Below are 56,108 nucleotides of genomic sequence, written 5' to 3'. Positions count from 1 at the left end.
AAGTGATGCCAAAGGCCAGCTCGTGCATGCCCGATTTGGCCCCGATGACCCCTCCGGCCTGCGTGATCCGGCGCACCACACCCGCATCCCTGGCCGGTGTATGCTCCAAAAGCGCGGCGGTCCCGCCAGAGGTGGGATAGGCGGTCGTGTTGATGTTGTCCTTTGCCACCAACGGCAAACCGGCCAACGCCGCGCCTGGATCGGCCTCGAAGGCATCCCGCGCCGCGCGCACCAGATAGGCGGCATCGAAATGCTGCAACGCGTTCAGTTCGGTATGGGCTGCGGCTCTCTCGGTCAGGGCCTCGGCATAGGCCACCGGGCTGACCGATCCGTCCTTGAGCGCGGCAATGGCGCCAACCGCATCCAAACTCTCTAAATCCGTGGTCATCCATGCCTCCCTGAGTGATCAGAGACAGGATAGAAACAGCCACGCTCAGGTGGCTATCATCACAAATGATGATTTTTCTCGGCCAGGAACTGGGCCAGTTGGGTGCGGCGGTTCAGGCCCGATTTCCGAAATATCGCGGCGATATGGGTGCGCAGCGTGGGTTTGGAAAACCCCAGCTTGCCGCAGATCTCGTCATCGGTCAGCCCGGTGACCAGCAGATCGGCCACCTCGGCCTCGCGCACGGTAAAGCTCAGATCATCGGCAATCTGCGCAAACCTTAGCGATGGCGCCTGATCCGAAAGGCTGCGCGCCCGGATCAGCGCATTGACCAGGCTGGGTCCGATCGCATCGACGATCTGGGCATCGCGGGGCGTGAAATCCTCGCGGTTGGCTCCGCGCCAGATCCGCAGATCACCGATGTTGTCGCCACGGTCATAGGCAAAGAAGTTCATCCCATAGCAGAGCCCGTCCTGCTTGAGGAAATCATTGAAGAACTCGGTTCGTACCAGGCGGTCATGGCGCATCACATCACTGACCGGGGTGGCTTTGCGCCGCTTTTGCAGGATCGGCGTGATCGGGTCGTGGAACTGGAAATAGCTTTCATAGCCGCGCAGATTGTCGTCGCTCATGTTGATCTGAACGCATGAGACGAATTTCTGCGTCCGTGCGTCCCAGACATACGAGGCAAAGTGATCCGCCTTGAGCAGTTCCAGCAGTTTTTGCCCCACACGCTGGCGCACCTCGGAATGGTCGAACTCACCACTCAGATCGTGCATGATCGAAAAGATCAGGCTGGATTCCGCTTCGGTCAGGTTCACAATACTCGGTCCCAATGCATCGCCACTTCGGGATCATAGCATATCCGATATGGCGCCACTGGGGCAGAGTTTCTTGATGTCCTTGCGCCAAATGGCCATGGGCATTGCGTTCTTGCGCGCCCCGCTGCTTGGGCCGAGCCCCCGGGGATCGGATATCCGCTGCGGATCAAACCATGTGTCAAACCGCACGAACCCAATACCGAATGCGTTCACGGCTTTCTGAATGGCAAGGGTGGTCCGACAGCCTATCTTCGGTGCAACGAACTGGAGAGACCTTATGTACCATCCCAGCCGTCGCAGCTTCCTGGCCGGGGCGATTGCGCTCAGCGCAATGCCTGCTGCGGCACGATCTGCCCCATGGCAGGCTGTCGCGGCCCAAGCCCGCGCGCTTGATCAGTGTCATGCGATGGTGATCCGCCAGGGCGGGGCACGGGTTCTGTCGGAGGTGTTTCGCGGCCCGCCGCTGGGGCGCGCGGTGCCGGTCAAATCGGTCTCCAAGACAGTTGTCGCGGCGCTGACCGGGGCCGCGCTGGATCGCGGCGAGATTGCAGCGTTGAGAGCCACGCTTGGCGACGTGGCGCCGCAGTTGATCCCGCAGGGCGCCGATCCCAGGGTGAGGTCGATCACCATCGAACATCTGCTGACCATGCAAGCCGGGTTGGAGCGGACATCGGGCGCCAATTATGGCGCCTGGATCAGCAGCGCAGACTGGGTCACGGACGCGCTGACGCGGCCCTTCGTGGCAATGCCGGGGGGCCGCATGCTTTATTCCACCGGGTCATTTCACGTGCTGGGGGCCGTGCTGTCGGAGGTGTCGGGTCAAAGCCTTCTGACCCTCGCGCGGCGCCGTCTTGGCCGACCTCTGGGCATCGACATCCCTGCCTGGACGCGTGACCCTCAGGGGCGTTTTCTGGGCGGCAATGAGATGGCGCTCAGCCTGTCGGATATGGTGCGCTTCGGAGAGCTTTATCTGAATGGCGGGCAGTGGGCGGGTGAGCAGGTGCTCAGCTCCGCCTGGGTCGAACGGTCGTTTGTGCCGCGGACGCGCTCGGTCTTTTCCGGGCTGGACTACGGATATGGTTGGTTTCTGGGCCGTGCCGGTAAGGAGCGCTTTGCCCTGGCGCGCGGCTATGGCGGGCAGCTGATCTGCATCGTGCCCAATCTTGCGCTGAGCGTTGCGATCACCTCGGATCCCACGCGTCCGGCCCGCAGCGGGGGGTATTTCGGCGATCTGATGCAGCTTATCGAGGGTGCAATCATTCCGACCGCGCGCGAACACGCGGCATAGCGCGGTACCGCCAATAGCGGTAGGCATCTCCCTAAAGGCGCAGTCTGATGCGCGACGTGGGGCCATTGTCCGGTGCAGGGCCGACCGGAACGAACAGGAGGTGGGTCTTTGGCACGGCTCATCGCGGTTCTTGCAGCGCCAATGACCGGCAAGAGCCAAGCTCCATACGGTCTATTCGGCCGCCAGAGGAACCTCCTTGGTCCTTATCGCGGTGTCCTTGCGGGCCAGGGTCGGCGAACGCGTTTCCATTTCGGCCCGCCGCTCGTTGCGCAGATAGGTATGGTAGAGGGCGGGCACCCCGATCAGCGTCAACAGCGATGCAAAGCCCAACCCGGCCATGATCGACACTGCCATCGAAGCAAAAAAGGCGTCGCTCAAGAGCGGCACCATCCCCAGGATCGTGGTCGCGGCGGCCAGAACCACGGGGCGCAGGCGACTGACGGACGCCGTCACGATTGCTTCTGATTGAGGCAACCCCTCTTCCCTTTTTTGAGCGTCGATCTCTTCGACCAGCACGATGGCGTTCTTGATCAGCATGCCCGACAGGCTCAGCAGACCCAAAAGCGCGGTAAAGCTGAACGGCAGGCCGGTGAACAAAAGGCCCAGGCCCACACCCGTCACCGCCATCGGAACCACAGTCCAGATCACAGCCGTCTGCCGCAGCTTACCAAAGAGCAGAACCGTGATCAGAAGCATTGTTCCAAACGCCAGCGGCATCTGGCGGCCCAGGCTGACCTGCGCGGTGCTTGCACTCTCAAATTCACCGCCCCATTCCATGCGGTAACCGGGGGGAAGGGGCATCGCCTCGATAGGTGCGCGTATCTCGGCAAAGGCCTGCGGAGGCAGAACACCGGGCACGGTAAACGCCTGAACGCTGATTGTCGGGGTCCGGTCCCGGCGCTGGATCAGGGTGTTGCGGGTGACCACATCGAACCCGTCAATGACCTGTGCCAGGCTGGTGTACCGGCCCGGCGTGGGGGCGTAGATCGGCTGATCCAGCAGAAATCCTGTATGGCTTTGCTCGGCGTCTGGCGTGCGGATGAAGATCGGCACCAGCCTGTCGTTCTCGCGGAACGTACCCACGCGCAGCCCATCGGTGGCCAGTGCGATGGCCTGCGATACGTCCGACCGGCTGATCCCCAGCGCCTGTGCCCGGTCGGCGGCAAAGATTGGCCGTGTGTCCAATTCTGGCTCGCGCCAGTTGGTGCGTTCGGTCATCAGAAGGTCGGTCTCGGTCTCCAGAAGCGCCTGGGCCTCGGCCGCGAGGCTGCGCAGGACGGCCGGATCGGGGCCCGAGAGCCGCAGCTCGACATCCGCACCCACCGGCGGGCCATAGATGATCTGCTGGACCCGGGTTTCGGCCCAGGGCACGGCGCGATCGGCAAAGGCGGTCAGATCCTCCTTTAGTGCTGCCATCTCGGACTGGTCGGTCACCCGCACCACAAGCTGGCCATAAGACGGGTCTGGATCTTCGGGCGTATAGGTCAGAACGTAACGTGTCATGCTGGCGCCAAGGGTGGTTGTCACGGCCTCGACCATGGGATGGTCCAGCAACCAGCGCTCGATCACGGCCAGATCCTCGCTTGCGGCGCGGATCGATGTCCCCTGTGCGGCTTTGTAGTTGAGATAGAAGATCGGCGTGGTGGCCGGCGGAAAGAACTGCTGTTTGACAAACCCCATCGCGCCGATCCCGCTAGCCATGGCTCCGATCAGCGCGACGATGACCAGCCAGCGTGCGCGCAATGCGCCGCGCACCACCGCCGCGTAGCCCCGAAAAAAGAGTGTGTCATATGGATCCGCGCCTGGATTGTCAGCCTCGGTCCTGAAGAAATAGCTGGCCAGCAAGGGCGTGACGGTCACGGCCAGACCCCACGACAGCATCAGCGAGATCGAGATCACCGCAAAGAGCGAAATCATGAACTCGCCCGAGCTGTCGGGGCTCAGCCCGATCCCCGCAAACGCCATGATCCCGATAACCGTTGCTCCAAGCAAGGGCACCTGGGTGCGGCGTGCAACCTCATTTGCGGCATCAATGGCCTTGCGCCCGCGTCGCATCTGAACCTGCATGCCTTCTGCCACGACAATCGCGTTGTCGACCAGCATACCCATGGCGATGATCAGGGCGCCCAGGCTGATCCGCTCGACCTTGATGTCCAGCAGGCTCATGAAAAAGAACGTAAAACTGACCGTCAGCAGGAGCGAGCCGCCCACCACAATCGCCGCGCGCCAGCCCATGAAGAGGGCCAGAACACCGATCACCACGCTGACCGACATCACCAGATTGCGCAGAAAATCGCGGTTGGCCGCGTCCACGACGCGGTGCTGCTCATAGACCGGCTCAAGCGTGACGCCCGCGGGCAGGAGCGCGGTAATCTCGGCCAGACGAGCCTCGACCCGCTGACCGACGGTCACGATGTTCTCGGAGGTGAGGCCTGCGACCCCGATCGTGAACGCCTCAATCCCGTTATGCCGGATGATCTGGCGGGGGGCATCGACGCGCCCGCGATAGACGTCTGCGACGTCCGTCAGGTTGATCACCTGACCTTGAAACCCAAAGGTCAGTGCGCCGATCTCTCCGACACTGTCATCGGGCGCGGGGGCATTGATGCGCACATCCTGACGGCCATTATCGGCGGTGCCGGTAGCAACGACCTCATCGGCCGCCGAGACCGCACCGATGATCACCTCAGGCGGCACGCCGAAGCTGGTCAGGCTCTGGCTTGCGGGTTCGACAAAGATCGCCTCTTCGGGCAGGCCCAGCACTTCGGCATTGGCCACGCCGTCCACCGTCAGCAGTTCGCGTCTGAGAAATGTGGCCATGTCCCAGACGGCAGCATCCGAATAGCCCGGTGCGCTGACCGCATAAAGCAGCCCGTAGACGTCGCCAAAACTGTCGTTGACCGTCGGCGTCAGCGCATCTGGCGGCAGGTTCGGGACCGCATCGGCCACCCGGTCACGCATATCGTCCCAGACCTGCGGCAGTTCTGTCCCGTCATAGGTGTCCTTGATTGTGACCTCGATCACCGACAGACCGGGCGTGTTGTTGGAGGTGATGAAATCCACCTCGTCCATTTGCTGGATTTCCGCTTCCAGCACCTCGGACACTTCGATAGCGACGTCCGATGCCGTGGCCCCCGGATAGGAGGTGACGATCAGCGCCGATTTCAGCGTGAAGACCGGGTCTTCAAGCTTGCCGACACTGATATAGCCCGCGGCCCCACCAAAGACACAAAACAGGATCAGGATCCAGGTATAGAGGGGTTTCTCAATCGAGAACCCTGCGATCTGCATTGGATCAAAGCCCCTGCTGCGTGAGGCCGTCAAAGCGTTTGATGGGCTGTCCATCGGCGATGAGATGCGCACCGATGGCAACAATCTCGGTGCCGGGTTGCAGATCTTGCGTAGTGAACGTCGTCCCATCGGACGAAGCCAGCCCGACCGGATGGTGGCGCGCCCTCAACTCAGCGCCTGTCGGGTCGACGATCACGACATACCGCTGCCCATCAGGGGCTGACGCGATGGCGGTGGCGGGCAACCGGACCGCATCGCCCGACACAGGCAGGGTCGCTTGCACGATCAAGGTCCGGCCGGGCAGCAGCAGGTTCGCCTGAGGCGTCTCGACCGCCAAAGACACGGTATAGCTCTGGCCGATGGTCACCGTTTCGGCCTGGAACTCGCGAAATTCCAGCGGCAGCCTCGTGTCGGTTCCGGTGAGCTGGCCTGTGAAGACGACCGTGGACGGATCGCCTATCTGGGCAAGAACCCGTTCGGGCAAATCGAACTCGACCCGGATTTCTGACATGTTGTGCAGACGCAGGATGGGCTGGCCGGGCTCGATGGTGCTGAATGTCGTGCCGATCCGTTCCGCAATCAACCCGTCGAACGGGGCCGCGATTTCGGCATCATGCAAGGCGTCATGGGCTTCGCGCAGGGCCACTTCGGCCAGATCCCGCGCGGTTTCGGCATCTTGGGCCTGTACGGCAGAGGCGACGTTGCGCTCGGCCAGGGCGCGCGCGCGGATCAATGCGCGTTCGGCCTGAGCCAACTCAAGCTCGGCCCGCTCGACCGCGCGCTGAAAGGGGGCGGGATCGAGACGCGCCAGCCGGGTGCCCTGCGCCACCATTTGCCCCTCCCGCGCGGTCAGCTCTGTCAGATATCCGCTGACTTCGAAGGACATGCTGACCGTTTCAAGGGCCGCGATCTGACCAAAGAACTGCCGAGAGGCATGTGCGCCGACCTGTGCCACACGGGTGGTTTCGACGAAGACCGCCGCCCGATCACCTGCCGCTTGATCGGCGGTTCCCTGAACCGGCAAACCCAACGCTATGGCCAATGCCGCCGATTTGAACCAAGGTTGCATCGTTCAGGACCCTTCCTATCTACACCTCAACCGACCGTTCGGTAGGGACATAGAGGCAAGCAGAGAAACGTCAATGGCCGAAACAGAAGAGACCTCAATTGGTGACCGGCGGTCCCGGATTATTGAAACAGCGATGCAACTGTTCCTGGAAAAGGGGTTCTCGGGCACGTCGATGAGTGCGATCGCAAAGGCCTGCGGGATCACCAAGGCGACGCTCTATCATCATTTCACCGGAAAGGATGATCTGTTTATCGCCTGTGTGACCTATGGCTATGGCTCGGCGCTCGATGCCTTGCAGGAGATTGCCGATCGCACGGACCTGAGTGACGCCGACAAGATCCGCGCCTGTCTGAGGGTCAGCTACGATACCATCGTCTCGTGCCCGGTCGGGCGGATGTCGCCGCTGATCGCCGAGGTCTCGCGCACCTTTCCCAATGTCGCGCGGTCGTTTCACGATGACTATATCGTGCCGCAGCAGGACTTCCTGTGGCGCATCATCGAGCAAGGCCAATCGTCCGGCACGTTCAAACAGGTCGATCCCAAGCATATTTTCCAGATGGTTTTCGGCCCGATCGTCACCCTGTCGCTGTCGCGCGAGATGTTCGCAAGCTTTGACGATCTGGAGGAGCATTTTCCCGTCGATGCCTTGAGGGAAGGGCATATCAACGCGATCCTGAACTTACTGTCGGCTGAGGGCGAGGCCTCGCATTCGTCGTAAGCATCGCCGGGCAACTAGACCGTTGCGCTTGGCTGAACGTACCGTGTGGGCTTGGGCAGACCGCAGACGGTGTGTTCTGAGATCCACTTAGCCTGGGCCTCTCATCTCCGGGCTCTGAAATCGGATCGTCATTCTTTCGGCGTATGAGGCAGCGGGTATGTGAGCCAAACGGCGCTGCTGCGGGCCGTGTGGACCCAACGCAGGACCTGGCCATGTCCCAAACCCAAATAATGTAGATTTCCTGTGATCCGTTATCCGCATGCCGCCGTACAAGATGTAAGCCAAAGCTGACATACGGGAGGGGGAATGTGTCAATTTGCCTGAACAGCATGGCGCGAGGGGCACGACGGTGCCTGGATGCGCATGAGGGAATGCTGCACCATCTGGGGCTGGAGCCGACCCCAGAGGACGCCACTCAGGTTCTCGACGAGCTTCGCGAGACATTCCTGGCCTGTGTGCGCTGCCCGACGCCCGGGCGGTGCCGCTGCTGGTGCGAGGCCGGGCGCCCCGGAACGCCGGATTTCTGCGGAGGAAAACAAGCCTTCCGCAATCTCGAGATTGCCTGCTTGGCGCAGCATCTGGACCGCCACTGATCTGACCTGGATCAAGGTTTCGGGGCTTGGGATGCCGTAACAGTCGCGCATCGTCAGATACGTGGAGAGGGGACATGCTTCCGTTACTATTGATCCTGCATATATTCATCGGCTCTACCCTTGCGGGTATCGGTGTTATTTTCGCCCTTTCAATGGGTTATGATACGCTGGTTCCGATACTGGTCACCGCGAGTGTTGGGTTTGTCGCGGGTTTTCCCGTGTCTTACGCGATCGCCCGCAAACTGGCCTAGTGACCGAAGGCCGCGTTGGGCATCCAGTCCGGCGCGCTGCCTTGCGGCGCGGCGCGCATATGCAAACACGCGGTGCCCGCACGCTGGAAATAGACAGCCTTGAGCGCATACCATCCTGAAACCGGAACCTCGACCTCGGTCGCGGGTCCGGGTTCGCAGGGTGTGCGCTCATCAATCACGGCCACCTTCTTGCCGCCGATAAAGGCGCGCAGCCCGTCATTGGACAGAAAATCCACGGTGTAGATGCCAGGTGCATCGAATCGGACATAGCCGCTGATGCCCGCCACCACACGCAATGCCTGGCCGGAGGTGAGTGTTTCGCCGCCTTCTTCGGTGTCCCAATAGTCCAGGCCCTCCAGCGGCCGCCCAGGCTTGGCCGATTTCAGCGCCTGGTCGGCCTGTGAGAGCGTTTTGACATCATTGGGAAAGGCATAGACAACCGCGAGGCCGGGTTTGAGCCCGCTTGGCTGTGGATTTGCCGGTTCGAGTTTCAAAGGCCCGGCCAGCGCCGTCTGCGCCACCATCAGCGCCATAAGGGCCGCTGCGATCTTGAAAATGGTCATCCTGTATCCCCCTTGGATTTCGGTCAGACTAAAAAGCCCGGCCTTTTTGCGCAAGCGGCACGGTTGGCGTTGCCCTCTACCCCGTTTAATGTAGCGCGAACAACACAAGGGAGACGACATGTCGATGACACTCAAAGAGATGCTGGAGGCCGCGAACGCCGCCGTCCCCGGGATCAGCGCTGCGGATGCGCGGGCAAAGATGGACCAAGGCGCGTTGCTGCTGGATATTCGCGATGCCAATGAGTTGCAGACCACAGGCCGCGCGCAAGGGGCGCATCATGTGTCGCGTGGCATGCTGGAGTTTCGGGCCGATCCCGCATCGCCCTATGCCGATGCCGAACTGCGCCCGGACCGGGTGGTGATCCTGCATTGTGCCAGCGGCGGGCGTGCTGCGCTGGCAGGAAAGGTGCTCAAGGATATGGGCTATGCGGAGGTCTATAACCTCGGTGGTCTCAAGGACTGGATCGAAGGGGGCGGCCCCGTCATCGAAGGCACCGATCCCGGTATGTAGCTCTCAATCGGTGGTCAGAAAAACCCGCACGGCCGCCTCGAAGCCGCGCGGATCATCGGCATGCAGCCAATGGCCCGCGCGCGGCAGCTTGGCAAAGCGGGCTTGCGGAAAGAGGGCCTTGATCCCCGGCCGATCCGCCATGGTGACGTATTCCGAGGCACCGCCCGACAGAAAAAGGGTCGGGCCATCCCACGCGGCGTCGGTTTCGGGAAAGGACATGATCGCAGGCATATTTTCGGCAAGCGCATCGAGGTTGAGCCGCCAGGACTTGCCCGCCACATCCAACGATTGGGTGAAAAAGCTCTGCAAGGCCTTGTCCACGCCCAGATCGGCCAGTTGCGCCTCGGCATCCGAGCGCCGCTCGACCCGGGACAGATCGACCTTGCGCATCGCCTCGATAAAGGGAAGCTGGCTGTGAGCATAGGGCACGGGCGCGATATCGGCCACGACCAGCCGTTGCACTGCCCTGGGGTGGTGCAAGGCCAGCATCATCGCTGCCTTGCCGCCCATGGAATGTCCAACCACATCGGCCCGACCGCCATGGGCGGCGATCACCTCGGCCAGATCGTCCGCCATATCGGCATAGCTGTGGCTCTGGCTCCAGGGGCTTTGCCCGTGGTTGCGCATATCCACGGCGATCACCTGGCGGGTGTCCGACAGGCGTTTGGCGATCACGCCCCAGTTGCGGGCCGAACCATAAAGGCCATGCGCGATGATCAGCGGCGGATGGGCGCCGGACGCGCCGTGCAGGATGGTGTTCAACATGCCCCCCTGATACCGTCCGCCCCCGCACTTGCCCAGAGGCATTGAGCCCGAAGGGGCCGGGCGCTAAAGGAGGGGCCGATGGATGATATGCAGCGATACCGCCGCCAGATAGACGCGATCAGCACTGCGTTGCAGCAAAAGCTGAATCTGCGCCCGGCCCCCTTTGCGCGGCTGGTCGCGCGCAGCCGGTCGCAGCTGCCTCGCAAGGTGTATCGGCAGGCGCGGGTCCTGGTGGAGGCAGAGCCGCTTGCCGCGCATCCGCGCCTGAGCCGGACGCTGGATTTCGCCAGGCTGGAGCGATCTGGCGCGGCTCTTCTGGATCACCTCAATGCCATTGACCTGGCCGACGCCCGCAAGGGCCGCGTGTTGTCCCTCTTGGGGAGCCTCTCGTTCAACTTGCTTGCGGTCGTGGCACTGCTGATCGCGGTGCTGATGTGGCGGGGGTTTTTGTAAGACGCCGTTTCGGGCCGGGAGGAGAAAAGGGGCATCCCCCTCCCGGCCGTGGGCCGCACATCCCCCATACCGAGAGATGGCGACCGGTGGCTCAGATCCTTTGCACGGTGATCTCCACAGTGCCGAGCTGACACGACATCGACACATGACAGATCGTCGGTTCCGAGGCCGTTTGGCCCGGAGAATTGGTGGCAATCCAAGCGATCACGCCCAGACAAATGACCAGAGCCGTGAGTGGAAGACCTGCGTTGATGGTGCGGCGCATGGGACACCCCCTTGTGTCGATCTCAAAGGGTAAAACGCAGCGGTTTCGCGGTTCCGTCGAAAAAAGTAAGCAGGAGACGAAAAAGGGCAGGCGCCAGGGCCCGCCCTCCGAGTTTCCCCGGTCTGGCCGTGTCAGTGCATCGGGTAGATGGGGAAGCGCGCGCAAAGGGCCGCAACCTCGGCCTTGACCTTGGCCTCGACCTCGGCATTGCCGTCTTCGCCATGTGCCGCTAACCCGTCGACAACCTCGATGATCCAGTCGGCGATCTGGCGGAATTCCGGCTCGCCAAACCCGCGTGTGGTGCCAGCGGGCGATCCCAGGCGGATCCCGCTTGTTACGGTCGGTTTTTCAGGATCGAATGGCACGCCGTTCTTGTTGCAGGTGATATGGGCCCGCCCCAGCGCCTTTTCGGTCGCATTGCCCTTGACGCCTTTGGGTCGCAAATCGACCAGAACCACATGGGTGTCGGTGCCGTGGGTCACGGTATCCAGCCCGCCCTTGATCAATTGATCGCTCAGCGCCTGGGCGTTCTTGATCACGTTCTGCTGGTAGGTCTTGAACTCGGGCCGCAGCGCCTCGCCAAAGGCAACCGCCTTGGCCGCGATAACATGCATCAGCGGTCCGCCCTGAATGCCGGGGAAGATGGCCGAGTTGAATTTCTTGGCCAGCGCCTCGTCATTGGTCAGGATCATGCCGCCGCGCGGGCCGCGCAGGGTCTTATGTGTTGTGGTCGTGGCCACATGCGCATGCGGGAAGGGGGAGGGGTGCTCGCCCGCCGCAACCAGACCGGCGAAATGGGCCATATCCACATGCAGCCAGGCACCCACGCTATCGGCGATCTCGCGCATCCGGGCAAAGTCGATCTGGCGCGGGATGGCAGACCCGCCCGCGATGATCATCTTGGGCTGGTGTTCGGTGGCCAGTGCCTGAACCTGATCGTAGTCCAGCATGTTATCTTGTTTGCGCACACCATACTGGATCGCGTTGAACCATTTGCCCGACTGGTTGGGTTTCGCACCGTGCGTCAGGTGGCCGCCCGCATCCAGGCTCATCCCCAGAATGGTGTCGCCCGGTTGCAGCAGCGCCTGGAACACCCCCTGATTGGCCTGACTGCCGGAATTGGGCTGCACATTGACAAAGCCGCAGCCAAAAAGCTTGCAAGCCCGCTCCATCGCCAGGTTTTCGGCGACATCCACGAACTGGCACCCACCGTAATAGCGCCGCCCCGGATACCCTTCGGCGTATTTGTTGGTCATGACCGAACCTTGCGCCTCCATCACCGCGGCCGAGACAATGTTTTCGCTCGCGATCAGCTCGATCTCGTCGCGCTGGCGGCCCAGCTCATCCTGGATCGATCCAAAGATCTCGGGGTCCCGTTCGGCGAGAGGCTCGGTAAAAAATCCGGTATCACGATGTGGCGCGTTCATTGGGGGTGCTCCCTCTAAGCAGCGGTTGGTTGGGCGCTTTCCTATCGGAAACAGGACCTACCGAAAAGGTGTCAAAGCGACGAAATGATCGGGTTTGGCGGCAAGGCTGGTCAAGGCACGAAACATGTGATTGTTTCGGCGCAAGGCGCGCAGGATCGGAAACCTTTGCCATGTCTATGAAAATCGCGTTTCTCGCCAGTGACGCGCCAGTGGCGCAGACCGCGCGCGCGGCGCTGATCGGGCGGTATGGCGACAGCCCGGCGCAGGACGCGGATGTCATCGTGGCGCTGGGCGGGGATGGGTTCATGCTGCAAACGCTGCATGGCACGCAAGACCTGCCTGCGCCGGTCTATGGGATGAACCGCGGCACCATCGGGTTCTTGATGAATACCTATGGCGAAAGCGATCTGCTGGAGCGTCTCCAGGCAGCCGAAGAAGAGGTCATTAACCCGCTTTCGATGCGCGCGATGGACCGAAATGGGCATCTCCATGAAGCCCTGGCAATAAACGAAGTGTCGCTTTTGCGCGCAGGACCGCAGGCGGCCAAACTCAAGATCACCGTCGATGATCGCCTGCGTCTGGCCGAACTGGTCTGTGACGGGGCGTTGGTGGCCACGCCGGCGGGGTCGACCGCCTATAACTATTCGGCGCATGGGCCGATCCTTCCCATCGGGGCGGACGTGCTGGCGCTGACGGCGGTGGCCGCGTTCCGACCACGCCGCTGGCGCGGGGCGCTTTTGCCCAAACGAGCCTGCGTGCGGTTCGATGTGCTGGAGGCGGACAAACGCCCGGTGATGGCCGAGGGGGATTCCCAATCTGTCGAAAACGTCGACTGGGTCGAGGTCAGATCAGAGCCGTCCATCGAACACCGCATCCTCTTTGATCCGGGTCACGGTCTGGAGGAACGGCTCATCTCCGAGCAGTTCACCTAAGGCGCTTGCGCGTCCGTTCAGTATGCGGGGATGTTGTGCGAGGGCCGGTTGGTTTTTGGATCACAGGCGCCGAACAGACCGGCTGAGCTGCAAACGGACCGGTTCGCAGAGGCGCGATCTTTTGCAGGTTTTCAGACTTCTAGCTGCGCGCGCTCCAACCATGTTCATCGCACGACAACACACCCGCTTGGTTTCTAATTCTGGAGGAATCGCGAAACTTTCGCTAAGGTTGAATTGATTTTCATAGTTTTGCCCCATTTTCAGGAGGCCACCCATGTCCGATTTCGGCAAACTCAATTACATCAATGTCGGTCCTCACGGCACATTCAAGCCCAGCGGCGACCTCAAGACCAGTCCCGGCGATATCGATGCGATTTTCGCGCATTTGACAGCCAGCAATGCCGACAGGCTCAGCGTGCATTTCCATGGCGGATTGGTGGCCGAGGGCAAGGGGCTGCGGATCGCGGAAAGCATGTTTCCGGTCTATACCTCCGCCGGGGCGCATGCGGTGAGTTTCATCTGGGAAACCGGCCTGATCGAAACCCTTTGGCGCAACCTGACCGCGATCAGCGAAACCAAGCTGTTCCAGAAATTGCTGCGCTATGCGATCCGCGAACTGACCAAACGGCTCGGGGCCGATCTGACCGGCCGCGGCGAGGGCGTGCCGATGTCGCTGCCCGAGATCGAGGCCGAGCTCGAAAAGCTGGAGAAATTCGAGGGGTTCGATGCGACCGCGCGGGGCGGGGCCGCGCGTCTCGATGAGGAGGAGCTGGAATTTATCCGTGACGAGATGGAGTTGGATCTGCTGCTTGAGATCGAGCAGGATGAGGCGTTTGGCGAATTGGCCGACAACCTCTCTGCCGAAGACACCAAGCTGCGCCCTTCGGTGGCCAATGAACTGAACACCGCCGATGGGCGTGGCCCGACATTGTTCAAGATTGCAAAGCTGCTGGCCAGCGTCGTCTTTCGGGTGCTGCGGCGTTACATCCGGGGGCGCGATCATGGCCTGTATCCGACCGTCGTCGAAGAGCTGGTGCGTGAGTTCTATCTGGATGATTTCGGCGGCTGGGTCTGGGGCAATATGAAGGATGTTTCGGCGCAGATGTTCTTGTCCAATACCGGCCCGATCTCGGACGCTTCGCATCCGGGCACCTATTTTCTTGAAAGACTTGCGGCGCATCAGGCGGCCAACCCCGGGTTCGCCGTTGATCTGATCGGTCACAGCGCGGGCAGCATCGCGATATGCAATCTGTTTCGGTCACTGGAGAAATCCGGCATCGCGCTGTCGGTGCGCAACGTGGTCTTCCTCGCCCCGGCCTGCACAACACGCCTGATGCATGACGAAGTCGTGGCCCGCCCCGAGCGTTACAAGCGGTTTCGCATGTTCACCATGTCCGACGCCTATGAACAGAAAGACCACCTGGTCAAAGGGGTCTACACACGCTCGCTGCTGTATCTGATTTCCGGCGTGCTGGAAGAAGAGGCCGATACGCCGATTGCCGGGATGGAGCGGTTCTGGACCGCTCAGGCGCCCTTCGATGTGCCGCATCTGGCGAAGACCGCGACCTGGCTGCAGGAGGCCGACAAGAACCGCGCGGTAATGTCGGTGACAACAGATCAGGCGCCGGGCCTGAACAGTACCGCGCAAAAGCATGGCGATTTCGACAATGACGACCCCACGCGGGCCAGCCTGACCGCGCTGGTCGCCGAAACCTAAGGCCGCGCGGAGATGGCGCATCACCAACCCAACGACTATGCGCTGGTGATCGGGGTGAACGACTATCCCAATCACGGCTCGAAGGGCAAGAACCTCAAGGGGGCGGTGCCCGATGCGAAACGCTTTGCGGCGTGGCTGACGAACACCCAAGTGGGTGGAGGGCTGCCGCCGGCGAATTGCCACCTGATCACGTCGACCACAGCCCCGCTTTCACCGGTCAAGGACACGGTCGATTCGGCTCTGGAGAAAATCTGGGACGCGGCCGAAGAGGCCGGTGGCGGGCGGCGGTTCTATCTGTTCTTTGCCGGGCACGGCCAGTCGATCACGATCGGCGATGTCTCAGATACCGACGTCGCGCTATGCCTGCCGCAATGGTCGCGGCGCCGACTGTTCGACACCCTGAGCTCAGACAACTATTGCAGAACCGTGAAACGATGTATGCCGTTTCAGCAGGTTGTCGCCTTTCTCGATTGCTGCCGCAGCCGGACCGTGCGCGCGGCCACTCAGAACAGCGGCCTGGGGTGTCTTACTCCCTCGGACATCGCAGAGGATGTAAAAGGCGTGATCGTCTATGCCGCCGAAGATGAAAGCCAGGCCTTTGAGACGGCGACCGGTCGGGGCGACGAAGACGAAGAGCAGAGCGAAGCGCGGGGTTATTTCACCACCGCCCTGCTGTCGGCGCTGAACGGCGCCGCGGCCCGCGATACCGGTGGTGCGGAATGGGAGAGCCTTTGGGACCATCTGCAAGCCGAGGTGCCGCGCCTTGCCCAGAAGGCGGGCAAGACCCAAAGTCCCAGGATCAAGGATTTTGGACTGCCCAACGACGCCGTTTTCGGCGCGGCAATGCCTGTCGCGGGCGGGGCGGGGGCGTCGCCGAATTTCACGGTTCATTTTTCGGCCGACAGGACCGGGCCGGTGATCTTGCTTAATGACCGTGCCGAGCCGGTGCGGAGTGGTGATCCGGCCAGCGGGCCCTGGCATGTCCGATTGAGCTATGCGTTGCACACGCTTGTCGACACCGGCACCGGTGGCGTCCTGCCGATTATGTTCGCACCTGAGATGGAGGGCGGCGATGTCACCTTCTGATCGCAAGCGATTGCCGTTTCGTGTACGCGCTGAAAACCGCGATGATGCCACCCGCCTAACCGTGTTCGATGGGCGCAACCGGATTTGCATCCAGGCAACCGGCGCGATCGACACCGGGCTGCCCAAGGGGCTCTACCAGGTCCGGCTGGAACGTCTGGGCGCGATGGAGGATCATCTGATCATCCACGATGAGGCGACCGATATGGACCTGCCTCTGCCGAGGCGCCAATCGGCGATGCCTGCGACGGACACGCGGTTCACCCACGAGTTCTATCAGGGACCCGGAGTTACGTTCAGCAAGAAATCGACCAGAGCCGATCCCGACAACACCGCCGGTCTGGTCCGGCTGATGATCATGCTGCGCGCGAGCGGAGAGCGGGATTCCACCGGAGTTTCGGTTGGCGCGGGGCTGACGCTCTTTGCTGCCGATGGCAGGCGGATCACCGGCTTTGAACCCCAAGAGACCCAGGCCGACACCGCCGCGGGCTGGCAGATTTTTTCGGCCCTGATCGCACCCGGTCATTATCTGCTGGTGTTGGTCGGCGAACAGCGGGCGGAATTCCTGCCGATCTCGCTGCACGCGGGATGGGACAGCATGGTCTTCGTGCCGCACGAAAACGGGCTGCGCCTGTCCCAGTCGAGCCTTGATATGGTCCGACACGGGCGCGGCTTCGATCCGTCTGACGATCTGGCGCAAAAGATCGACGGCGCGATGAAAGGACTGGGCGAGAATCTCGATCTTTTACCGGGTGACATGCGGCGGGAGGCGATCTACGGCAAGTTCTCGCATCCCCTGCACGGCCTGATCGGGGCGCATGCGCATTTTCTGAGCGGGCGTCAACAAGAGCGCCTGGAACAACAGGTCTTGCGCAATCTCTGGCGCCTGCTGCCGGGCTCGCCCGATGTGGTCGCTCTGTTGCTCATGGCGCAGGAACGCACGCCGGAAGGTTTGCCCGAAACCATCGAGGCCCTGCAAAAGATCGCCCGCGAGGCCTTTGGCCCTGAACATCCGCCGCAATTTCCACTGGCTTTTCCCCCGATGCTGCGGCCTGGCCTGCGTGCGGTGATCCGCGCCTCCGTCGGTCTTTCCGATCTCATCGCAGAGGGATCCTGGTGCGAGGCCGCTGCGCTTAGCAGTTTTGATGGGGGCGGGGCCTGGGCCGTCTGGGATCAGGAGCGCGGCAGCGTCACGCGGGTTCTGGAATTGCCTCCCGATGGCCCGAGCGTGCCCAGTTCGCAAAAGGTCTATGCCGCGATCAAGCGCGCGATAGCCGCGCAAACCGGAGAGGCGATGCGCAATGTACGGGCAGCCTCGCGCGTGCGCGATGTGCTGAGCGATCCAGGTCGCGCCATGCGGTCGATGATGCGCGAAGTGGCCACGGATCTGGGGGACCGTACGGTAAGGGCGGTGACGCCCGATCCGGCCGACCGGGTGCGCGATGTGATGCGCACCGTGCAGGCCCGTGTGCGGGATGCCCAGACCCGAACCATAGAGATCGCGCCGCAGACAGCCCTTCCAGATTGGCTGGTCGAGTTTGCACGCGGTGCGCTTGACGACCTTGCGAACGCGCCCGATCTGCGATCGCTCTCCCGACAGGCCGGGGTCCCGCTGCGGCAGATGCGGCAGGCGGTCACACGGGCATCGGAAGGGGAGGGTGATGCCGCACCCGCGGCGCTGGACTAATGGATCCTGACCCTAACGATTGTCCGCCGCTTTCAGTTCGGTGACAGCGGCGAATTGGGACAGAAAGACCCGGCCGGTCATCTGGTCCAGGAAATGTTCGCGTTTCAACCGATCCATGACCGGTCCTTTGACTTCGGAGAGGTGCAGCTGCACATCCATTGAGCCCAGCCGCTCGTTGATCGCCTCCAGCGATTCCAGGGCGCTCAGGTCAATCTCGTTTATGGCCGAACATTGCAGGATGATGTGGCGGATCTGGGTGTCCTCGGCGACACGTCTATAGATCGCATCCTCCAGAAACCGGGCATTGGCGAAGTAAAGGCTCTCATCGACGCGCAAGGTCACAATGCTGGGATCGGTCAACACCTTGTGCCGAAGGATATTGCGAAAATGCTCGGTTCCGGGAACCAGTCCGACCTCAGCGATATGAGGGCGAGATGTCTTGTAAAGATGCAATAGCACCGAAAGCAGAACGCCCGCCGATACCCCGGCCTCGACGCCAAGGCCGAGTGTCAGCAGGATGGTGGCCAGCACCGCCGCGAAATCGGCCTTGGAGTAACGCCAGGCGCGGCGCAGGATACTGAAATCCACCAGGCTGAGCACCGCGACGATGATGGTGGCGGCCAGCGTGGCCTTGGGCAGAAAGAAGATCAGCGGCGTCAACGCCAGCGCAGCAATCGCCAGCCCCAGCGCGGTAAAGGCCCCGGCGGCGGGCGTTTCGGCCCCCGCATCGAAGTTCACGACCGAGCGTGAAAAGCCGCCCGTCACAGGAAATCCACCCGTGAGCGACGCGCCGATATTGGCCGCGCCCAGACCGATGAGCTCTTGATCGGGGTCGATGCGCTGGCGTTTCTTGGCCGCGAGCGTCTGGGCCACAGAGATGGACTCGACAAAGCCGATGATCGAGATGAGGAATGCTGGCACCAGAAGCTGGCGCAAAAGCTCCGGTGAGAGATCGGGCAGGGTCAGCGGTGGCAGGCTTTGTGGCACATCGCCCACGATGCTCACACCCTGATCCGCCAGATCCAGACCCCAGACGGCCCAGGTGGTGGCGATCACCACCACCACGGGACCGGCCTTGACCAAGGTCGATGTCAGGCCCGGCCCCAGTCCCAAGCGGGCCAGTGTCGGTTTGAGGCCCGAGCGCACCCAGAAGAGGAATGCGGTTGCCAAAACGCCGATCAGGGCTGTCGTCAGATTGGTTTGATGCAAGTGAACGGCGAGCGCGCCGAGAACTTCAAGCAGGGTATGGCCATGCGCGTCGATCCCCAGGATGTGCTTGAGCTGGCTTGCGGCGATCAAGAGGCCGGACGCGGTAATGAACCCGGCAATCACCGGGTGTGACAGGAAATTGGCGACAAATCCCAATCGAAAAAGCCCCATGATCAGCAGGATCGTGCCCGACAGACCCGCCAGAGACAGCGCCGCCACGGCATAGCCCATGGTGCCCTGCTGGGCGATTTCGCTGAGCGTGGCTGCGGTCATCAGCGAGATCACCGCGACCGGCCCGACTGCCAGGGCCCGGCTGGTGCCGAAGACCGCATAAAGCATAATCGGCACGATGGAGGCATAAAGCCCTGCCTCGGGCGGCAGCCCGGCCAACAGCGCATAGGCCAGCGATTGCGGGATCAGCATGATCGTCACGATCAGAGCGGCCATCAGATCGTTGGCCAGCGTCGCACGGGTATAGGTGCGTCCCCAGCTCAGGATCGGCAGAAATCGGGTCATGGGCATTCTTGCCTTTGTCGTCGGGGCAGGCGCTGGGGGGGCGTCAACCTGCAACGATCTTTTCGGGTTTGGCCATCCACTCGCGACCCTTGAGCATGCCTTTCCAATAGACCGGCGGCAGCATACGCTCCTTGAGCAGCCAGGCGGCACGCGAGGGTTTGGTGCCGTCGATCAGGAACTTCGGAAAACTCGGGAGCATGGCGCCGCCATAGCCGAACTCGGCCAGCACGATCTTGCCCCGTTCCACCGTCAGCGGGCAGGAGCCATAGCCGTTATACTGCGCGCGCGGCGCGCCGCCGCGCATATCGGCCACCAGATTCTCGGCTATGATCGGCGCTTGAATACGCGCGGCAGCGGCTGTCTTGGCATTGGGGGCGTTCATCACATCGCCCAGCGACCAGATATTGTCATAGGTCTTGTGGCGCAGCGTTGCGGGATCCACATCGACCCATCCGGCGGCATCGGCCAAGGGCGAGACACGGATGAAATCCGGTGCGGTCTGGGGCGGGCAGACATGCATCATGTCGAACTCCATCTCGACCCGCTCGACCTCTGTGTCGGGCTTGGCCACGTCGAACCAGGCACGTCTTGAGGGGCCGTCCACGGCCACCAGATTGTGAAAGAAATTCAGCTCTGCCTCGTACTTCTCGACATATTCCATCAGGGCGGGGACGTAATCCTTGACCCCAAAGAGCACGCCTCCGGCATTGTTGAACTGGATGTCGATGTTTTTGAGCACACCTTTGCGGTGCCAGGCATCCCCCGACAGATACAACGCCTTTTGCGGGGCGCCCGCGCATTTGATCGGCATCGGCGGCTGGGTAAAGATCGCCCGACCCGCGCGCATCTTTTGCACCAGCTCCCAGGTATAGGGCGCCAGATCATAGCGGTAATTCGACGTCACGCCATTGCGGCCCAGCGTCTCGACCAACCCTTCAACCTTGCCCCAGTCGAGCTTAAGCCCCGGGCAAACGATCAGCCGGTCGTATTTGACCACCCGGCAGCCATCGAGGATCACAGCATTGTTCTGCGGTTCGAACGCGGCCACCGCCGCCTGGATCCAATGCACGCCCCGCGGGATCAGCGAACCCATGGTGCGGGCCGTCTGTTTTGCGTCAAAGATGCCGCCGCCAACCATGGTCCAGCCGGGCTGGTAGTAATGAATGTCGGCGGGGTCGATGATCGCGATCTCCAGACCGGGCTTGCGCATTTTGAGGCTGGCTGCGACAGAGATCCCGCCGGCCCCGCCGCCAATGATGACGACCTTGAAATGGGCGTCACCCGTTTCCGTAGGTGTCTTGCCGCCATTGGCGATGCGGCGCACAACCCCGCCCATGTCATAGCCCGCCGCTTTGGTCGCGGCGAGGATGTCAGCCACGCTGAGCGTTCCGGCCTGTGCCAGCGACCACAGCGTCGCCGACCGCGTGCCGGTCCGGCAATAGGCCAACGTCGGCCCTGGCAGGCTGGTCAGGGCGGCGCCAAAAGCGGCGGCGTCCTCATCCCGCACCTTGCCTGAGACGATTGGCAGGTACTGCGCGTCCAGCCCGACCTCTTGGGCGGCCTTATGGATCTCCTCATAGGTCGGCTGATCGGCCCCCTCGCCATCCGGTCGGTTGCAGATGATCGAGCGGAACCCCGCCTCTTTGATCGCCCGCAAGTCATCAGCGGTAATCTGGGGGCTGACCGACAGGCCAGCCGTCAATGTCTGGATATCCATGGTCGTCCTCCTCTGCGGGGCTCAGATCGCGTTGACCGGCACCTTGAGCATCGGGTTGCCATCCGCATCCTTGGGCACGTCGCCTGCCCGCATATTCACCTGCAACGACGGCAGGATCAGCTTGGGCATGTCGAGCTGTGCGTCGCGTTCGGTGCGGAACTTGATGAACTCCGCGCGGGTTTTGCCGCCACCCACATGGATGTTGTCACGCTTTTCCTCGCCAACGGTGGTTTCCCACGCGATCGCGCGCCCGCCGGGCCCGTAATCGTGGCACATGAAGAGCCGCATCTCATCGGGCAGAGCCAGCACCTTCTGGATCGAATCGTAGAGCTGGCCCGCATCGCCGCCCGGAAAGTCGGCCCGCGCCGAACCGCCATCCGGCATAAAGAGCGTATCGCCCGCAAAGGCCGCATCGCCCATCACATGCACCATGCAGGCAGGTGTATGGCCGGGCGTAAACATCGCGAAGCAGGACATTTCACCCACCATATAGGTGTCGCCGTCTTTGAAGAGTGCATCGAACTGGCTGCCGTCGCGCTGAAACTCGGTGCCTTCGTTAAAGACCTTGCCGAAGGTTTCTTGCACCACAAGGATCTTGTCTCCGACGCCGATCTTGCCCCCGAGCCGTTCTTGCAGATAGGGTGCGGCGCTTAGGTGATCGGCATGGACATGGGTTTCGATGATCCAGTCGAGGGTCAGGCCCCGCTCCTTGATTTCGGCGATCAGGGCGTCGGCATGCTCATAGGTGATGCGTCCGGCGGCATAGTCGATATCCATCACGCTGTCGACAATGGCGCAGTGGTTCGAGGCCGGGTCCTTGACGATATAGGTGATCGTGTTCGTTGCCTCATCGAAATGAGCCGACACCTCGGGTTTGATCTGCATATCAACGGGGTAGGTCATCATGTCTCCTCCTTCAAACGGTAGATGGGGTGCGGGCGGCAAGAGCGCCGCGCACGGCCTTGGCCAGCACAATGCCCGCCAGCATCGCTGCCACAAAGATCACAACCTCACTGCGCCCGGTGCCAAGGGCGGGCAAGGCGCCGCCGGGGCAAAAGCCCGCGATGCCCCAACCGATGCCAAAGACCCCCGAACCCAGGATCAGCGGCGCATCAAGATCGCGCCGCGTGGGCAGATGAAACGCGGTGTCGATCAATGGCGCCGGGCGACGCAGGACAAACCGATAGCCCAACGCGGTGACGACCAGCGCGCCGCCCATCACAAAGGCCAGGCTGGGATCCCAGTTGCCCGCGATGTCGAAAAAGTTCAGGACCTTGGCCGGGTTGGCCATGCCCGAAATAGAAATGCCCAGGCCAAAGACCAAACCGATGACGTAACTCAGGATCAGGCGCATCGCTTAGCCTCCAATCAGATGGCGGATCACGAACACGGTGATCGCTGTGGTGAACATAAAGGTCAGGGTCGCCACGATGGAGCGGGGGGACAGCCGCGCCATCCCGCAAACCCCGTGACCAGAGGTACAACCCGAGCCGAACGTCACGCCGATGCCGACGATCAGACCGCCAATGATCAGCATTGACGTTGAGGCGGGCACCTGGATCTCGGGCATCTGACCGCTCAGAAGCAGAAATGCGGCGGGTCCGCTGATCATCCCGGCCAGGAGCGCGGCGCGCCAGGTCCAGTCCCCCAGATTTGCCGGTTGCATCAGGCCAGTCACGATCCCGGTCGCACCCATCACCCGGCCAAGGGTTGCCATCAACAAAACGGCGGCCAGACCGATCAGGGCGCCCCCTCCCAGCGATTGCAGCGGCGTGAAGACGGTCTCCATCATCACACCCGGCATGTCCGCAGGCCCAAAAGGCGATACAGGGGGCAGAACTTGAGCGCCGAGGTGGCGATCAGCACCAATCCGACAAGGATTGATGCCACGAACAGTGTGGTGGATTGAAACAGCACACTCCCAGACACGAAAGGCGCCGCCAGCAGCACGATGCCCAGGATCAGGCGGACAAGACGATCAAGTGTTCCAACATTGGCAGTCATTCGACAACTCCTTGTTTGCTGGCGCCATGATGGTCCAGCCGACAGAGTCGGGTCAGTGACAAAGTCACCGAACCGCGAATTTTTTAGGTATTGTGCCCGGCCAATGCGCTCAACTCATCTCGCTTCAAGAGGTTGATATGCCCGCGCGCCTGTTCGATCCAGCCACGGCGCTGAAACTCCTGAAGCTGGCGCGAGATCACCTCGCGTGCCGTGCCCAGTTCAACAGACAGCTTTTGGTGGGTTGTCGCAATCGTGTCGTCCTGACCTGCAAGAGCGATCAGTTTGTCTGCAAGGCGGACATCCATACGTTGAAACGCAACCTCGTCGATCATCAGAAACAGGTCCGTGATGCGCTTGGAAAACGCGGCGAACACGAAATCGCGGAAGGTTTTGGACTGCGCCACCAGATCGTCGAAAACGACCCGGGGCACCGCCGCGGCCTGCACATCGGTTTCCGAAATCCCTTCGGCGGAGTAATCGTCATAGGCCAGAAGGCAGGCCGTTGTCAGAACGCAGCTTTCCCCTGCCTGAATGCGGTAGAGGACGATCTCGTGCCCGGTTTCCGAGACCTGCTGCACCCGAACGGTTCCGTTCAGCAGAAACAGCATGTTTTCGGGCGAATGGCCGGGGCCGAATATCATCGTTCCGGCGGGCACTTCGATGATCGTGCTGCGCGACAGCAGCAAATCCTTGGTTGGCGTATCAAGCCGGGAGAGGCCGGGAAACCGTTCCACCCAGCTGTCTTGCAACGACGCTATGTTCATCGACCCTCTGCCTGTTTCCATTGGCCGCTCTGGTCGCGCCTTTGGCGATCACGGCGTTGAGGCTGCATTAGATCATCGCATGCCCGATAGCAGAAGATGTGAAATTGCCCCAGGCCATGTCCCGGTCTGGAAGATGGCGGGTCGGGGCCTCGTGCTCAACCAGCCATCCAGACGACAGAGCGCGGCGCGATATCCCCTGGGATCGCCAGTCAGCCGTTTGAAAGGATGCGCGTTGACCAAAGGACACAGTCACGTCGCCAGACCGACCGCAGGTCAGCCGCCCTTCAACCGAGCCAGCAATACAACCTCGCTGTCTTTATGGATCGGTGTGAACCAGTTTTCTGTGTAAATGCGCCCGTCTATGGAGACCGAGACTCCACGCTCCAGTTGCGGGCGCATCGCGGGGTAGCGCGCGGCCAGCCCGTCGAGCAATTCGCGCAACGTGCTGGCCTCGATCTCGACCTCTGTCTGATCCTCGGTCGCGGCCGCCAGCGATCCCCAGATGCGCACCTGGACCATGGCGGTTAGCGCTCGTGCAGCGCCGCCAGGAGTTTCGGCGGCGAGATCGGCAGGCTGGTCATCCGCACACCGCTGGCCGCCGAGACCGCGTTGGCCACCGCCGCCAGCGGTGGCACGATGGAGGTCTCGCCCACGCCACGCACACCGTAAGGGTGGCCGGGGTTCGGGATCTCCAGAATGACCGTGTCGATCATCGGCAGGTCCGAGGCGACGGGCACCCGGTAATCGAGAAAGCCTGCGTTTTGCAGCACGCCGTCTTCGCCATAGATATACTCCTCGTTCAGCGCCCAGCCGATGCCCTGCACGGCTCCGCCCTGGAACTGACCCTCCACATAGGCCGGGTGGATCGCCTTGCCCGCGTCCTGGAACACGGTATAGCGCAGGATCTTGACCGCGCCGGTGTCGGGATCGACCTCGGTATCGACCATATGGGTGGCAAAGCTGACGCCGGCCCCTTCGGGATTGGCCTCGTGATGGCCCGCAATGGGACCGCCTGTGTTCGACGCAATTGCTGCGATTTCGGCCAGGGTCATCGGCGGGTGCTCGCCCGCGTTGGGCCCTGCGGGCTGGGCCGCGCCATCGACCCATTCCACCGCCTCGGGCTCGATCCCCCAGACCATGGCCGCGCGCTTGCACATCTCGCGGATGGCGGCGCGGGCGGCCTCGATGGTGGCCAGCCCCACGGCGAATGTCACGCGGGAGCCGTCGGTGACCTCGTTCTGACCCAGCGATCCGGTATCGGCGACGATGGTGCGCACCTTTTCATAAGGGATGCCCAACTCTTCGGCGGCCATCATCGACATCGACGCGCGGCTGCCGCCGATATCGGGGTTGCCTTCGGACACGGTCACCGTGCCATCGGGCGTGATGTTGAGCGTCACGCAAGTGTCGCCGCCGAAGTTGAACCAGAACCCGCAGGCCACGCCGCGCCCCTGGTTTTCGCCCAAAGGAGCGGACCAATGCGGGTGATCCTTGGCCGTGCGCAAGGTCGCCTCCAGCCCGATGGCGGGATAGGTGGGCCCGTAGGAAGCGCGCGTGCCCTCGCGCGCGGCGTTTTTCAGTCGCACCTCCAGCGGGTCGAGGCCAAAGCCGCGTGCCAGCTCGTCAATTGCCGATTCCACCGCGAAGGCGGCCATCGGCGCACCCGGCGCGCGATAGGCGGCCTGTTTCGGACGGTTGGTCACCACATCCCAACCGATGGTTTTGACATGCTCCAGATCATAAGGGGCAAAAGCCGACATCGAGCCCATATCCACCGGCGAGCCGGGATATGCCCCGCCCTGATAGCGCAGCTCGGCAAAGCCTGCGGTGATGCGCCCGTCCTTGGTCATGCCGATCTTGACATCGATGGAGCTTGACGCTGTGGGCCCCGTTGCGCGCAGCACCTCCGAACGGGTCATCACCATCTTGACCGGGCGGCCCGATTTCCGGGCCAGCATCAGCGCGACGGGCTCCAGAAAGACCGTGGTCTTGCCGCCGAACCCGCCGCCGATTTCGGAGGCGGTAACGCGCAACTGACCCTGCTCCAGCCCCAGGATTTCGGCGCAGACATTGCGGGCCATATAGTGCCCCTGGGTGCAGCACCACAAATCCGCCTGACCGTCCGGCCCCATCTGCGCCAGACAGGCATGCGGCTCGATATAACCCTGATGCGTGGCCTCGGTCTGGAAAGTCCGCTCGACGATCCGGTCGGCCTGCGCGAGGCCAGCCTCGATATCGCCGTGACCGAACTCATGGCGCGAGATCACGTTGGGCGACAGCCCCTCGGGCACCGTCTCGTCGGTGCGCCCCTCATGCAGGACCGGAGCACCGGGTTTCATGGCTGCGTCCACATCCGTCACATGAGGGAGCACCTCATAGACCACGTCGATGAGTTTCAATGCATCGCGTGCGATCTTGCCCGAGGAGGCGGCGATTGCCGCCACCGCATGACCGTCATAAAGCGCTTTGGCGCCCGCCATGCAGTTATCCAGGATATCGGCGACATCCTCACCCGGTTCCGCGAAATCAGCGCGGGTCACGACGGCATGCACGCCGGGCACGGCCTCGGCCCGCGACGTGTCGATTGAGACGATGCGTGCATGGGCGTGCGGGCTGCGCAGCACCAGACCCACCAGCATGCCGGGCGCCGTGATATCGGCGCCAAAGCGCGCCTTGCCGGTGACCTTGTCGATCCCGTCGGGGCGCAAGGGCCGGGTGCCCACGATCTTGAATTCACGCAGTTCGGATTTGCTGTCGAGCGCCATTACGATGCCTCCCGCATGTCTTTGCCCGCGTCCATCACGGCGCGGATGATCTTGTCATAGCCGGTGCAGCGGCAGAGGTTGCCAGCCAGCCAGTACCGGGTCTCTTCCTCGGTCGGGTCGGGGTTGTGTTCCAAAAGCGATTTGGCCGCGACCAGCAGACCGGGGGTGCAGATGCCGCATTGCAAAGCGGCATGTTCGATGAATTTCTTTTGCAAGGGATGCAGGCTCTCGCCCTCGGCCATGCCTTCGATCGTGCCGATCTCCTGGCCTTCGGCCTCGGCGCCCAGCATCAGGCATGAACAGACCAGCCGCCCGCCCACGGTGACCGAACAGGCGCCGCAATCGCCGGTGCCGCAGCCTTCCTTAGAGCCGGTCAGGCCCAGCCTGTCGCGCAGCACGTCCAACAGCGTCTCGTCGGCCTCGCACAGAAATTCGGTCGGGTCGCCATTGATCGTGGTGGTGACATGGATCTTGCTCATCATGCGGCTCCTGCGCGGGTTTTGGCGATGACGGCGGCGCGGCGGGCCAGAACGCCCGCAACATGGGTCCGGAATTCGACCGTGCCGCGTTTGTCGGAAATAGGGGAGGCGGCCGCCGAACAGGCCGCAGAGAGCGCGCTCAGTGCGGGGTCATCCAGGGGCGTGCCGACGAGGGCCGTGGCCGCCTCGGGCACCTCGATCACGGTCGGCGCGACCGCACCCAGAGCGACGCGCGCTTCCGTGCAGGTGCCCGATGCATCGAGCGTGATCGAGACACCGCAGCCCACCACGGCGATATCCATCTCTGTGCGCGGAATGAACCGCAGATACGCGTCCGAGGCGCGGTCGGGCCGCGCGGGCAGAAAGATCGAGGTGACGAACTCCCCCGGCCCAAGCGATGTCTTGCCGGGACCGGTCGGGATCTGGGCCACGGGTATGTCGCGCACCCCGTTTGGCCCGGCAACCTGGGCCACGGCACCGGCGGCCACCATCGCGGGCACGCTGTCGGCGGCGGGCGAGGCGTTGCAGAGATTGCCCGCCATCGTCGCGCGTCCCTGGATTTGCGTCGATCCGATCAGGCCCGTCGCCTCCACCACGCCGGGCCAAGCGGCCACCAGTGCTGCATGCTCTGCCATCTCGGTGCCCGAGACGGCCGCGCCCACGCGAAACCCGCCCTCTTCGCGGGTGATGCTGCGCATCCCGTCGATGCGCTTGATGTCGAGGATCGCATCCGGCTCGGCCAGGCCCGAGCGCATCCGGACCAAAAGATCGGTGCCACCGGCCAGAATGCGGCAATCTCCCGATTGCGCGGCCAGAACCTTGACCGCGTCCTCGACGCTGGTGGGCGAATGATAGTGCATGAGATCGTCTTCCTATGTGCCGTTCGCAGGATGCATCAGACAGGCAAATGCCCCCCGGTTTCAAGGGGGAAGTCGCCTATGCGGCTTCTATTGGCTCAGCGCCCGGCATGATCAAGTGTATTGGCCCCGGCCATATAGACCGCAACCGCCGAAAACCGATCTGCACGGATGTCAAAAAAATTGCAGTTGGACTTGCAGGTCAGCCGTCCGTCCAACTCGGTGTTTTCCACCTGGAACTGCGCCGCGATCCTGCGGCCATGCCGGTCGGGAAGAAACCGAAAATCATGATGTCGGACCGCGCGGTGGCTTTGCCAAAGCCTGTTGAACATGGCGCTTATCTGCGCCGTCCCCTCCAGCCGGACCGCGTGGGTTTGGACGGTGAATACGCAATCTGCGGTCAATGTGGCCAGCACATCGTCGAGTATTTGGCCATCGACAGCGGCAAAATAGCGTCGGACCAAGGCGATCTGTTCATCTTCTGTCATCTGGCGCACCGTTGCAAACCAGCCCCGCGATCCGTCAAGGCGAAAGGCCCGTCCAGTAATGGTGTCCGCGCGCGTTCAGAATTGAGGTCATTTTCAATCCATCCGGATAGGGGATCAGCAGCGCGGAGGAGATATAGGGATCTGTCGCGCGCACCCCGCCGCTCAGCAGATTGGTCTCATAGGTGCCAATCCATGTCCCGTCGACGCAATCCTCAAAGCTGATGGGCACCCTGACCACCTGATCCAGCTTCATCGCATCCACGGCCTGCAGATAAAGCTCGAAATTTTCGCGCAGGGCTTCTTCGGTTGTAAGGACAATCGGTCCGACGCTGGTGACCAGTGAAAAGGGCAGGATGATGCGGCTCCTCCATGGCTCGAAATCATGGGTGATGAAGCAATCGGATATGCCGTCCAGAAAGGCCTGGAAGTCTGCCTTGTCTACCATTTTTTGGTCCCCGCCCGGCTGTGAGTGGCGGCTGAAGGATAGGTCACCCGCGGCGAATGACAACGCCCAAGATGCAACCTGTCTGCAACCCGTGCAATCTGGCGCTAACTGGCTTCACTTCTTGCATAAATCGGTGCGTGGCGGGTCAGCGCTCCGCCCGCGCGGGCTGCGGCCGGTGATGGTTTGGGCCGGCTTTGCCCCGGTGGTGCTGAAGCGCCGGGTGCGGGTCGGCCTCATGCTGGCGCCCGCCAGGCGGCGCTATGGCGGCGCAGCAGCCCGGCCGGGTGCGGCCAGCGGGGCGGGTGGCCTGCCAACGTCACCGGAAACCGAACCCGCTGCGCCGGCCCCCAACCGGTCTCTTCCCGCTCAGGTGCCAGATCGGCCGGCCTTTCGGGTGCCAATGGCGGCGACAGGTCTTGGGCGCCGCCCGAAGTCAGAAGATATGCCGTGCGGGCCAGCGACAGCCGGGCGCGCAGCACCCGGCCTGTCGCAGCCCGAACGCGGAGCGCGCGCAATATGGCCGCCGCCATCAGATATCCGGTCGCGTGATCAAGGGCTTGGACAGGCAGCGGCACGGGCCGGTCCGCCTGGCCGCGCGCCATGCCCTCGGCGGAGATGCCGGTGCTCATCTGCATCAGGCTGTCAAACCCGCGCCGCAATCGCCAAGGGCCCGTCCATCCATAGGCGTTCAGGCTGACATCGATCACCGCGGGATTGAGGCTCAGGCGCGTATCGGAGCCAAACCCCAGAGCGTCGAGCGCACCGGGGCGGTAACCGTGAACCAGCACATCGGCCTGTGAAAGCAGGTGTCGAAAGATCGCGCGGTCAGCGTCTGTGTGCAGGTCGAGACCGGCGCAGCGTTTCCCAAGCGTGACCTCTGGCTCGACCCCCGGCTCGGACCAGCCTGGCGGGTCGATGCGCAGCACATCCGCGCCAAATCCGGCCAGAAACCGGGTGGCGACCGGTCCGGCCAGAACGCGGGTCAGGTCGAGGACCCTCAGACCGGAAAGGCCGGTTTGCCGATCGCAATGGCCGGTCTCGTCCCACCTGATCAGCGGCTCGGCGGCGACGGCCATGCCTTGCGGATGGCAGGCCCAGTCTGAAAGCCCTCGCATGGCGGCGGCGCAGCCTTCTGCCGCGATTACGGCGGTTTCCAGCGCGTCCCGGTCCCAGCGCTGAACCGCGCGGGCAACCGCGTCCCGGTCGGGCGGGCAGCCCAACACCGACATCGCGGCCGCGCGGTGGCGGGGGGCATTTGTATGCAGACGGATCCACCCGTCGCGCGCGGCGTAGTCCCCGGCAATCGGGTCCCATGCCCCCGGCATCTGCCAGCCTTGGGGGCGCAGCGTCATGTCGAACCATTTCAGGGCCAGGCGCCGGTCAACACGCACGTCCTCCACCCCCGAGGCCGCGGCCAGCTCCTGTGCCGCAGCCGACACCGATGCGGTGGCCAGCCCGGTCACATCGAAACAGGCCGGAAGGGTCCCCGCGCCGGTAAGGCGCACCTTTGGCTGGTCGGTCGGGGCGGTGCCCAACGCATCGGCGATGGCTGTCTGGAACGGATGCATGGCTGTCTCCTTTTGCTCCAGGGATACGCGTTGGGTTGATCCGCACTCAATCTTGATAAAGATAATCAACCTATGACTGATCGGGATTGGATGGATGCCGGAACTGCCTGCGCGGTGCTGGGCGTGCGGCGCCAGACGCTTTACGCTTACGTCAGCCGGGGTCTGCTCCGTGCGTGCCGGGATCACGCGGATCCAAGGCGCAGCCTTTACGCGCGCGCGGATGTGGAGGCGTTGGCGGCAAGGCACCGCCGCCCGCGCGCACGGGCAGATGTGGCGGCAGGCGCGATCCGCTGGGGCGATCCGGTGCTCGACACCTCCGTGGCCGAGGTGCGCGACGGCATGCTCTGGTTTGGCAGGCGGCGTGCGGTGGAACTGGCCGACTGGATGACGCTGGAGCAGATCGCCGCGCTGCATTGGCGCATGTCCGCGATCACCCCGGGCTATGGGCGGGGGCAAGACGGTCCAGACGGCAAAACGCCTTTGGCGCGAGGGCTTGCTGATCTGGCGGGACGAGCCGCCCGGGCCGCGCCGATGCAGGGCAGGCCCCGCGCCGAACTTGCGGGGGAAGGCGCGCAGCTTCTTTTCGGGCTGACGCGGGCCCTGCTGGGCCGGGATTTGGAGAGTGGGGTGCCGATCCACGGCCAATTGGCCCGACATTGGGCTGTTGACCCAAGCGGCGAGGACACGATCCGCCGCGCGCTTGTGCTGCTCAGCGATCATGACCTGAACCCGTCGACCTTTGCGGTACGGATCTGCGCGTCAACCGGAGCCAGCCTGCCCGCGGCGATCCTTGCCGGTCTGGCGACGCTGTCTGGTCCGCGCCATGGCGGGGTCGCGCTCAAGGCGCGCGAGGCTCTCCGGACCGGGGCGGATCCAGACGCGATGGAGGCATTTCTGGCGTCTCATCGTGAACTAACGCCGTATGGGTTTGGATTTGGACACCCGCATTACCCCGAAGGAGATGTGCGCGCCACCGCCCTCTTTGAGGCGATGGGTGAGGGGTGTCCGGCGGTCCAGCAAGCGCGCGCGCTGTCGCAGCGTCTGGGGATGGCGCCCAATATCGACGCCGCTCTGGCGGCTATGGCCGAAGCCTACGCTCTGCCGGAGGCGGCGGCCTTCACCCTCTTCGCGGTTGCCCGCACGGTGGGCTGGACCGCTCATGCGATCGAACAGATCGAGAGCGGTCAGATCATCCGCCCGCGCGCGCGGTTCGTGAGCGTCGCGACCTGAGCGTGTGGGTCGGATCAGGCGGCTGCCTTGCCGCCCAGAACCTGGGCCATCGTTGCTCCCATCGCCGAAGGATTCGGGGCCACGGTGATGCCGACCTCTTGCAAGATCTCGACTTTTTCCTGCGCGCTTTCGCCGAATGCCGAGATGATCGCACCGGCATGGCCCATCTGCCGACCCCGCGGTGCGGAGAGGCCCGCGACAAAGGCCACCACCGGTTTGGTCATGCGATCACGCACGAAGGCGGCCGCTTCGGCCTCCTGCGGGCCGCCGATCTCGCCGATCATCATCACCGCGTCGGTGTCGGGATCGGCCTCGAACAGCTCCAGAATATCGCGGAAGGACGATCCGTTGATCGGATCGCCGCCGATGCCGACGGAGGTCGACACACCGATCCCCAGCGCCTGCATCTGGCTGGCCGCCTCATAGCCCAGCGTGCCCGAGCGGCCCACGATGCCCACGCGGCCGGGGGTGTAGATAGCGGGGGGCATGATGCCCATGAAGCCCTTGCCGGGAGAGATCACGCCCGCGCAGTTCGGCCCGATCAGGCGCATCTTGCGCGCGCGCGGATAACGGCGCAGGAAGCGTTTGACGCGCATCATGTCCTGGGCGGGAATGCCGTCGGTCACGCAGACAGAGGTCTTGATGCCCGCATCGGCGGCCTCCATCATTGCATCCGCCGCAAAGGGGGGCGGGACAAAAAGCAGGCTCGCCTCGGCGCCGGTCGCCTCGACCGCCTCGCGCACGGTGTTGAAAACGGGGCGGTTGAGTACGCTCGTGCCGCCCTTGCCGGGTGTGACGCCGCCGACGACCTTGGTGCCCGCCTCGATCATCTCCTGGGTATGGAACTGGCCGATCCGGCCCGAGATACCCTGGACCAGAACGCGTGTCGTTTCATCTATCACAATAGCCATGTGCGGGGTCCTCCGTTTATGGGGCTTATGCGGCGACGGGATGCGGGCGGGCGGCAACTGCGGCTTCTGCCGCCTCGGCCAGCGTGTCAGTGGCGGTGATGGGCAGGCCCGATCCGCGCAGGATCGCCTGACCTTCGGCCACATTGGTGCCGGCAAGCCGGACCACGACCGGCAGGGTCAGACCGACCTCTTTGTAAGCCTGCACAACCCCGTTCGCGATCCAGTCGCAGCGGTTGATCCCGGCAAAGATATTGACGAGGATCACACTGACATTGGCATCCGACAGCACCGTGCGGAACGCCTGACAGACCCGTTCGGGGCTGGCCCCGCCACCGATGTCGAGGAAATTCGCAGGCTCCCCGCCCGACAGCTTGATCATGTCCATCGTGGCCATGGCAAGGCCCGCGCCGTTGATGATGCAGCCGATATCGCCGTCGAGCCCGACATAGGCCAGCCCGTGATCGGCGGCCATCGCCTCGCGCGGGTCCTCCTGGCTGGGATCGCGCAGGGCAGCCACATCGGGGCGGCGGTAAAGCGCGTTGGTGTCAAACGACATCTTGGCATCGAGTGCGACCAGATCGCCCGAGCCGGTGATCACCAGCGGATTGATCTCGACCATCATCGCATCGAGCTCACTATAGGCCCGGTGACAGGCCTGAAGCACGGTGACCATCTGGGCGATCTGCCCGCCTTCGAGCCCCAGCCGAAAGGCCAGCTCCCGTGCCTGATAATCCACCAGGCCCACGGCGGGGTCGATGATCATGCGCACCAGCGCTTCGGGCTGATCCTGGGCCAGATCCTCGATCTCCATCCCGCCCTGGGCGGAGGCCACGATCATGATCCGTTCCGATTTGCGGTCGAGCACGAAGCCGAGATACAGCTCCTGCGCGATATCGCAAGCACCCTCGACCCAGACGCGGTAGACATCCTTGCCGCGCGCGCCGGTCTGTTTGGTGATCAGCCGGTGACCAAAGAGCGTGGCGGCGTAATCGCGCACCTGGTCCTCGCTCCTGCAAAGCTTCACGCCGCCCGCCTCGCCGCGGCCGCCGGAATGGATCTGGGCTTTGACGACCCAGGCCTCGCCGCCCAGTTCGCGGGCGCGGTAGCCTGCCTGTTCGGGGGAGTAGGCCAGCCCGCCGCGTGGCACGGGCACGCCGAAACGGGCCAGAATGTCCTTGGCTTGGTATTCGTGGATGTCCATATCGGGTCTCCTTGACAGGGGAGGCGGGACAAGTCCCGCCCTACGGGATGTCAGGCCTTGGCGGTGATCGCTTCGGCCACCTCGATGACGTTGCGGGCCATTTTTTCGGAGGCCGCGTCGATCATCTTGCCATCGAGGGAGGCCGCTCCGCGCCCCTCGCTTTCGGCTTTGCGCAATTCGTCGATGATGCGGTGGGCCTTGGCGACCTCCGCCTCGGGCGGGCTGAAGACCGCGTTGGCGAGATCGACTTGGGAAGGATGGATCGCCCATTTACCTTCGCAGCCCAGGGCCGCGGCGCGCTTGGCCCCGGCGGTGTAGCCGTCGGGATCGCTGAAATCGCCGAACGGCCCGTCGATGGCGCGCAGGCCATAGGCGCGGCAGGCAATCACCATCCGGGTGATCGAGGCATGCCACTGATCGCCCGGGTAATCGGGGTTCAGCCCGCCGATATTGGTGGTGCGCGCCCGCATCGAGGCGGCGTAATCCGCGACCCCGAAATGCAGCGCCTCGAGCCTGCCGCCGAACTGGGCGATCGCCTCGACATTGGCCATGCCGAGCGCGGTTTCGATCAGTGCCTCAAGACCCACGCGGGTGTCCATGCCGCAACCCTGTTCGATCTGATTGACCATCGCCTCGACCATATAGAGATCGGAGGGGACCCCCACCTTGGGCACCAAGAGCGTATGCACGCGGTCGCCGGCCTGCTCCATCACATCGACCACATCGCGGTACATGTAATGGGTGTCGAGCCCGTTGATGCGCACCGACACGGTCTTGCCCTTGCCCGCCCAGTCGATGTCGTTGAGCGCCTGGACCGCATTCTTTCGGGCCTGTTCCTTTTCCGGAGGGGCGACGGCGTCTTCGAGATCGAGAAAGACGTAATCCGCAGGGCCGTCGGCAGCCTTGTCGATCATCGTTGGGTTCGAGGCCGGCACCGCCAGTTCGGACCGCTGCAGGCGTTGCCTGCGCAGGGGGTACAGCATGTGAGACATGGGCGTGTGGTTCCGATCTGTGTGTCAGGGTTACTCGGCGGCGACGCGCATGGCGGGCGCGATCTGCCCGTCAAAGGCGAAATAGGATTGGGCGGCACCAACCCCCGATCCCAGTTGCAGCGGCACGCCTGCGCGCAGCAGCGACATCTCGGCAATCGACAGCGCGGTCAGGCACATCCCCTCGTTCATGTCGCCCAAATGGCCGATGCGGAACACCTTGCCCGCGAGCCGTGCCAGGCCCGAGCCGAAGGAGGTGTTGTACTCCTTATAGGCGATGCGCAGCACCTCGCGCGCGTCCACATCCGTCGGCACCCGGATGGCCGAGACGGTATCGGAGAAAAGCGTATGGTGTTCGGCCACCAGATCCAGGCCCCAGGCCGCGATCCCGCGCCGGACGCCTTCGGCCAGCCGATGGTGGCGGGCGATCACGGTATCGAGACCTTCCTCGCGCAGGATCCGGTCAAGCGATTTTCGCAACCCATGAAAGAGCTGTGTGGGCGGTGTGTACGGAAAATATCCATCCGCGTTCAACGCCCGCATATCCGAGAACTCGAAATAGGCGCGGCGCATGGTTGCGGTCTTGCTGGCCTCCAGCGCCTTTTGGCTGATCCCGAGGATGCCGAGGCCCGCAGGCAGCATCAGCCCCTTCTGACTGCCGGTGACGGCCAGATCGACGCCCCAGTCGTCCATGCGGAACTCGATCGAGCCGATAGAGGACACCCCGTCCACAAAAAGCAGCGCGTCGTGGAAACACTCGTCCATCACCCGGCGCACCGCGGCCACGTCAGAGGTCACCCCGGTCGCGGTTTCGTTATGGGTGACGAAGACGGCCTTGATCTCATCATATTTGTCATTGCCCAGGCGCCGGGCGTATTCCTTGACCGGTACAACGGCCCCCCAAGGCAGGTCGATCACCTCGACCTCCAGGCCAAGACGTTCGGCCATTTCGACCCATAGGGTGGAAAACTGACCGGTCCGGCTCATCAGCACCCTGTCTCCGGGGTTCAGCGTGTTGGTGATCGCGGCCTCCCACGCGGCGGTTCCCGAGCCGGGAAAGATCATCACTTCGCCGGTTTCGGTGCGCAGCACCTCTTTCAGATCGCGGAAAAGGCCCAGTGTCAGATCGCCGAAATCTGGCGCGCGCATGTCCTGCATCGGCACATTCATGGATTGACGAACAGCCTCTGGCACATTGGTGGGGCCAGGGATGAAAAGGTGGGTCTGTCCGGTGCGCATGTCTCAACTCCTGCTGAAATTTCGGGCACCATGCCTGCGAAACCGCGATTCTCGAAACGGTTCCGGGTCCTGCTGTGAATGCAAAATTTTACAAATGTATAAATTGTAAAATTGTAAAATTTTCGGTATGTAAGTGTCTATGAAAGTGTTCATCGGACCCCGCCTGCGTCGCCTGCGCAAGGAAAGCCGCCAGACCCAGGCCGATATGGGCCGGGCGCTGGGCATCAGCACCTCTTATGTAAACCTGCTGGAAAAGAATGAGCGCAGCGTGTCTGTGCCGGTCCTTCTGAAATTGCTTGAGGTGTATGGCGTGGACTGGCGCGACATCGCCGAGGATGAGGATACCGCTGTGCTTGCCGATCTGCGCGCAGCACTTCAGGATCCGCTGTTCTCGTCCGGCGGTCCGGACCTGCCGCAGCTGCGTGCGGCCCTGTCGCACAGCCCGGATCTGGCGGCCGCGTTTTTGCGCCTGCACCGCGCCTATCTTGCCGCGACCGATCGGCTGATGTCGGTGACCGAAGCGCATGATCAGGAGGTTGGCCCACCCGGCGCCGCACCCGAAGCCACGGTGCATAACTTCTTTCGCAGCCACAAGAACCACTTCCCCGAACTGGAAACGGCAGCTGCCGGGTTCTGGGCGGGCGCATCCGTGGCACCCGACGATGTCTATGCCGCCCTAAAGGCTCGGATGCGCGATGCGCTGGGCTTGACGGTGCAGGTGGTCCCGGTGGCGCAGATGTCGGGCGGGTTGCGCACCTATGACGAGGATCGGCGCGTTGTCCTGCTGTCAGAGGCGCTGGATCATCCCAACCGCGTGTTTCAACTGGTTCATGTATGCGGTCTGATCGAGCAGGAGGCAGTGCTGGACCGGCTGCTGGCGGAGGCGGGTTTCGACGACCCGCGCGGCGTGACCCGCTGCCGGGTTGAACTGGCCAATTATTTCGCCGCCGCCGTGTTGATGCCCTACGGCGCCTTTCTGGCCGAGGCGCTGGCCTGCAAGTACGACTTCGCCCATCTCGCCACCCGGTTCGGGGTCAGTTTCGAACAGGCCTGCCACCGCGCCACCACGCTGCAACGCAGCGGCGCGCGAGGGGTGCCGTTCTTCTTTCTGCGAATCGATAAGGCGGGGAATGTTACCAAGCGATTCAACGCCACCGATTTTCATCTGGCCGAATATGGCGGCGCCTGTCCCCGGCTGGAGGTCCATACATCGTTCCGTACGCCAGGGCGCATTGTGCCGCAATTCGTCGAAATGCCTGACGCAAGCCGGTTCTTCGTGTTCTCCCGCACGGTCAACCGTCCCTCGGTCACGCGCTATGCGCAGGATGTGCGGCTGGCGGTGGCGATGGGCTGCGCGGTCGAGCATGTCAAGTCCATCGGCTATGCTGAGGGGCTGGCGCTTTCCGAAGGGCGTATCACACCCATCGGCATCAACTGCCGGGTCTGTCCACGGCTGAACTGTGACCAGCGCGCGCATCACGCCGTGGTTCTGTCCGAACCGCTTGACGCCCGCCGCCGCGGCGCGACCCGGTACGATCAATAGGCGGTGAAGGCAGCCGCGCCGCGGTCTGACCGCGATTGCGCCGCAAGGGGTCGCGGCGCAGCTCCACCGGGCTTAAGGTTCAAACCTCCGACCGATCGGTGTGGCAGTGGTGTCAGACGGTTCTGGTCATTGATCGACGCTGGATCGAAAGGCCCTTTTTGTGGGCCGCCAAACGCGATATCGTCCGCTGTGGAGCGACCAAGCGGGTTTTGGGAGGCATGGTGCTGAACGGTTTGAGATATCTGGTGATCTGGCCGCTGGCGATGCTGTTTGTGGTGAACGCGGCCCTGATGCCTGCATCCCACAGCCAAAACAGTGCTCTCATGGCCCCTGAACTTGCCGCTTATCTGGCAGCGGGGGGATCGTGGGAGGATATCTGCGCCGATGGCACGGCGCCGCATGCCCATCCCGACTGCCCCTTCTGCCGCGAATTGGAGTTGGCCGTTCTGAGCGATCCGCCCCAGACGCCGGCGCGCGGGCTGACCGTCTTTGTTGCAAACGCCCCCCTCCTGCCCGCTCCAGAGATCGCGCAGGTCGCACGCCCCAACAACCCCGCGCGCGCGCCCCCTCATTTGGCCTGATCGAACCCGTCTATCTTTGATCCCGCGTGGCCCCGCGCCGCGCCTGCCATTTGGAGTGCATCATGGCACGTTTCACAGTTCTGGCCGCTTGTCTTGCGGCCACGCCAGCCCTGGCTGAGCAAACCATCGACCTGACTTTCGCCGCCGAGTTGGGCGGAACCCCGTTTTCCTGCGCGCAGACCTATAGCGGGCTGGGCAGCACCGGCACGCCGGTTCAGGTGCTGGACTATCGCATGTTCGTCTCGAACATCTCGCTGATGTCCGATGATGGCACGGAGGTGCCGCTAACCCTCGACGAGGATGGGCGCTGGCAGGTAGACACCGTTGCCCTGCTGGATTTCGAAGACGCGACGGGATCCTGCACCAATGGAACGGCCGAGATGAACGCGACCGTGCGGGGTACTGCGCCCCAAGGCACCTATACCGGGGTGCGTTTCGATGTGGGTGTGCCCTTTGACTGGAACCACGGCGATCCGACGTTGGCGCCTTCGCCGCTGAACCTGACCGCGATGTTCTGGAACTGGCGCGGCGGCTACAAATTTATCAAGTTCGAGACCAGCCCGGTGACGGCGGACGGGATGAACATCGCCAGCAGCACCCATGCCGAAGGCGCGGGCGGGGCGGAAGGCGCCAGCGGCTGGTTCCTACATCTTGGTTCGACCCTGTGCGGCGCGGCCTCGCGGACCGAGGCACCGGCCGCGCCCTGCGCCAACCCCAATGTGATGACCGTGACGCTGGAGGGGTTCGATCCCGCCGCCCAAACGATCGTCATCGACCCCGCTCCGGTTCTGGGGACCTCGGATCTGACGCGCAACACACCCGAGACCAGCCCGGGCTGCATGTCGTTTCCCAACGATCCCGACTGCACCACGGTATTGCCGAAACTGGGCTTGCCATTCAACGAGGCGGGGGCCGAGACGCAGGTCCTGATCTCGGCGCGCTAAACCATGCGCTGGATATATGTGTTCGGCGCGGCCGTTTTGGCCGCGCCGATGGCGCTTGGGGTCAGCTTAATGCGGCCCGCGACGCCTGCAGCGCTGTCTCTGGATCATCTGGGTTATCGTTGGAGCATGCCTGCCTGGATGGCCCCCCCTCCGGTGCCGGAAGACAATCCGATGAGTGTCGCCAAGGTCGATCTGGGGCGGCACCTGTTCCATGATGCGCGATTGTCCGTTGATCAGACGGTTGCCTGTGCGTCCTGCCACGTGCAGGAGCTGGCGTTTACCGACGGGGTTGTTCTGTCGCGCGGCGTGTTCGGGACAACCGCGCATAAGAACGCGCCAAGCCTGGCCAATGCCGGATACAACCCGGCGCTGACCTGGGCCAACCCACATGCCGGCGCGTTGGAGTTTCAGGCGCTCTTTCCGCTTTTCGGCACCGAGCCGGTCGAGATGGGCATGTCAGGCCGCGAGGAGGAGATGTTCGCGCGTCTGGCTTCGGATGACTTTTACAGAGACGCTTTTGCCGCGGCCTTCCCCGAGCGCGGCGGCTCTGTCGATCTCTTTACCATCACCCGGGCGCTGGGCGCGTTCCAGCGCAGCCTGATCTCGACCGACAGCCCCTATGACCGGTTCAAATACGGTGGGCAGACGACGGCGCTGTCGGAGGCTGCAAAGCGGGGCGAACAGCTTTTCTTCGATCATCGGTTCGAGTGCTATCACTGCCATATGGGGGTGATGTTCACCGACAACATGCAGACCGCGCGGTCGCCCTTTGCCGAGACGGCCTTTCACAACACCGGCCTTTACAACATCGGGGGCACAGGCGCCTATCCCGCAGGGCAGGCGGGGTTATCCGAATTCACCGGCCGCGATGAGGATATCGGCAAGTTCCGCACGCCGTCGCTGCGCAATGTGGCGTTGACCGCGCCATACATGCACGACGGATCCATTACCACGCTGCGCGAGGTGATTGCGCATTACGCGGCAGGTGGGCGCACCATCGCCGACGGCCCCTATGCCGGTATCGGGGCCGATCACCCCAACAAGAGCGGCCTTTTGATCGGGTTTGAGGCCACCGACGAGGAGGTGGGAGATCTGATCGCCTTTCTTCAGAGCCTCACCGACGAAAGCTTCGTCACCAATCCCGATTTTGCCGATCCCTGGCCCAAAGGCCACCCCGCCACCATGACCCGCATTTTGCCTACTGATCCTCCGGGAGAGACCAAATGATCCGTATTCTGATAACCCTTGCAACCCTTCTTTTCGCCAGCCCCGCCCTGCCGCATGGCTATGGCGTTGGTGACCTCATCGTGGCCCACCCACACAGCTTTCCCACTGCAAAGACCGCACGCAGCGGGATCGGATATCTGACGCTGATGAACAATGGCGACGCGGCGGATCGGCTGATTGAAGTGCGCTCTCCCTTTTTGCGCGCGACGCTGCATGAAACAGTGGTCGAGGACGGCATCGCCCGAATGATCGGCACTGACGGGTTCGACATTCCGGCCCAGTCCCGGGTGACGCTGGAGCCGGGAGGCAAGCACATCATGTTTATGGGTCTCGACGGCGATCCGCTGGAGGTCGGTGAAAGGTTTCTCGTAACCCTGGTTTTTGAACGTGCGGGCGAGATCGAGGTCGAGTTCTGGATCGAGGAACGCGATCCCGATGCGCCTGCGATGGACCATTCCCAGCATGGCGCGGATCACTCGGATGCCTCCAGTGCGATGGAGGGGGAGGTCAAGGCCGTCACCATAGTGCTGCGCCGCCGGATGCAAGCGCAGGTCGAGGTGCCCGTCCTGGCGTTGAGCGACGATCTGGCCGTTGCGGGCTGGGTATATGGCAATCACGGTGGGCGCGCCTTTCTACGCAAGACGGATGGGACATGGGCTCTGGCCCTTTTGTCAGGCGCCAGCCTTGCCACATCTTCGGGACTGCGCGCGCAGCGGGTTTCGCCCGCCCAGGCGCAGATCCTTCTGGCGCAAATCCATGTGGCCGAGGGGTCGTTGCCGCACGCGCAGAGCGCCCTTCTGGACCGGTTTCAGGGCACCCTCATCGTGCGCTGAGAGTTCGGTATCCGGGGGCTTTGGTGGCGGAGGGGGTGCGGCAGGGCTGAGGGGGCGGCCTCTGCCGCCCGGTCCGGTGCGCCGACAGTCAGAGTGCCGGATCCCGCTCTGCTGGCACCGACCTTTAGAGAGACTGTCCTTTCGTCAAAAAATCCCTCATATTTTCAAGATGAATTTGACGCGTCCGATTGTTTTCAAGCTTATTCTCGCCCTGGCTGCGCTCAGTGGCGGTGCCGCCCTCGCCGCCTATCCCATGCTCGAGCGATTTTACATGCGCCAACAGGCGGTACAGAACGACGTGCCCCTAAAGCTGGCCTCCGAAGGGCTGGCTGCGGCCCTTGACCGGTATGCGCCGCTGCCTGCACTGATCGCCGAACGCCCCGAGTTGGCACAGCTTCTGCGGACGCCGGACAATGCACAATTGCGGGCCCGCGTGAATGAAGCGCTGCGCCAGACCGCGCTGACCACGCGGGCGGTCGATATCATGTTGATGGATGTGACGGGACGCACGCGCGCCGCCGCCAGCTATCAGGCGCCGCGCAATTCGCTGGGCCAGAACTTCAGCTATCAGACCTTCTTTGCGCAGGCGTTGGATGGGTTGGTGTCGAGCTTTTCGTTCTATGGCACGACAACCGGCGAGAATGGGTATTTCTATGCCGCGCCGGTCGAGGATGAAAACCGCATTGTCGGTGTGATCGCGCTGAAGTTTGATATCGCCGCCTTTGAAAGCGTGTGGCGCGGCGCCGATAGCGACGTGATCGTCGCCGATCAGAATGCCTTCGTTCTGATGTCGTCGCGGCCAGACTGGCATTTTCGGGCGCTGCGGCCGCTGAGCGACGAGACGATGTCGCTGATTGCGCGCAACCTTGAATACCCCATCGACCGGATTGATCTTTTGCCCATCTCCGCGACCCAGATCGCGCCCGATGCGCAACTGGTCCAGATCGGTCGCGGTCCGGGCGAGGCTTTTGTGCGGACATCGCAACGGGTCGGGCAACGCACCCTCACGATCTCATTTCTGTCGCCCACGGGGCCTGTGCGCGTTACTGCGCTGGCGACGCTGGTTATGGTGGGGCTGACGGTGATGCTCTTGCTGGGGGCGCTGATGGCGTATCTGCTCAAACAGGTCCGACAGGCCGATGCGCTGGCCGCCGAGCGGGAGGCCAAACATGCGCTTGAAGCGGCGGTGGCCGCGCGTACGGCAGATCTGAGCACTGCGCTTGCCGATCTCAGGCACACCCAGACCGCGCTGATCCAGGCGGAAAAACTCTCCGCGCTGGGCCAGATGTCGGCCGCCTTGTCGCACGAGCTGAACCAACCGCTCGCCGTGGTGAAATCCTATGCTGTCAATGCCGGCAAGTTTCTGGATCGGAACAAACCGGACGAGGCGCGCGACAACATCCAGCGGATCTCGCGGATGGTGGATCGGATGGCCTCGATCTCGCGGCATTTGCGCAATTTCGCCCGCAGCCCGAAACAGGCCACTGGCCCGCTGATGCTGAACGCGGTGCTGCACGATGCGATCGCGGTGATGGAGGTGCGGCTCAAGGCCGAGAACGCGCATGTGGCCTATACGCCCCCCGCCGATGATATCTGGGTGCTGGGTGGGCATGTCAGGCTACAACAGGTCTTTGTCAATCTGATCAACAACGCGCTGGACGCGATGCAGGATCAGCGACAAAAATCCGTTCGGATCGACGTTGCGGGCACCGTCGTGACGGTGGCCGATACCGGCCCGGGACTGAGCGAAGAGCTTGCCGACAAGATCTTCGATCCGTTCTTTACGACCAAGACGCCGGGCAATGGCCTGGGGCTGGGCCTGTCGATCTCCTACAATATCGTGACAGGGTTCGGCGGGACGCTTGCGGCGGTGAACGGCCCCGGGGGCGGTCTGGAAATGCGGGTCAGCTTGCGGCCCGCGCCCCCCGTTGAGGCTGCCGCGCAATGACTGAAACGGTTCTGTTTGTCGATGATGAGGAGGAGCTGCGGCGGGCGGCTGCGCAAACGCTGGCGCTTGCGGATTTGCAGGTGACGACACTTGACGGTGCCGAAGCCGCCCTGCCGCAGATCAGCCGCAGTCTTTCGGGTGTCTTGGTCACGGATATTCGCATGCCGGGCCAGGATGGGCTGTGGCTGATGCGCCAGGTGCTTGAGATCGACCCCGCGTTCCCGGTCATCCTGATCACCGGCCATGGCGATGTCGAGCTTGCGGTACAGGCAATGCGCGAGGGGGCCTTCGACTTTCTGGAAAAACCCTATGAGCCCGAGCGTCTGGTCACCACCGTTCAGCATGCCCTGAACCAGCGGCGCCTGGTGATCGAGAATCGCGCGTTGAAGCGTGACGTCGGCGGGCGTGACAAGCTGGAGGCGCGGTTGATCGGCCGCTCCGATGTGATGGTTGATCTGCGCAAGAACATCCGCGCCATCGCAGCCACAGATACCGATTTGCTGATCACCGGAGAGACTGGCACAGGCAAGGATCTGACCGCGCGCGCAATACACGATTTCTCGGTGCGTGGCGCGCATCCCTTCGTCCATATCAACTGTGCGGCTCTGCCCGAGCATCTGGTCGAATCCGAGCTTTTCGGCCATGCTGCCGGCGCGTTTCCGGGCGCCTTGCGGCCGCGCATCGGCAAGTTCGAGCATGCGCGCCGGGGCACGGTGTTTCTGGATGAGATCGACAGCCTCCCGGTGCCGGTACAGGCCAAGCTGCTGCACGTCATTCAAGCGCGCCAGATCACACCATTGGGCGCAAATGAGGCCGTTTGCCTGGATATCCGCATTCTGGCTGCGGCCAAAACAGATCTGGACGCGGCGGTTGCCGATGGCGGTTTCCGCGCCGATCTCTTTTATCGGCTGAACGTTGTCACGCTGCGCATCCCGACATTGGCGCAGCGGCGCGACGATATCCCATCGCTTTTCATCAATCTGGTGGCGCAGGCTGCCGCGCGTTATTCAAAACCCATTCCCGAAGTGCCCCCTGCGGTTCTGTCTCAGGTGGCGAGAACCGACTGGCCGGGCAATGTCCGCGAATTGCGCAACGCGGCGGATCGGTTCGTTCTGGGATTGGCATTTGATGCCGGGCCAGACAGGTCAGGCGGGCCCGGTTCCCTTGCCGCGCAACTGGCGGAATATGAGCGGTCCCTGATCATCGCGGCACTGACTGCGCAAGGTGGCAGCCTCAAACACACCTATGAGGCGTTGGGGCTGTCGCGTAAGGCGCTCTATGAGAAAATGCAGAAACACGACATCTCCAAAGCGTCCGTCAGCGAATAGCCGCGCCTCTCGGAGGGGGGCAAAATGTTCCGTTTCCGACACATCAAAATGTGCGAATGTTCCCGAACCGACCTATCTCGGTCCAGTTTGTGACATTTTGCCAGCATCGCACGGCATCGGGGATTGCGCCATTTGCCAATCGCGGTCATCCCGCATCTGTCGCTTTCCGGCAGGAGTTTGGAGGGTGCAAATCGGCCTGCCAAGAAGGCCTTGAAAGAATAGTGGAGGAACACCAATGAAACTAGCCGCGATTATCGCAACAACCGCTCTGACGGCCACAAGCGCATTTGCGGATGCGCATGCGGACCGTGCCGGTTGGCCGGAAAGCTTTACCGTCGGGACCGCCTCGCAGGGTGGGACATATTTCGCCTATGGCTCGGGCTGGGCCAACCTTGTCGCCGAAGAGCTGGGTCTGACCGGCGGCGGTGAAGTGACCGGCGGGCCAATGCAGAACATGGCACTGGTTCATACCGGTGATGCGCAGTTCGGCATGACCACGATGGGGCCGGCGGCGGAATCCATTGCCGGAACCAACCCCATTGCCCCGGGGTTGCAGATGACCAATGCCTGCGCGATGTTCCCGATGTACCAAACACCGTTTTCGGTGACCGCACTGGCATCCTCGGGGATCGCGTCCATCGCCGACATCCCGGACGGGGCGCGCATCGGATTTGGCCCTGCGGGTTCAACCTCGGACACGTATTTTCCGCGGATGATGGATGAGCTGGGCGTCAATTACGAGCGCCGAAATGGCGGCTGGAGCGATCTGGGCGGACAGCTGCAGGACGGTTTGTTGGACGTCATCGCCTTTGCCGCCGGTGTGCCGGTCCCGGCCGTGAGCCAGCTCGAGGTGCAGACGGATGTCAACATCATCGAGTTCTCGCAAGAAGAGCAGGCACAGATCCTTGAGGCGTTCCCGGTATCTCAGTTCGAGATCGCGGCAGACACCTATACCACGCTGGAGGCTCCGGCGCGGTCGGTGTCGATGTGGAACTTTGCCATTGCCAACTGCGATCTGCCCGAAAGCTTTGTCAAAGCTGTGGTCGATGTGGTGATGTCCGACAATGAACGGATGGTGAATATCCACCGCGCGGCACGTTCGACTTTGCCCGAGAACTGGGACAAGAACGATGGCGTGATCGACTGGCATCCGGGCGCGGCGGCCTGGTTCATGGAAAATGCCGGGGCCGATATCCCGGCCGATCAGATCCACGGGAACTGACGCACTCTTCCGGCAGGGGCTGCGCCATCCGCGCGACCCCTGCCGCCTTCCATTGCTTTCGCAGATTTCAAGACATGCGCCTCAGCCCGTCCAGGGCCATTTGACCCCAGAGGAGCCGATACATGGCAACCGGACCGCAGACAGACGACCTGACAGATGGGCCGGTTCTGGCCGATGGCGTGGATGACGAGCCCGTCGAAGGCAATCGCCGCCTTTTCGAGGGAAAGACCTATCTTGCGATTGCGGCGCTGTCGGCCTTTTACGCGGTGTTTCACATGGCGGCGCTGAACGGATGGTCGATCCGGGGCTGGACCGGAATCGACCTTCCGGGACTACCGGTCTTTCCGATGGAGACCTGGAATTTCCGTATCGTCCATATTGCAGGCGCGTTGATCCTGGGCTTTGTCCTATATTCCGCGCGCGGGTTCACCGATCAGGAGCGGGGTCGGCGGCATCCACTTGATCTGCTGGCCTATCTGGCGCTCGGCCCGGCGCTTTATGCCTGTTACACGGCGCTGGGCTTTGCGTCGCAGATCGCGGGCGGTGTGATGTGGAACGGCATCGACGCGGCGATCCGGACGGCCGAGATTTATCACTATGGGTATCCGTTGCTGATCGCGACGGGCCTGGGCATTGTGATCGGCTGGGCGCGCCCGCATAGCCGCGCGTCGATTGCGCCCGCGGACCTGGTTCTGGCGGTTTGCGGCATTGCCGTGGCAATCTATCTGATCACGATCTTCGGCACCTTGATGCGCAATTCCACCGGGACGCCCTTTGCGCCCATCGGGATGAGCCTGGCCGCCGTGGCGGGCACCGCGCTGATCATGGAGATGACGCGCCGCGTCGCGGGGCTGGCGTTGATCATCATCGCGGGTGTGTTCCTGCTCTATGTCTTTGTGGGCGACCTGCTGCCGGGATTTTTGAACGCGCCGGATATCACCTGGCAGCGGTTCTTCAGCCAAGTCTATACCGATGCGGGGATCCTGGGGCCGACCACGGCTGTCTCCTCGACCTATATCATTCTCTTTATCATCTTTGCGGCGTTCCTTCAGGCGTCCAAGGTGGGTGACTATTTCGTGAATTTCGCCTTTGCGGCGGCCGGGCGCGCGCGCGGCGGCCCGGCGAAAGTGGCGATCTTTGCCTCTGGCCTGATGGGGATGATCAACGGCACCTCGGCGGGCAATGTGGTGGCCACAGGCTCTCTCACCATCCCGCTGATGAAAAAAGTGGGATACAACGCCCGTACCGCCGGAGCGATCGAGGCGGGCGCCTCCACAGGTGGGCAGATCATGCCGCCGATTATGGGAGCCGGCGCCTTTATCATGGCCGAGATCACCGGCATTCCCTATACCGAGATCGCGATCGCCGCGATCATCCCGGCGGTTCTTTATTTCGTGTCGATCTATTTCATGGTCGATTTCGAGGCCGCCAAGCTGGGCATGCGCGGCATGCGCGAAGATGAACTGCCGAAATTCCGCGACATGGTGCGCCGGGTGTTTCTGTTCCTGCCAATCATCATTCTGATCGCGGCGCTATTCATGGGGTATTCGGTGATCCGGGCGGGTACGCTGGCCACCGCGGCGGCGGCTGTGGTGAGTTGGTTCACACCCTACCGGATGGGCATCCGGTCGGTCGTCAAGGCGTTCGAGCTGGCAGGTATCATGTCGATCCAGATCATCGCGGTCTGTGCCTGTGCGGGCATCATCGTGGGCGTAATCTCTCTGACGGGCGTGGGTGCGCGGTTCTCGTCGGTCCTTCTCGACATCGCGGCGGCAAACCAGTTGATCGCACTTTTCTTTGCGATGTGTATCTCGATCCTGCTGGGCATGGGCATGCCCACCACGGCGGCCTATGCTGTAGCGGCCTCGGTTGTCGCACCTGGTTTGATCCAGTTGGGCATTCCGATGCTGACCGCGCATTTCTTTGTCTTCTATTTTGCCGTGGTTTCGGCCATCACGCCGCCCGTGGCGCTGGCAAGCTATGCGGCGGCAGGGATCTCGGGATCGAACCCGATGGCCACCTCGGTCGCGTCCTTCAAGATCGGGATTTCGGCGTTTATCGTGCCGTTCATGTTCTTTTACAACTCCGCGATCCTGATGGATGGCACCTGGTTCGAGGTGACGCGCGCGGGGGCAACGGCTGTCTTCGGGGTGTTTCTGCTGTCATCGGGGGTTCAGGGCTGGTGGGTCGGCAGTCGCGCCTCCTGGCTGATGCGCGGGGCACTGATCGTCACAGCGCTTTTCATGATCGAAGGCGGCATGATCTCGGATCTGATCGGCATCGGCGGCGCGGTGGCCCTGTTCCTGCTTGCGCGCGTGATGGGCGGTCGGGCAGCCACTCCATCGGTCTGAGCGAGCGGGTTATCCCAGCACGGTCAGCCAGATCCAGGTGGTGATCAGGGACGCGCCTGTCGCGATCAGTACCGAGGAGGCGGCAACCCGTTTGGCACGCCCATACATGTTGGCAAAGATATAGGCGTTAAAGCCGGGCGCCATCGCCGCTGTCAGAACACCGGACCGAAACAGGTCCTGTGGCAGAGACAGCGACTTGCCCAAGGCCCAAGTGATTGCGGGATGGATCATCAGCGCGATGAGGCAAACCATGCCGATTGCGCGCAAGTCCCCCTCGGGTCGGTATTGCACCAACACCCCACCCAGAGCAAAGAGCGCACCCGGCAGGGCCGCCGCGATGATCAGCGACAGCGCGTCGTCAACCGGGCCTGGCAAGGTCCAGCCGGTGATGTTGAACAAGAACCCCAGACTTATCCCCAAGATCAGTGTGTTGGAAAACATCGCCTTGGTCACGGCTTTGATCAGTGCGCCGCCGCTCTTGCCGCGATTGCGCACAACCTCCATCGTGGTGATGCCCAGCCCGTAGCAAAACGGCGAATGCAGGGCGATGATCGCATAGTTGCCGACCAGGCTGTCCGCGCCATAGGCGCGCTCGGTGATGGGCAGGCCCAGAAGGACCGAGTTGGAAAAGAGGCAGCAAAACCCGATGGCGACGCTGTCCTCCCAATCACGTTTGAACAAAACCCGTGCGCCTGTGATACCCAGGGCAAACGCAATCCCGGCCCCGGAATAGAATGAGATCAGAAGGTCAGGATTGAAACTGGCCGACAGATCCAGATTGGCGATCGCCGCAAAGAGCAGGCAGGGGATTGCGAACCATTGCGTGAATTTCATGATCCCGTCGATATGGGAGGGTGTGAACCATCCCGCGCGGGTCACCGCATAACCGGACCCGATCACCAGAAAAACCGGCAAGATGACGTCGATCAGTGTTTGCAGCATGAGCGAGGCACCTGGTTGGCCGGATCACGTCTTGGGCGCTGGATTTGGGAGTATTTGGGACCGAAGATAGACAGAGCCTCAGATATCCATCTCAATCACCATGCCGTCATAGGCGGGCTCGATATGATCGGGTGTCTCTTGCTTCAGCGTCGCATAGTCCAGGTCGACATGCATGTTTGTCAGGATCGCGCGGGTGGGTTTGACCTGCTCGATCCAGCCCAAGGTCTTGTCGAGATGCGCATGGGTCGGGTGGGGTGTGCGGCGCAGCGCGTCCACCACCCAGATATCGAGATCGTCGAGAACCGGCCAGACATCATCGGGAATGTCGGCCACATCGGGCAGATAGGCCAGGCCGCCGATCCGAAACCCGAGCGCTTCGATACTGCCGTGATTGACCTCGAACGGTTCGAACGGGATCGCGCCGCCGGGTCCATCCACCTCGAACGCGCCCGAGATTGTCTTCATATCCAGGATGGGCGGGTAGGGGGAGCCTTCGGGTTGCACGAAGGCATATCCAAACCGCGCGAACAACGCGTTTTGCGTGTCGCCATCGGCCCAGACCGGAATGCGGGCACGCATGTTGTAGACGATCATGCGCAGATCATCGATGCCATGCACGTGATCGGCATGGCTGTGGGTATAAACCACGGCATCCAGCCGCCCCGTGCCCGTCGTCAGCAATTGCGACCGCAGATCAGGGGAGGTGTCGATCAAAACACTGGTCGTCCCAGCAGGCCCGTCGCGTTCAACCAACATCGAACAGCGCTGGCGGCGGTTCTTGGGGTTATCGGGATCGCAGTCGCCCCATTGCCCGCCCAGGCGCGGGACCCCGCCCGAGGATCCGCAGCCCAGGATGGTAAAGCGCATGCGCCCGCTCATGCGGCGGCTCTCCAACTGGCGGCCTTGGAAAAGAGGCTGTCGAAATTTGCCTCGGTTTGGGCGGCGAAGTCAGCGTAATCCATCCCGAACAGCTCTGCGCCCACACGCGCTGTATGGGCCACATAAGCAGGCTCGTTGCGTTTGCCGCGATAGGGCGGCGGAGCGAGATAGGGCGCGTCGGTCTCAACCAGAATGCGCTCGACGGGGGCGGCGGCAAAGATATCGCGCAGCTCCTGACTGCGCGGAAAGGCAGCGATGCCCGACATCGACAGGTAAAAGCCCAGATCTAGGGAGGCCTTGGCCAGCCCGGCGCCAGACGAAAAGCAATGCATGACGCAGCAATAGGCACCGTTGCGGTATTCCTCGGTCAGGATGCGCGTCATATCCTCGTCCGCCGCGCGGGCGTGAATGATCAGGGGCAGACCGGTTTCGCGCGCCGCTGCGATGTGGATCCGCAGGGAGGTTTGCTGGATTTCCGCACTGTCGGATGTGTAGTGATAATCGAGCCCCGTTTCGCCGATCCCCACCATCTTGGGGTGGCGGGTCAGCGCGATCAGCTCCTCCACGGTTGCCAGCGGTTCATCCGCGGCACTCATCGGATGGGTGCCTGCGGCATAAAACACGGGTGCGTGCGTCTCGGCGATGGCGCGAATCTGCGGCTCCAGCCGCAGCTTTGTGCAGATGGTCACCATGCGGCTCACGCCGGCCTCGGCGGCGCGCGTCAGGACATCGTTCATCTGTCCGTCGAAATCTGGGAAGTCGAGGTGACAGTGGCTGTCGGTGATTTGTGGGATCTGGGGGGTCTGCGTCATGAGGATGCGGGTTGGGCCGTCTTTGCGATGCTGAAGATCGTATCTAGGACAAGGGCGGCGGGGTCAAGGTTGACCGCCAGGCCATGACGTGCGCGTGCGCTGATATGTGCCGCGGTATCGGCCCAGGCGCGCGCGGACCGGGCATCCGGCGCCAGACGTGCGAACGTGTCAACCTCGCCCGGAGCGGCCTCGGGCAGGGGCTGGCCCGTGGCACCGGTGCGCGCCAACCGGGTCAGGGCCAGATCCAGAAGATCAAAGAGCAACGCAAGACGCTCGGCATTGCGCGCGCCCGCGACGCTGTCGGCCAGGCTGCGCGCGCGGGCGCGGTCAAACCGGGGCAGGGTTGCAAGAAGCGTGATCAGATCTGCATAAAGCGAAAGCCCATCCAGCACCAACAGGCGCAACGCCGTCCCGACAGAGCCGCCCGACAGCTCGGCCAGAGCTTGCGCGGCAGTCCCTTCGACCGCAGGGCTGCCGGCCTCTTGCAGCGCCTGAGCCATATCGACCGGCGACAGCGCGCTAAGCCGCAAGGTGCGACAGCGCGAGCGGATGGTGGGCAGCAGGCGTGCGGGTTGATGCACGATCAATAGCAGAACGGCATCCCGGGGCGGCTCTTCCAGCATCTTCAAGAGCGCATTGGCGGCTTGTGTATTCATCTCGTCCGCGGCGTCGACAATGACCACCCGCCGCCCGCCTTCGGTGGCCGACAACCCGAAAAAGCTGTTGAGCGCGCGGATATCGGTCGCGCGGATCATATCGCTCAGCTTGCCCGTATCGGTGAGCGAGCGGGTCACCGTTTTTAGCCCCGGCTCGGCCCCGGCCAGAATGTGGCGTGCCACCGGATGCTCGGGGTCGATCTCCAGAGTGCCGGGCGGCGGCGGGGCGCCAAAAAGCCCGTCGTCGTCGACCGGGGGCGTGGCCAGCAGAAACCGCGCGATCCGGTAGGCGAGTGTTGCCTTGCCGACCCCGCGCGGGCCGGTCAGCATCCAGCCGTGATGCATGCGGCCCGAATTGAAGGCCTGTAGAAACTCGACCTCCGCCGCGGCCTGACCCAGAAGGCGCGCGGTTTCGCGGGGATGCGGGGCGCCGGGGGTCTGGTCCGGGCGGGGGCCATCTGTGTCGGAGGGACTCATGCCAAGCGGTGTATCAGCCCGGACCGGCGTCGGAAACCATCAGCGCGCGGCCAATGCGCGTGCCACCACGTCACGGACATCCGCCGCGACCGTATCAATGCCTTGGGCGCCATCGATGATGTGAAACCGGTCGGCGAATTCGCGGGCCAGCTCCAGAAACCCGGCGCGCATCCGCACCTGCATCTCTTCGCCGAATTCCTCGAACCGCTCCTCGGTCCCGCGCCGCGACAATGCGCGACCCAGGCCGACATCCGGTTCCATGTCGATGAGCAGCGTCATGTCCGGCTCCCGCCCGATCATCAGGTCGTGCAACTGATCCACCAGACCGCGCAGATCGCCCCGGCTGAGCCCCTGATACATCCGTGTGGAATCGGCAAAGCGGTCGCAGATCACGATCTGACCGCGGGCAAGGGCTGGCGCGATCAGGCGCTCCAGATGATCGCGCCGCGCGGCGGTGAAAAGCAGGATCTCGGTCTCTGCCGACCACCGGTCAGGGTCCCCCTCAAGAACAAGAGAGCGGATTTCCTCGGCCCCGGGCGATCCGCCGGGCTCCCGTGTCAGAATGACGTCATGACCCTCATCCTGCAAATGCGCGGCTAGCAGGCGCGCCTGCGTGGATTTGCCGGAACCGTCGATGCCTTCAAAGGTGATGAAAAGCCCGGGCCCGGTCACATCGCGGTCTCGGGACCTTCGGCGATCTGCCGTAAAAGAACATTGGCCGCTGTGGTCACGCGCACCATGAAGCCGCCGCGCGGGATGCTGCGTTCAGCCACGAGCGGCACGCGCACCTGGGGCAGATCCTGAGGGGTGAAAACAAGCTCAGCCAGCACTTGCCCCGCTTCGATCGGAGCCTGAATGGGGCCGCGATAGATCACCTCGGCCTCAACCGCGTCTGCACCCATCACCGGGATCAGGGTCGAGATCGTCTCGGCGGCCACCAGCCCTACCGTCGGCTCGGCTCCCATCCAGACCTCGGCCTGGGCAAGCTGGGTTCCGGCCTGGGCAAGGTCACGCTGGGTAAATTGGCGAAACGACCAGTTGACTATCGCCTCTGCCTCCTCGGCTCTCTGGCGGGCGGTGTCGATGCCCGAAATAACAAAGATCACCCGACGCTCGCCTTGCTTGGCCGAGCCAACCAGACCGAAGCCTGCCTCCTGCGTGTGGCCGGTTTTCAGGCCATCGGCGCCGATCCCCAATCCCAAAAGCGGGTTGCGGTTGCGGGTGTTCTGCGGGGCGCGCCCGTCAAAGGCAAACTCGGCCTCGTTAAAAAGCGGGTAGAACTCGGGGAAATCAGTAATCAGGCGATCCGCGAGAATGGCCAGATCGCGCATCGACATGCGATGCCCGGCCTGCGGCCAGCCCGAGGCGTTCATGAAGGTCGAGTTCTCCATCCCCAGACTGCGCGCCCGTTCGGTCATCATCCGGGCAAACCCCGCCTCTGTCCCGTCGGGGCTGAGCGCCTCGGCGACCACCACACAGGCATCGTTGCCCGACATTACGATCATGCCACGCAAGAGGTCCTCGACGCTGACCCGGTCGGTGGTGTCGAGAAACATGGTCGATCCGCCAAACGACATCGCATGTTCCGAGACCGGCAACCGTTCGTCGAGATTCAGTCGACCATCGCGGACCGCTTCGAATGTCATATAGAGCGTCATCAGCTTGGACATCGAGGCGGGTGGTAATGGTTCTTCGGCGTTCTTGGACAACAGCACCGTGCCCGTGGTCTGGTCCATCACGAAGGCTGATGTCGCACGCGTATCAAACGCCGCAGCAGGCAGGGCCAGCCCAAGCGCAAGCGCGGCTGCGGCCATGGGGCGGATGAAAGCGGGAATGAATGGTCTCACGGTACGGGATCCCCCCGGTCTTGATACTGGGTTAGTTGCTGACGGCATAGGCGTCGGAAAAACCGACGCCCTTGACCGTGTTCAGAAGGGTCGCGCGTTCCGAGCTGGTGCGCGCGGGCCCCACGACGACCCGCCAGAACGGTTTGCCATTCGCGGTCTGGGCAAAGACGGTCGGCACCATGCCCGCACCGCGCATCATGTCTGCCGTGCGGTTTGCATTGGCCTCGACACTGAAGATACCGATTTGGATATAGGGCTTGCCCAGGGAGGAGCGGCTTGGCGCCGGTTGTGGCGCGGGAGCCGCAGGTGCAGCGCTGCTTGTGGCGGCAGAGGCCAGTGTCGCGCCGGTTGCGCTGACGGCCGCCGCTGTGGCAACCGTCTCTTGGTCCAGTGCAGCACCGGCTGCCGCAATCGGGTCCAGCGTCTGTTCGGTGATCTCTTCGGCCGTCTCGACGTGGTCCACGGTTTCGGGCTCTTGTGCCTCTTCCACGGCCTCGCGCCGCAGCGCGGTGACGTTCAGTTGCACCGGGGATCCGGCCAGCATCCCCAACGCTGCCGCCGCGTCAGAGGATGTCTGCACACGCGGTCCGGGAATGTCACGCTCGCGCCTGAACAGCGCGCCGATGACGAACTTCCCGTTCGCGGCGTTGCGGATGATCACACGTTCAGGTTCGCTGACATCGGGATGGGCGACCCAGACACCACCCAGAGACGGACGCCCGTCCCAAAGCCCTGCCTCGGTCACCTGGAAGACCTCTGGCGCTTCCACATCACGCTCGATCAGGGTCGTCGCCGCCGGGGCCGCTGCCGAAGAGACTTCGTTTGCGTCGCGGTCGCCGGGCTGGAGAAAGGCAAGCTGGCTCGGCATCTCGTCACAGCCTGCCAGCAAGACAAGCGCCAATCCCAGGCCCGCTATGCGAATGGATAAGCCTGCCCCCACGCGATGATCCGTCATAGGTCTGTGCCCCTTGCCTGTTGGTGCGGCGCATTTTAGCGCTCTGTTTCCCGCGCGGCAGCAGTCCGGCGGATCCTGCCATCTATTGGGACGAAACAATAGCGTGTGCTGGACGATATGGAAAGGTCTGGCTTGGCCAGTCGGCAAGTTTTCCCTTCCGCGCCGGTGGCCATTTTCCCTTGCTCAGCACGCGTGCTGGCCCTAAACCACCCGGGCGCGGCACCCGCAACCGGGGAGGTGGCAGAGTGGTCGAATGCGGCGGTCTTGAAAACCGTTGGGCGTGAGAGCGTCCCCAGGGTTCGAATCCCTGTCTCCCCGCCACTTGCCCTCGCGAAAGCGTTCTCCCGATCCGGCTGAGGCCGGATTTTTCCGTTGTATTCGGGGGTTATGCGGGCGGGGCTGAGCACCGGCCCCTGCGCCATGAGGCCCGAAAGCGGTCTCTCCGGGCCGATATTCTCCGGACCTCATGACTGCGCCGATTTGGTGAATAGGTTGCAAGTCCCTGATTTGAAATTATTTTTTCTATGCGCAACTGAACACTTCGACGGCGGTCGTGCTCTAAAGATGGAACACAGATCGAACCAGCACTGGTCAACTGTATCGGTGGAAACTAGGCCGCTTCAGTCATGGCGCATCGCTTTCTGCATTCCCCATGAACATGAGAAACAAAGGCCATCAAGGGTGTTGTAGTCTTCCGGATCACACTCGGTTTCGCATAGATCGCAGATCAACCGGTCCTCGTTGCAAAAGACGCATTTGCGATCCCAGCGACTCCAAGACTCTCGGTCGCAGATCGGACAAGTCGTGACCGAAGGCAGTCGGCGGCCCCGAAAACGCGGAAGAGCGTGTCTGGGTTGGCCCGCTCGATCTCCTGCATGGCGCGGTGAAGCGCGGCACCAACGTTCGTCGCGGTTTCGCGAACATCATTCCAATGGCAACCTTCGGGAACGACGAAACGGTGGATCTCGGGGAACAGCGAAGGATCCGCCTCGCCATAGATCTCCTGCGCTTCGGCAGTCTCTTCATCCCAAACATCGGAAATGCGTTTGAAGAACAGGAGCGGCAGGATATAGCCCTTCCAATCGGTCCGATCGACTGCCGAGCCCCGCAGAGTGTTGGCTCCGTCCCACAGGGCGGATTTGACTTCACTAGGGTCAGGACTCATAACCAGTAAATGACCAATGCTGCGAGGGCGATTGCTGAGAGGAAGACCTTCGGGCATCTGTCGTATCGTGTTGCCACGCGCCGCCAATCCTTGAGCCTGCCAAACATGATCTCGATCCGGTTGCGCCGTTTGTAGCGGCGCTTCTGTCGTTTCACCGCCCTCTTGCTTTGCTTCTGCCCGGGTACCGGGGGGCGACC

The 56,108-nt window shown here is 63.0% G+C and carries 55 protein-coding genes and 1 tRNA gene (1 of these 56 running past the window's edge); 21 read left to right on the top strand and 35 right to left on the bottom strand.

Annotated features, from left to right (window positions below):
* Both iaaH and HEP69_RS11130 read right to left on the bottom strand, forming a co-directional pair.
* On the bottom strand, positions 1 to 388 hold the beginning of the coding sequence (gene iaaH, locus HEP69_RS11135) for an indoleacetamide hydrolase (RefSeq protein WP_290558599.1). It extends 995 nt beyond the left edge of the window; only the first 388 of its 1,383 coding nucleotides appear in the window; its start codon is at positions 386 to 388; the stop codon falls past the left edge of the window.
* Between the two features lie 59 nt (positions 389 to 447).
* A complete protein-coding gene (locus HEP69_RS11130; RefSeq protein ID WP_290558598.1) occupies positions 448 to 1,206 on the bottom strand; it encodes a helix-turn-helix transcriptional regulator in 759 nt (252 codons plus the stop codon).
* 277 nt (positions 1,207 to 1,483) lie between these two features.
* Here HEP69_RS11130 and HEP69_RS11125 point away from each other — a divergent pair, with 277 nt between their 5' ends.
* Positions 1,484 to 2,494: a serine hydrolase gene (locus HEP69_RS11125; RefSeq protein WP_290558597.1), complete on the top strand. Its 1,011-nt coding sequence runs from the start codon at positions 1,484 to 1,486 to the stop codon at positions 2,492 to 2,494.
* Positions 2,495 to 2,665: 171 nt separating this feature from the next.
* Here HEP69_RS11125 and HEP69_RS11120 read toward each other — a convergent pair whose 3' ends face one another.
* Both HEP69_RS11120 and HEP69_RS11115 read right to left on the bottom strand, forming a co-directional pair.
* Positions 2,666 to 5,785 (bottom strand): efflux RND transporter permease subunit, encoded by a 3,120-nt coding sequence (locus HEP69_RS11120; protein ID WP_290558596.1) that lies wholly within the window; start codon positions 5,783 to 5,785, stop codon positions 2,666 to 2,668.
* A 4-nt stretch (positions 5,786 to 5,789) separates the two neighbouring features.
* On the bottom strand, positions 5,790 to 6,854 hold the full coding sequence (locus HEP69_RS11115) for an efflux RND transporter periplasmic adaptor subunit (RefSeq protein WP_290558595.1): 1,065 nt from the start codon (positions 6,852 to 6,854) through the stop codon (positions 5,790 to 5,792).
* Positions 6,855 to 6,927: 73 nt separating this feature from the next.
* Between HEP69_RS11115 and HEP69_RS11110 the strand changes: the two genes are divergently transcribed.
* From HEP69_RS11110 to HEP69_RS11100, 3 genes are all read left to right on the top strand, one after another.
* Complete coding sequence (locus HEP69_RS11110; protein WP_290558594.1) at positions 6,928 to 7,572, top strand: TetR/AcrR family transcriptional regulator; 645 nt, start codon at positions 6,928 to 6,930, stop codon at positions 7,570 to 7,572.
* Positions 7,573 to 7,943: 371 nt separating this feature from the next.
* Positions 7,944 to 8,165, top strand: coding sequence for a DUF6455 family protein (locus HEP69_RS11105; RefSeq protein WP_290558593.1), 222 nt, complete (start codon positions 7,944 to 7,946; stop codon positions 8,163 to 8,165).
* A 74-nt stretch (positions 8,166 to 8,239) separates the two neighbouring features.
* Entirely contained in the window at positions 8,240 to 8,416 is a 177-nt protein-coding gene (locus tag HEP69_RS11100) for a CTP synthetase (RefSeq protein WP_290558592.1), read from the top strand.
* On the opposite strand, the gene HEP69_RS11095 is transcribed toward HEP69_RS11100, so the two are convergent.
* Positions 8,413 to 8,979 carry a PA14 domain-containing protein gene (locus tag HEP69_RS11095; protein ID WP_290558591.1) on the bottom strand — a complete coding sequence of 189 codons (567 nt, stop codon included), beginning with the start codon at positions 8,977 to 8,979 and terminating at the stop codon, positions 8,413 to 8,415. The two genes, HEP69_RS11100 and HEP69_RS11095, sit on opposite strands and share 4 nt — an antisense overlap.
* Before the next feature lie 118 nt (positions 8,980 to 9,097).
* On the opposite strand from HEP69_RS11095, the gene HEP69_RS11090 reads away from it, so the two are divergent.
* A complete protein-coding gene (locus tag HEP69_RS11090; protein WP_290558590.1) occupies positions 9,098 to 9,490 on the top strand; it encodes a rhodanese-like domain-containing protein in 393 nt (130 codons plus the stop codon).
* 3 nt (positions 9,491 to 9,493) lie between these two features.
* Here the strand turns inward: HEP69_RS11090 and HEP69_RS11085 are convergent, their stop codons facing one another.
* Positions 9,494 to 10,255, bottom strand: a complete 762-nt coding sequence (locus HEP69_RS11085) for an alpha/beta fold hydrolase (RefSeq protein ID WP_290558589.1) — start codon at positions 10,253 to 10,255, stop codon at positions 9,494 to 9,496.
* A 78-nt stretch (positions 10,256 to 10,333) separates the two neighbouring features.
* On the opposite strand from HEP69_RS11085, the gene HEP69_RS11080 reads away from it, so the two are divergent.
* Positions 10,334 to 10,708: a hypothetical protein gene (locus HEP69_RS11080; protein WP_290558588.1), complete on the top strand. Its 375-nt coding sequence runs from the start codon at positions 10,334 to 10,336 to the stop codon at positions 10,706 to 10,708.
* Between the two features lie 91 nt (positions 10,709 to 10,799).
* Here the strand turns inward: HEP69_RS11080 and HEP69_RS11075 are convergent, their stop codons facing one another.
* Positions 10,800 to 10,973 carry a hypothetical protein gene (locus HEP69_RS11075; protein ID WP_290558587.1) on the bottom strand — a complete coding sequence of 58 codons (174 nt, stop codon included), beginning with the start codon at positions 10,971 to 10,973 and terminating at the stop codon, positions 10,800 to 10,802.
* 131 nt (positions 10,974 to 11,104) lie between these two features.
* Positions 11,105 to 12,400 (bottom strand): serine hydroxymethyltransferase, encoded by a 1,296-nt coding sequence (glyA, locus tag HEP69_RS11070; protein ID WP_290558586.1) that lies wholly within the window; start codon positions 12,398 to 12,400, stop codon positions 11,105 to 11,107.
* Positions 12,401 to 12,570: 170 nt separating this feature from the next.
* Here glyA and HEP69_RS11065 point away from each other — a divergent pair, with 170 nt between their 5' ends.
* The 4 genes from HEP69_RS11065 (at position 12,571) to HEP69_RS11050 (ending at position 17,819) form a co-directional block, all read left to right on the top strand.
* Entirely contained in the window at positions 12,571 to 13,332 is a 762-nt protein-coding gene (locus tag HEP69_RS11065) for an NAD kinase (RefSeq protein WP_290558585.1), read from the top strand.
* 274 nt (positions 13,333 to 13,606) lie between these two features.
* A complete protein-coding gene (locus tag HEP69_RS11060) occupies positions 13,607 to 15,049 on the top strand; it encodes a hypothetical protein (protein WP_290558584.1) in 1,443 nt (480 codons plus the stop codon).
* A gap of 12 nt (positions 15,050 to 15,061) precedes the next feature.
* The gene (locus HEP69_RS11055; protein WP_290558583.1) at positions 15,062 to 16,135 is read left to right on the top strand and encodes a caspase family protein; all 1,074 of its coding nucleotides are present in this window, start codon (positions 15,062 to 15,064) and stop codon (positions 16,133 to 16,135) included.
* Positions 16,122 to 17,819 (top strand): hypothetical protein, encoded by a 1,698-nt coding sequence (locus HEP69_RS11050; RefSeq protein WP_290558582.1) that lies wholly within the window; start codon positions 16,122 to 16,124, stop codon positions 17,817 to 17,819. The genes HEP69_RS11055 and HEP69_RS11050 overlap by 14 nt, the downstream gene beginning before the upstream one ends.
* 12 nt (positions 17,820 to 17,831) lie before the next feature.
* Here the strand turns inward: HEP69_RS11050 and sulP are convergent, their stop codons facing one another.
* From sulP to HEP69_RS10980, 14 genes are all read right to left on the bottom strand, one after another.
* Positions 17,832 to 19,550 (bottom strand): sulfate permease, encoded by a 1,719-nt coding sequence (sulP, locus tag HEP69_RS11045; protein WP_290558581.1) that lies wholly within the window; start codon positions 19,548 to 19,550, stop codon positions 17,832 to 17,834.
* 37 nt (positions 19,551 to 19,587) lie between these two features.
* Positions 19,588 to 21,261, bottom strand: a complete 1,674-nt coding sequence (locus HEP69_RS11040; protein ID WP_290558580.1) for a bifunctional protein tyrosine phosphatase family protein/NAD(P)/FAD-dependent oxidoreductase — start codon at positions 21,259 to 21,261, stop codon at positions 19,588 to 19,590.
* Positions 21,262 to 21,282: 21 nt separating this feature from the next.
* Entirely contained in the window at positions 21,283 to 22,167 is an 885-nt protein-coding gene (locus tag HEP69_RS11035) for an MBL fold metallo-hydrolase (protein WP_290558579.1), read from the bottom strand.
* A 10-nt stretch (positions 22,168 to 22,177) separates the two neighbouring features.
* Entirely contained in the window at positions 22,178 to 22,615 is a 438-nt protein-coding gene (locus tag HEP69_RS11030; RefSeq protein ID WP_290558578.1) for a DUF6691 family protein, read from the bottom strand.
* Positions 22,616 to 22,618: 3 nt separating this feature from the next.
* The gene (locus tag HEP69_RS11025) at positions 22,619 to 23,053 is read right to left on the bottom strand and encodes a YeeE/YedE thiosulfate transporter family protein (protein WP_290558577.1); all 435 of its coding nucleotides are present in this window, start codon (positions 23,051 to 23,053) and stop codon (positions 22,619 to 22,621) included.
* Entirely contained in the window at positions 23,053 to 23,265 is a 213-nt protein-coding gene (locus HEP69_RS11020; RefSeq protein WP_290558576.1) for a DUF2892 domain-containing protein, read from the bottom strand. Before HEP69_RS11020 ends, HEP69_RS11025 begins: the two co-directional genes overlap by 1 nt.
* 83 nt (positions 23,266 to 23,348) lie before the next feature.
* The gene (locus HEP69_RS11015) at positions 23,349 to 24,029 is read right to left on the bottom strand and encodes a Crp/Fnr family transcriptional regulator (RefSeq protein ID WP_290558575.1); all 681 of its coding nucleotides are present in this window, start codon (positions 24,027 to 24,029) and stop codon (positions 23,349 to 23,351) included.
* 273 nt (positions 24,030 to 24,302) lie between these two features.
* On the bottom strand, positions 24,303 to 24,548 hold the full coding sequence (locus tag HEP69_RS11010; RefSeq protein WP_290558574.1) for a MoaD/ThiS family protein: 246 nt from the start codon (positions 24,546 to 24,548) through the stop codon (positions 24,303 to 24,305).
* A gap of 5 nt (positions 24,549 to 24,553) precedes the next feature.
* A complete protein-coding gene (locus tag HEP69_RS11005) occupies positions 24,554 to 26,794 on the bottom strand; it encodes a xanthine dehydrogenase family protein molybdopterin-binding subunit (RefSeq protein ID WP_290558573.1) in 2,241 nt (746 codons plus the stop codon).
* A complete protein-coding gene (locus HEP69_RS11000) occupies positions 26,794 to 27,273 on the bottom strand; it encodes a (2Fe-2S)-binding protein (RefSeq protein ID WP_290558572.1) in 480 nt (159 codons plus the stop codon). Before HEP69_RS11000 ends, HEP69_RS11005 begins: the two co-directional genes overlap by 1 nt.
* Positions 27,273 to 28,133, bottom strand: a complete 861-nt coding sequence (locus HEP69_RS10995; RefSeq protein ID WP_290558571.1) for a xanthine dehydrogenase family protein subunit M — start codon at positions 28,131 to 28,133, stop codon at positions 27,273 to 27,275. The genes HEP69_RS11000 and HEP69_RS10995 overlap by 1 nt, the downstream gene beginning before the upstream one ends.
* Positions 28,134 to 28,228: 95 nt before the next feature.
* Entirely contained in the window at positions 28,229 to 28,618 is a 390-nt protein-coding gene (locus HEP69_RS10990; RefSeq protein ID WP_290558570.1) for a nuclear transport factor 2 family protein, read from the bottom strand.
* Positions 28,619 to 28,652: 34 nt separating this feature from the next.
* The gene (locus HEP69_RS10985; RefSeq protein WP_290558569.1) at positions 28,653 to 29,063 is read right to left on the bottom strand and encodes a hypothetical protein; all 411 of its coding nucleotides are present in this window, start codon (positions 29,061 to 29,063) and stop codon (positions 28,653 to 28,655) included.
* Positions 29,064 to 29,296: 233 nt separating this feature from the next.
* Entirely contained in the window at positions 29,297 to 30,631 is a 1,335-nt protein-coding gene (locus tag HEP69_RS10980) for a CoA transferase (protein WP_290558568.1), read from the bottom strand.
* 72 nt (positions 30,632 to 30,703) lie between these two features.
* On the opposite strand from HEP69_RS10980, the gene HEP69_RS10975 reads away from it, so the two are divergent.
* Positions 30,704 to 31,861 carry a citrate synthase family protein gene (locus tag HEP69_RS10975; protein WP_290558567.1) on the top strand — a complete coding sequence of 386 codons (1,158 nt, stop codon included), beginning with the start codon at positions 30,704 to 30,706 and terminating at the stop codon, positions 31,859 to 31,861.
* Positions 31,862 to 31,875: 14 nt separating this feature from the next.
* Here HEP69_RS10975 and sucD read toward each other — a convergent pair whose 3' ends face one another.
* The 4 genes from sucD to HEP69_RS10955 are packed head-to-tail and all read right to left on the bottom strand — an operon-like array spanning position 31,876 to position 36,201.
* A complete protein-coding gene (gene sucD, locus HEP69_RS10970; RefSeq protein ID WP_290558566.1) occupies positions 31,876 to 32,772 on the bottom strand; it encodes a succinate--CoA ligase subunit alpha in 897 nt (298 codons plus the stop codon).
* A gap of 25 nt (positions 32,773 to 32,797) precedes the next feature.
* Entirely contained in the window at positions 32,798 to 33,973 is a 1,176-nt protein-coding gene (locus HEP69_RS10965) for a malate--CoA ligase subunit beta (RefSeq protein ID WP_290558565.1), read from the bottom strand.
* 50 nt (positions 33,974 to 34,023) lie between these two features.
* Complete coding sequence (locus HEP69_RS10960) at positions 34,024 to 34,965, bottom strand: CoA ester lyase (RefSeq protein WP_290558564.1); 942 nt, start codon at positions 34,963 to 34,965, stop codon at positions 34,024 to 34,026.
* A 30-nt stretch (positions 34,966 to 34,995) separates the two neighbouring features.
* Positions 34,996 to 36,201, bottom strand: coding sequence for an aminotransferase class V-fold PLP-dependent enzyme (locus HEP69_RS10955; RefSeq protein WP_290558563.1), 1,206 nt, complete (start codon positions 36,199 to 36,201; stop codon positions 34,996 to 34,998).
* A gap of 139 nt (positions 36,202 to 36,340) precedes the next feature.
* On the opposite strand from HEP69_RS10955, the gene HEP69_RS10950 reads away from it, so the two are divergent.
* The 9 genes from HEP69_RS10950 (at position 36,341) to HEP69_RS10910 (ending at position 48,178) form a co-directional block, all read left to right on the top strand.
* Positions 36,341 to 37,744 (top strand): helix-turn-helix transcriptional regulator, encoded by a 1,404-nt coding sequence (locus tag HEP69_RS10950; protein ID WP_290558562.1) that lies wholly within the window; start codon positions 36,341 to 36,343, stop codon positions 37,742 to 37,744.
* Between the two features lie 35 nt (positions 37,745 to 37,779).
* A complete protein-coding gene (locus HEP69_RS10945) occupies positions 37,780 to 38,325 on the top strand; it encodes a hypothetical protein (RefSeq protein ID WP_290558561.1) in 546 nt (181 codons plus the stop codon).
* A gap of 62 nt (positions 38,326 to 38,387) precedes the next feature.
* The gene (locus HEP69_RS10940; protein ID WP_290558560.1) at positions 38,388 to 39,269 is read left to right on the top strand and encodes an MbnP family copper-binding protein; all 882 of its coding nucleotides are present in this window, start codon (positions 38,388 to 38,390) and stop codon (positions 39,267 to 39,269) included.
* A 3-nt stretch (positions 39,270 to 39,272) separates the two neighbouring features.
* A complete protein-coding gene (locus HEP69_RS10935) occupies positions 39,273 to 40,496 on the top strand; it encodes a methanobactin export MATE transporter MbnM (protein WP_290558559.1) in 1,224 nt (407 codons plus the stop codon).
* Entirely contained in the window at positions 40,493 to 41,329 is an 837-nt protein-coding gene (locus HEP69_RS10930; protein ID WP_290558558.1) for a copper uptake system-associated protein, read from the top strand. Before HEP69_RS10935 ends, HEP69_RS10930 begins: the two co-directional genes overlap by 4 nt.
* Positions 41,330 to 41,498: 169 nt before the next feature.
* Positions 41,499 to 43,277: an ATP-binding protein gene (locus HEP69_RS10925; protein WP_290558557.1), complete on the top strand. Its 1,779-nt coding sequence runs from the start codon at positions 41,499 to 41,501 to the stop codon at positions 43,275 to 43,277.
* The gene (locus tag HEP69_RS10920) at positions 43,274 to 44,605 is read left to right on the top strand and encodes a sigma-54 dependent transcriptional regulator (protein ID WP_290558556.1); all 1,332 of its coding nucleotides are present in this window, start codon (positions 43,274 to 43,276) and stop codon (positions 44,603 to 44,605) included. Before HEP69_RS10925 ends, HEP69_RS10920 begins: the two co-directional genes overlap by 4 nt.
* A 235-nt stretch (positions 44,606 to 44,840) precedes the next feature.
* Positions 44,841 to 45,827 (top strand): TAXI family TRAP transporter solute-binding subunit, encoded by a 987-nt coding sequence (locus HEP69_RS10915; protein ID WP_290558555.1) that lies wholly within the window; start codon positions 44,841 to 44,843, stop codon positions 45,825 to 45,827.
* Positions 45,828 to 45,949: 122 nt separating this feature from the next.
* Entirely contained in the window at positions 45,950 to 48,178 is a 2,229-nt protein-coding gene (locus tag HEP69_RS10910; RefSeq protein WP_290558554.1) for a TRAP transporter fused permease subunit, read from the top strand.
* Positions 48,179 to 48,187: 9 nt separating this feature from the next.
* Here the strand turns inward: HEP69_RS10910 and HEP69_RS10905 are convergent, their stop codons facing one another.
* The 7 genes from HEP69_RS10905 to HEP69_RS10875 all read right to left on the bottom strand — a co-directional run bounded on the left by HEP69_RS10905 (position 48,188) and on the right by HEP69_RS10875 (position 54,746).
* Entirely contained in the window at positions 48,188 to 49,120 is a 933-nt protein-coding gene (locus HEP69_RS10905) for an AEC family transporter (protein ID WP_290558553.1), read from the bottom strand.
* A gap of 78 nt (positions 49,121 to 49,198) precedes the next feature.
* Positions 49,199 to 49,999, bottom strand: a complete 801-nt coding sequence (locus tag HEP69_RS10900; RefSeq protein WP_290558552.1) for an MBL fold metallo-hydrolase — start codon at positions 49,997 to 49,999, stop codon at positions 49,199 to 49,201.
* A complete protein-coding gene (locus HEP69_RS10895) occupies positions 49,996 to 50,811 on the bottom strand; it encodes a TatD family hydrolase (RefSeq protein WP_290558551.1) in 816 nt (271 codons plus the stop codon). Before HEP69_RS10895 ends, HEP69_RS10900 begins: the two co-directional genes overlap by 4 nt.
* Positions 50,808 to 51,944: a DNA polymerase III subunit delta' gene (locus HEP69_RS10890; RefSeq protein ID WP_290558550.1), complete on the bottom strand. Its 1,137-nt coding sequence runs from the start codon at positions 51,942 to 51,944 to the stop codon at positions 50,808 to 50,810. Before HEP69_RS10890 ends, HEP69_RS10895 begins: the two co-directional genes overlap by 4 nt.
* 39 nt (positions 51,945 to 51,983) lie before the next feature.
* Positions 51,984 to 52,616 carry a dTMP kinase gene (gene tmk, locus HEP69_RS10885; protein ID WP_290558549.1) on the bottom strand — a complete coding sequence of 211 codons (633 nt, stop codon included), beginning with the start codon at positions 52,614 to 52,616 and terminating at the stop codon, positions 51,984 to 51,986.
* On the bottom strand, positions 52,613 to 53,758 hold the full coding sequence (locus tag HEP69_RS10880) for a D-alanyl-D-alanine carboxypeptidase family protein (protein ID WP_290558671.1): 1,146 nt from the start codon (positions 53,756 to 53,758) through the stop codon (positions 52,613 to 52,615). Before HEP69_RS10880 ends, tmk begins: the two co-directional genes overlap by 4 nt.
* A gap of 64 nt (positions 53,759 to 53,822) precedes the next feature.
* A complete protein-coding gene (locus HEP69_RS10875) occupies positions 53,823 to 54,746 on the bottom strand; it encodes an SPOR domain-containing protein (protein WP_290558548.1) in 924 nt (307 codons plus the stop codon).
* A gap of 231 nt (positions 54,747 to 54,977) precedes the next feature.
* Here HEP69_RS10875 and HEP69_RS10870 point away from each other — a divergent pair.
* Positions 54,978 to 55,067: transfer RNA gene (locus HEP69_RS10870), tRNA-Ser, on the top strand.
* 406 nt (positions 55,068 to 55,473) lie between these two features.
* Here HEP69_RS10870 and HEP69_RS10865 read toward each other — a convergent pair.
* Positions 55,474 to 55,911: a type I restriction-modification system subunit M N-terminal domain-containing protein gene (locus tag HEP69_RS10865; protein WP_290558670.1), complete on the bottom strand. Its 438-nt coding sequence runs from the start codon at positions 55,909 to 55,911 to the stop codon at positions 55,474 to 55,476.
* Positions 55,908 to 56,108, bottom strand: a 201-nt coding sequence (locus tag HEP69_RS10860) for a transposase (protein ID WP_290558547.1), incomplete at its 5' end; no start/stop codon positions are given. The genes HEP69_RS10865 and HEP69_RS10860, both read right to left, overlap by 4 nt.

Origin of the sequence: Aestuariivita sp., assembly GCF_021404545.1 — a bacterium.
GTDB lineage: Bacteria > Pseudomonadota > Alphaproteobacteria > Rhodobacterales > Rhodobacteraceae > Aestuariivita.
The sequence above is the reverse complement of the archived record's forward strand: the minus strand, read 5'-3'. Positions and strand labels throughout refer to the sequence as shown.

Excerpts from the sequence above, each read along its gene's own strand:
- HEP69_RS11005 (WP_290558573.1), bottom strand. The coding sequence starts at position 26,794 with ATGGCGCTCGACAGCAAATCCGAACTGCGTGAATTCAAGATCGTGGGC.
- HEP69_RS10910 (WP_290558554.1), top strand. The coding sequence starts at position 45,950 with ATGGCAACCGGACCGCAGACAGACGACCTGACAGATGGGCCGGTTCTG.
- HEP69_RS10975 (WP_290558567.1), top strand. The coding sequence starts at position 30,704 with ATGACTGATCGGGATTGGATGGATGCCGGAACTGCCTGCGCGGTGCTG.
- HEP69_RS10895 (WP_290558551.1), bottom strand. The coding sequence starts at position 50,811 with ATGACGCAGACCCCCCAGATCCCACAAATCACCGACAGCCACTGTCAC.
- sucD (WP_290558566.1), bottom strand. The coding sequence starts at position 32,772 with ATGGCTATTGTGATAGATGAAACGACACGCGTTCTGGTCCAGGGTATC.
- HEP69_RS11020 (WP_290558576.1), bottom strand. The coding sequence starts at position 23,265 with ATGACTGCCAATGTTGGAACACTTGATCGTCTTGTCCGCCTGATCCTG.
- HEP69_RS10935 (WP_290558559.1), top strand. The coding sequence starts at position 39,273 with ATGCGCTGGATATATGTGTTCGGCGCGGCCGTTTTGGCCGCGCCGATG.
- HEP69_RS10905 (WP_290558553.1), bottom strand. The coding sequence starts at position 49,120 with ATGCTGCAAACACTGATCGACGTCATCTTGCCGGTTTTTCTGGTGATC.
- HEP69_RS11000 (WP_290558572.1), bottom strand. The coding sequence starts at position 27,273 with ATGAGCAAGATCCATGTCACCACCACGATCAATGGCGACCCGACCGAA.
- HEP69_RS11040 (WP_290558580.1), bottom strand. The coding sequence starts at position 21,261 with ATGGATATCCAGACATTGACGGCTGGCCTGTCGGTCAGCCCCCAGATT.
- HEP69_RS11050 (WP_290558582.1), top strand. The coding sequence starts at position 16,122 with ATGTCACCTTCTGATCGCAAGCGATTGCCGTTTCGTGTACGCGCTGAA.
- HEP69_RS10980 (WP_290558568.1), bottom strand. The coding sequence starts at position 30,631 with ATGCATCCGTTCCAGACAGCCATCGCCGATGCGTTGGGCACCGCCCCG.
- HEP69_RS11095 (WP_290558591.1), bottom strand. The coding sequence starts at position 8,979 with ATGACCATTTTCAAGATCGCAGCGGCCCTTATGGCGCTGATGGTGGCG.
- HEP69_RS10925 (WP_290558557.1), top strand. The coding sequence starts at position 41,499 with ATGAATTTGACGCGTCCGATTGTTTTCAAGCTTATTCTCGCCCTGGCT.
- HEP69_RS10995 (WP_290558571.1), bottom strand. The coding sequence starts at position 28,133 with ATGCACTATCATTCGCCCACCAGCGTCGAGGACGCGGTCAAGGTTCTG.
- HEP69_RS10915 (WP_290558555.1), top strand. The coding sequence starts at position 44,841 with ATGAAACTAGCCGCGATTATCGCAACAACCGCTCTGACGGCCACAAGC.
- HEP69_RS10990 (WP_290558570.1), bottom strand. The coding sequence starts at position 28,618 with ATGACAGAAGATGAACAGATCGCCTTGGTCCGACGCTATTTTGCCGCT.
- HEP69_RS10865 (WP_290558670.1), bottom strand. The coding sequence starts at position 55,911 with ATGAGTCCTGACCCTAGTGAAGTCAAATCCGCCCTGTGGGACGGAGCC.
- glyA (WP_290558586.1), bottom strand. The coding sequence starts at position 12,400 with ATGAACGCGCCACATCGTGATACCGGATTTTTTACCGAGCCTCTCGCC.
- HEP69_RS10900 (WP_290558552.1), bottom strand. The coding sequence starts at position 49,999 with ATGAGCGGGCGCATGCGCTTTACCATCCTGGGCTGCGGATCCTCGGGC.
- HEP69_RS11030 (WP_290558578.1), bottom strand. The coding sequence starts at position 22,615 with ATGCGCCTGATCCTGAGTTACGTCATCGGTTTGGTCTTTGGCCTGGGC.
- sulP (WP_290558581.1), bottom strand. The coding sequence starts at position 19,550 with ATGCCCATGACCCGATTTCTGCCGATCCTGAGCTGGGGACGCACCTAT.
- HEP69_RS11125 (WP_290558597.1), top strand. The coding sequence starts at position 1,484 with ATGTACCATCCCAGCCGTCGCAGCTTCCTGGCCGGGGCGATTGCGCTC.
- HEP69_RS11110 (WP_290558594.1), top strand. The coding sequence starts at position 6,928 with ATGGCCGAAACAGAAGAGACCTCAATTGGTGACCGGCGGTCCCGGATT.
- HEP69_RS10955 (WP_290558563.1), bottom strand. The coding sequence starts at position 36,201 with ATGCGCACCGGACAGACCCACCTTTTCATCCCTGGCCCCACCAATGTG.
- HEP69_RS10985 (WP_290558569.1), bottom strand. The coding sequence starts at position 29,063 with ATGGTAGACAAGGCAGACTTCCAGGCCTTTCTGGACGGCATATCCGAT.
- HEP69_RS11060 (WP_290558584.1), top strand. The coding sequence starts at position 13,607 with ATGTCCGATTTCGGCAAACTCAATTACATCAATGTCGGTCCTCACGGC.
- HEP69_RS10965 (WP_290558565.1), bottom strand. The coding sequence starts at position 33,973 with ATGGACATCCACGAATACCAAGCCAAGGACATTCTGGCCCGTTTCGGC.
- HEP69_RS11035 (WP_290558579.1), bottom strand. The coding sequence starts at position 22,167 with ATGATGACCTACCCCGTTGATATGCAGATCAAACCCGAGGTGTCGGCT.
- HEP69_RS10950 (WP_290558562.1), top strand. The coding sequence starts at position 36,341 with ATGAAAGTGTTCATCGGACCCCGCCTGCGTCGCCTGCGCAAGGAAAGC.
- HEP69_RS11010 (WP_290558574.1), bottom strand. The coding sequence starts at position 24,548 with ATGGTCCAGGTGCGCATCTGGGGATCGCTGGCGGCCGCGACCGAGGAT.
- HEP69_RS11015 (WP_290558575.1), bottom strand. The coding sequence starts at position 24,029 with ATGAACATAGCGTCGTTGCAAGACAGCTGGGTGGAACGGTTTCCCGGC.
- HEP69_RS10920 (WP_290558556.1), top strand. The coding sequence starts at position 43,274 with ATGACTGAAACGGTTCTGTTTGTCGATGATGAGGAGGAGCTGCGGCGG.
- HEP69_RS10960 (WP_290558564.1), bottom strand. The coding sequence starts at position 34,965 with ATGTCTCACATGCTGTACCCCCTGCGCAGGCAACGCCTGCAGCGGTCC.
- HEP69_RS10930 (WP_290558558.1), top strand. The coding sequence starts at position 40,493 with ATGATCCGTATTCTGATAACCCTTGCAACCCTTCTTTTCGCCAGCCCC.
- HEP69_RS11065 (WP_290558585.1), top strand. The coding sequence starts at position 12,571 with ATGTCTATGAAAATCGCGTTTCTCGCCAGTGACGCGCCAGTGGCGCAG.
- HEP69_RS10880 (WP_290558671.1), bottom strand. The coding sequence starts at position 53,758 with ATGGCCGCAGCCGCGCTTGCGCTTGGGCTGGCCCTGCCTGCTGCGGCG.
- HEP69_RS11080 (WP_290558588.1), top strand. The coding sequence starts at position 10,334 with ATGGATGATATGCAGCGATACCGCCGCCAGATAGACGCGATCAGCACT.
- HEP69_RS11025 (WP_290558577.1), bottom strand. The coding sequence starts at position 23,053 with ATGATGGAGACCGTCTTCACGCCGCTGCAATCGCTGGGAGGGGGCGCC.
- HEP69_RS11120 (WP_290558596.1), bottom strand. The coding sequence starts at position 5,785 with ATGCAGATCGCAGGGTTCTCGATTGAGAAACCCCTCTATACCTGGATC.
- HEP69_RS11100 (WP_290558592.1), top strand. The coding sequence starts at position 8,240 with ATGCTTCCGTTACTATTGATCCTGCATATATTCATCGGCTCTACCCTT.
- HEP69_RS11090 (WP_290558590.1), top strand. The coding sequence starts at position 9,098 with ATGTCGATGACACTCAAAGAGATGCTGGAGGCCGCGAACGCCGCCGTC.
- HEP69_RS10875 (WP_290558548.1), bottom strand. The coding sequence starts at position 54,746 with ATGACGGATCATCGCGTGGGGGCAGGCTTATCCATTCGCATAGCGGGC.
- HEP69_RS11085 (WP_290558589.1), bottom strand. The coding sequence starts at position 10,255 with ATGTTGAACACCATCCTGCACGGCGCGTCCGGCGCCCATCCGCCGCTG.
- HEP69_RS11075 (WP_290558587.1), bottom strand. The coding sequence starts at position 10,973 with ATGCGCCGCACCATCAACGCAGGTCTTCCACTCACGGCTCTGGTCATT.
- HEP69_RS10940 (WP_290558560.1), top strand. The coding sequence starts at position 38,388 with ATGGCACGTTTCACAGTTCTGGCCGCTTGTCTTGCGGCCACGCCAGCC.
- HEP69_RS11115 (WP_290558595.1), bottom strand. The coding sequence starts at position 6,854 with ATGCAACCTTGGTTCAAATCGGCGGCATTGGCCATAGCGTTGGGTTTG.
- HEP69_RS10890 (WP_290558550.1), bottom strand. The coding sequence starts at position 51,944 with ATGAGTCCCTCCGACACAGATGGCCCCCGCCCGGACCAGACCCCCGGC.
- HEP69_RS11055 (WP_290558583.1), top strand. The coding sequence starts at position 15,062 with ATGGCGCATCACCAACCCAACGACTATGCGCTGGTGATCGGGGTGAAC.
- HEP69_RS11105 (WP_290558593.1), top strand. The coding sequence starts at position 7,944 with ATGCTGCACCATCTGGGGCTGGAGCCGACCCCAGAGGACGCCACTCAG.